55 protein-coding genes and 1 pseudogene (1 of these 56 running past the window's edge) are annotated in these 55,145 nt (G+C 72.4%); 28 read left to right on the top strand and 28 right to left on the bottom strand.

Annotated elements, in window-relative coordinates; genetic code table 11:
- Positions 1-181, top strand: partial view of an alpha-(1->3)-arabinofuranosyltransferase family protein gene (locus ACBR40_RS45155; RefSeq protein WP_371252704.1) — the end only. Its footprint begins 4,010 nt before the window's first position; 181 of the gene's 4,191 nt are visible here — the last part of the coding sequence; the start codon falls outside the window, past its left edge; the stop codon is at positions 179-181.
- On the opposite strand, the gene ACBR40_RS45150 is transcribed toward ACBR40_RS45155, so the two are convergent.
- A complete protein-coding gene (locus ACBR40_RS45150) occupies positions 102-1,247 on the bottom strand; it encodes an acyltransferase family protein (protein ID WP_371252703.1) in 1,146 nt (381 codons plus the stop codon). The genes ACBR40_RS45155 and ACBR40_RS45150 overlap by 80 nt on opposite strands.
- Before the next feature lie 168 nt (positions 1,248-1,415).
- Between ACBR40_RS45150 and ACBR40_RS45145 the strand changes: the two genes are divergently transcribed.
- Both ACBR40_RS45145 and ACBR40_RS45140 read left to right on the top strand, forming a co-directional pair.
- Complete coding sequence (locus ACBR40_RS45145) at positions 1,416-2,333, top strand: DUF3068 domain-containing protein (protein ID WP_371252702.1); 918 nt, start codon at positions 1,416-1,418, stop codon at positions 2,331-2,333.
- A gap of 160 nt (positions 2,334-2,493) precedes the next feature.
- Positions 2,494-3,600 carry a nitronate monooxygenase family protein gene (locus ACBR40_RS45140; protein ID WP_344210043.1) on the top strand — a complete coding sequence of 369 codons (1,107 nt, stop codon included), beginning with the start codon at positions 2,494-2,496 and terminating at the stop codon, positions 3,598-3,600.
- Between the two features lie 6 nt (positions 3,601-3,606).
- On the opposite strand, the gene ACBR40_RS45135 is transcribed toward ACBR40_RS45140, so the two are convergent.
- The 3 genes from ACBR40_RS45135 to ACBR40_RS45125 form a co-directional block, all read right to left on the bottom strand.
- On the bottom strand, positions 3,607-3,843 hold the full coding sequence (locus ACBR40_RS45135) for a hypothetical protein (RefSeq protein ID WP_371252701.1): 237 nt from the start codon (positions 3,841-3,843) through the stop codon (positions 3,607-3,609).
- Between the two features lie 161 nt (positions 3,844-4,004).
- Positions 4,005-4,277, bottom strand: coding sequence for a PhdYeFM domain-containing protein (locus ACBR40_RS45130; RefSeq protein WP_344210039.1), 273 nt, complete (start codon positions 4,275-4,277; stop codon positions 4,005-4,007).
- A 70-nt stretch (positions 4,278-4,347) separates the two neighbouring features.
- Entirely contained in the window at positions 4,348-5,157 is an 810-nt protein-coding gene (locus ACBR40_RS45125; protein ID WP_371252700.1) for a crotonase/enoyl-CoA hydratase family protein, read from the bottom strand.
- Positions 5,158-5,269: 112 nt separating this feature from the next.
- On the opposite strand from ACBR40_RS45125, the gene ACBR40_RS45120 reads away from it, so the two are divergent.
- Genes ACBR40_RS45120 through ACBR40_RS45100 form a run of 5 tightly spaced genes read left to right on the top strand, consistent with a single transcriptional unit; the run spans position 5,270 to position 11,437 of the window.
- The gene (locus tag ACBR40_RS45120) at positions 5,270-6,820 is read left to right on the top strand and encodes an acyl-CoA synthetase (protein ID WP_344210035.1); all 1,551 of its coding nucleotides are present in this window, start codon (positions 5,270-5,272) and stop codon (positions 6,818-6,820) included.
- Complete coding sequence (locus ACBR40_RS45115; protein ID WP_371252699.1) at positions 6,810-7,709, top strand: Zn-ribbon domain-containing OB-fold protein; 900 nt, start codon at positions 6,810-6,812, stop codon at positions 7,707-7,709. Before ACBR40_RS45120 ends, ACBR40_RS45115 begins: the two co-directional genes overlap by 11 nt.
- The gene (locus ACBR40_RS45110; protein WP_371252698.1) at positions 7,706-8,701 is read left to right on the top strand and encodes a lipid-transfer protein; all 996 of its coding nucleotides are present in this window, start codon (positions 7,706-7,708) and stop codon (positions 8,699-8,701) included. Before ACBR40_RS45115 ends, ACBR40_RS45110 begins: the two co-directional genes overlap by 4 nt.
- Before the next feature lies 1 nt (position 8,702).
- A complete protein-coding gene (locus ACBR40_RS45105; RefSeq protein ID WP_371252697.1) occupies positions 8,703-9,851 on the top strand; it encodes a thiolase domain-containing protein in 1,149 nt (382 codons plus the stop codon).
- Positions 9,851-11,437, top strand: coding sequence for an acyl-CoA synthetase (locus tag ACBR40_RS45100; protein WP_371252696.1), 1,587 nt, complete (start codon positions 9,851-9,853; stop codon positions 11,435-11,437). Before ACBR40_RS45105 ends, ACBR40_RS45100 begins: the two co-directional genes overlap by 1 nt.
- Positions 11,438-11,459: 22 nt before the next feature.
- Here the strand turns inward: ACBR40_RS45100 and ACBR40_RS45095 are convergent, their stop codons facing one another.
- The 3 genes from ACBR40_RS45095 to ACBR40_RS45085 form a co-directional block, all read right to left on the bottom strand.
- A complete protein-coding gene (locus ACBR40_RS45095; RefSeq protein ID WP_371252695.1) occupies positions 11,460-13,814 on the bottom strand; it encodes a GDSL-type esterase/lipase family protein in 2,355 nt (784 codons plus the stop codon).
- A 118-nt stretch (positions 13,815-13,932) separates the two neighbouring features.
- Positions 13,933-14,559: a LysE family translocator gene (locus ACBR40_RS45090; protein WP_344210023.1), complete on the bottom strand. Its 627-nt coding sequence runs from the start codon at positions 14,557-14,559 to the stop codon at positions 13,933-13,935.
- 21 nt (positions 14,560-14,580) lie between these two features.
- Positions 14,581-15,444 carry a LysR family transcriptional regulator gene (locus tag ACBR40_RS45085; RefSeq protein WP_371252694.1) on the bottom strand — a complete coding sequence of 288 codons (864 nt, stop codon included), beginning with the start codon at positions 15,442-15,444 and terminating at the stop codon, positions 14,581-14,583.
- 111 nt (positions 15,445-15,555) lie between these two features.
- On the opposite strand from ACBR40_RS45085, the gene ACBR40_RS45080 reads away from it, so the two are divergent.
- The 3 genes from ACBR40_RS45080 (at position 15,556) to ACBR40_RS45070 (ending at position 17,002) form a co-directional block, all read left to right on the top strand.
- Entirely contained in the window at positions 15,556-16,086 is a 531-nt protein-coding gene (locus tag ACBR40_RS45080) for a cysteine dioxygenase (protein WP_371252693.1), read from the top strand.
- Between the two features lie 95 nt (positions 16,087-16,181).
- On the top strand, positions 16,182-16,778 hold the full coding sequence (locus ACBR40_RS45075; RefSeq protein ID WP_371252692.1) for an ArsR/SmtB family transcription factor: 597 nt from the start codon (positions 16,182-16,184) through the stop codon (positions 16,776-16,778).
- 20 nt (positions 16,779-16,798) lie between these two features.
- Entirely contained in the window at positions 16,799-17,002 is a 204-nt protein-coding gene (locus ACBR40_RS45070; RefSeq protein ID WP_344210015.1) for a hypothetical protein, read from the top strand.
- Between the two features lie 12 nt (positions 17,003-17,014).
- Here ACBR40_RS45070 and ACBR40_RS45065 read toward each other — a convergent pair whose 3' ends face one another.
- Both ACBR40_RS45065 and ACBR40_RS45060 read right to left on the bottom strand, forming a co-directional pair.
- A complete protein-coding gene (locus tag ACBR40_RS45065) occupies positions 17,015-17,878 on the bottom strand; it encodes a phosphotransferase family protein (RefSeq protein ID WP_371252691.1) in 864 nt (287 codons plus the stop codon).
- Positions 17,875-18,567, bottom strand: coding sequence for a class I SAM-dependent methyltransferase family protein (locus ACBR40_RS45060; RefSeq protein ID WP_371252690.1), 693 nt, complete (start codon positions 18,565-18,567; stop codon positions 17,875-17,877). The genes ACBR40_RS45065 and ACBR40_RS45060 overlap by 4 nt, the downstream gene beginning before the upstream one ends.
- 54 nt (positions 18,568-18,621) lie before the next feature.
- Here ACBR40_RS45060 and ACBR40_RS45055 point away from each other — a divergent pair, with 54 nt between their 5' ends.
- On the top strand, positions 18,622-19,086 hold the full coding sequence (locus tag ACBR40_RS45055; RefSeq protein ID WP_364449593.1) for an NUDIX domain-containing protein: 465 nt from the start codon (positions 18,622-18,624) through the stop codon (positions 19,084-19,086).
- Between the two features lie 5 nt (positions 19,087-19,091).
- Here the strand turns inward: ACBR40_RS45055 and ACBR40_RS45050 are convergent, their stop codons facing one another.
- Positions 19,092-20,441: a M20/M25/M40 family metallo-hydrolase gene (locus ACBR40_RS45050; RefSeq protein ID WP_344210005.1), complete on the bottom strand. Its 1,350-nt coding sequence runs from the start codon at positions 20,439-20,441 to the stop codon at positions 19,092-19,094.
- Positions 20,442-20,708: 267 nt separating this feature from the next.
- Between ACBR40_RS45050 and ACBR40_RS45045 the strand changes: the two genes are divergently transcribed.
- The gene (locus ACBR40_RS45045; RefSeq protein ID WP_344210003.1) at positions 20,709-22,091 is read left to right on the top strand and encodes an aspartate aminotransferase family protein; all 1,383 of its coding nucleotides are present in this window, start codon (positions 20,709-20,711) and stop codon (positions 22,089-22,091) included.
- A gap of 52 nt (positions 22,092-22,143) precedes the next feature.
- Positions 22,144-23,253, top strand: a complete 1,110-nt coding sequence (gene ald, locus ACBR40_RS45040; RefSeq protein WP_344210001.1) for an alanine dehydrogenase — start codon at positions 22,144-22,146, stop codon at positions 23,251-23,253.
- Positions 23,254-23,256: 3 nt separating this feature from the next.
- Here ald and ACBR40_RS45035 read toward each other — a convergent pair whose 3' ends face one another.
- The 5 genes from ACBR40_RS45035 to ACBR40_RS45015 all read right to left on the bottom strand — a co-directional run bounded on the left by ACBR40_RS45035 (position 23,257) and on the right by ACBR40_RS45015 (position 28,211).
- Complete coding sequence (locus ACBR40_RS45035) at positions 23,257-24,642, bottom strand: sel1 repeat family protein (RefSeq protein WP_371252689.1); 1,386 nt, start codon at positions 24,640-24,642, stop codon at positions 23,257-23,259.
- Between the two features lie 65 nt (positions 24,643-24,707).
- On the bottom strand, positions 24,708-25,592 hold the full coding sequence (locus ACBR40_RS45030; RefSeq protein WP_371252688.1) for a sulfite exporter TauE/SafE family protein: 885 nt from the start codon (positions 25,590-25,592) through the stop codon (positions 24,708-24,710).
- 64 nt (positions 25,593-25,656) lie between these two features.
- Entirely contained in the window at positions 25,657-26,409 is a 753-nt protein-coding gene (locus tag ACBR40_RS45025; protein WP_371252687.1) for a class I SAM-dependent methyltransferase, read from the bottom strand.
- Between the two features lie 42 nt (positions 26,410-26,451).
- Positions 26,452-27,099: a response regulator transcription factor gene (locus ACBR40_RS45020; RefSeq protein WP_329584486.1), complete on the bottom strand. Its 648-nt coding sequence runs from the start codon at positions 27,097-27,099 to the stop codon at positions 26,452-26,454.
- Entirely contained in the window at positions 27,096-28,211 is a 1,116-nt protein-coding gene (locus tag ACBR40_RS45015; RefSeq protein WP_371252686.1) for a sensor histidine kinase, read from the bottom strand. The genes ACBR40_RS45020 and ACBR40_RS45015 overlap by 4 nt, the downstream gene beginning before the upstream one ends.
- Before the next feature lie 94 nt (positions 28,212-28,305).
- On the opposite strand from ACBR40_RS45015, the gene ACBR40_RS45010 reads away from it, so the two are divergent.
- On the top strand, positions 28,306-30,039 hold the full coding sequence (locus ACBR40_RS45010) for a gamma-glutamyltransferase family protein (RefSeq protein ID WP_371252685.1): 1,734 nt from the start codon (positions 28,306-28,308) through the stop codon (positions 30,037-30,039).
- Positions 30,040-30,046: 7 nt separating this feature from the next.
- Here ACBR40_RS45010 and ACBR40_RS45005 read toward each other — a convergent pair whose 3' ends face one another.
- The gene (locus tag ACBR40_RS45005) at positions 30,047-30,715 is read right to left on the bottom strand and encodes a TetR/AcrR family transcriptional regulator (RefSeq protein WP_371252684.1); all 669 of its coding nucleotides are present in this window, start codon (positions 30,713-30,715) and stop codon (positions 30,047-30,049) included.
- A gap of 169 nt (positions 30,716-30,884) precedes the next feature.
- Here ACBR40_RS45005 and ACBR40_RS45000 point away from each other — a divergent pair, with 169 nt between their 5' ends.
- A complete protein-coding gene (locus ACBR40_RS45000) occupies positions 30,885-31,709 on the top strand; it encodes an aminotransferase class IV family protein (RefSeq protein WP_344209986.1) in 825 nt (274 codons plus the stop codon).
- Between the two features lie 50 nt (positions 31,710-31,759).
- Positions 31,760-31,885, top strand: a complete 126-nt coding sequence (locus tag ACBR40_RS44995; RefSeq protein WP_371252683.1) for a hypothetical protein — start codon at positions 31,760-31,762, stop codon at positions 31,883-31,885.
- 289 nt (positions 31,886-32,174) lie between these two features.
- Here the strand turns inward: ACBR40_RS44995 and ACBR40_RS44990 are convergent, their stop codons facing one another.
- The gene (locus ACBR40_RS44990) at positions 32,175-32,726 is read right to left on the bottom strand and encodes a GNAT family protein (RefSeq protein ID WP_344209982.1); all 552 of its coding nucleotides are present in this window, start codon (positions 32,724-32,726) and stop codon (positions 32,175-32,177) included.
- A gap of 47 nt (positions 32,727-32,773) precedes the next feature.
- Positions 32,774-33,280 (bottom strand): Lrp/AsnC family transcriptional regulator, encoded by a 507-nt coding sequence (locus ACBR40_RS44985; RefSeq protein ID WP_371252682.1) that lies wholly within the window; start codon positions 33,278-33,280, stop codon positions 32,774-32,776.
- A 106-nt stretch (positions 33,281-33,386) separates the two neighbouring features.
- On the opposite strand from ACBR40_RS44985, the gene ACBR40_RS44980 reads away from it, so the two are divergent.
- Positions 33,387-33,701, top strand: a complete 315-nt coding sequence (locus tag ACBR40_RS44980) for a PLP-dependent transferase (RefSeq protein WP_371252681.1) — start codon at positions 33,387-33,389, stop codon at positions 33,699-33,701.
- Here the strand turns inward: ACBR40_RS44980 and ACBR40_RS44975 are convergent.
- Positions 33,698-35,155, bottom strand: coding sequence for a flavin-containing monooxygenase (locus tag ACBR40_RS44975; protein ID WP_371252680.1), 1,458 nt, complete (start codon positions 35,153-35,155; stop codon positions 33,698-33,700). The two genes, ACBR40_RS44980 and ACBR40_RS44975, sit on opposite strands and share 4 nt — an antisense overlap.
- A gap of 108 nt (positions 35,156-35,263) precedes the next feature.
- A complete protein-coding gene (locus ACBR40_RS44970; protein WP_371252679.1) occupies positions 35,264-35,434 on the bottom strand; it encodes a hypothetical protein in 171 nt (56 codons plus the stop codon).
- Positions 35,435-35,539: 105 nt separating this feature from the next.
- Between ACBR40_RS44970 and ACBR40_RS44965 the strand changes: the two genes are divergently transcribed.
- Together ACBR40_RS44965 and ACBR40_RS44960 are read left to right on the top strand one after the other, a co-directional pair.
- Entirely contained in the window at positions 35,540-36,322 is a 783-nt protein-coding gene (locus ACBR40_RS44965) for an SURF1 family protein (RefSeq protein ID WP_371252678.1), read from the top strand.
- Between the two features lie 3 nt (positions 36,323-36,325).
- Positions 36,326-36,643, top strand: coding sequence for a DUF3817 domain-containing protein (locus ACBR40_RS44960; RefSeq protein ID WP_344209970.1), 318 nt, complete (start codon positions 36,326-36,328; stop codon positions 36,641-36,643).
- 34 nt (positions 36,644-36,677) lie between these two features.
- Here the strand turns inward: ACBR40_RS44960 and ACBR40_RS44955 are convergent, their stop codons facing one another.
- The 5 genes from ACBR40_RS44955 to ACBR40_RS44935 all read right to left on the bottom strand — a co-directional run bounded on the left by ACBR40_RS44955 (position 36,678) and on the right by ACBR40_RS44935 (position 40,300).
- Positions 36,678-36,866 carry a hypothetical protein gene (locus ACBR40_RS44955; RefSeq protein WP_344209968.1) on the bottom strand — a complete coding sequence of 63 codons (189 nt, stop codon included), beginning with the start codon at positions 36,864-36,866 and terminating at the stop codon, positions 36,678-36,680.
- A 111-nt stretch (positions 36,867-36,977) separates the two neighbouring features.
- Positions 36,978-37,670, bottom strand: a complete 693-nt coding sequence (locus ACBR40_RS44950; RefSeq protein WP_371252677.1) for a hypothetical protein — start codon at positions 37,668-37,670, stop codon at positions 36,978-36,980.
- Positions 37,663-38,199, bottom strand: a complete 537-nt coding sequence (locus ACBR40_RS44945; protein WP_371252676.1) for an RNA polymerase sigma factor — start codon at positions 38,197-38,199, stop codon at positions 37,663-37,665. Before ACBR40_RS44945 ends, ACBR40_RS44950 begins: the two co-directional genes overlap by 8 nt.
- A 100-nt stretch (positions 38,200-38,299) precedes the next feature.
- Positions 38,300-39,370, bottom strand: coding sequence for a protein kinase (locus ACBR40_RS44940; RefSeq protein WP_371252675.1), 1,071 nt, complete (start codon positions 39,368-39,370; stop codon positions 38,300-38,302).
- 57 nt (positions 39,371-39,427) lie between these two features.
- Positions 39,428-40,300, bottom strand: a complete 873-nt coding sequence (locus ACBR40_RS44935; RefSeq protein ID WP_371252674.1) for an arylamine N-acetyltransferase — start codon at positions 40,298-40,300, stop codon at positions 39,428-39,430.
- A gap of 72 nt (positions 40,301-40,372) precedes the next feature.
- Between ACBR40_RS44935 and ACBR40_RS44930 the strand changes: the two genes are divergently transcribed.
- From ACBR40_RS44930 to ACBR40_RS44900, 7 genes are all read left to right on the top strand, one after another.
- Positions 40,373-41,056, top strand: a complete 684-nt coding sequence (locus ACBR40_RS44930) for a response regulator transcription factor (protein ID WP_329584468.1) — start codon at positions 40,373-40,375, stop codon at positions 41,054-41,056.
- Positions 41,053-44,535 carry a DUF4153 domain-containing protein gene (locus tag ACBR40_RS44925; protein WP_371252673.1) on the top strand — a complete coding sequence of 1,161 codons (3,483 nt, stop codon included), beginning with the start codon at positions 41,053-41,055 and terminating at the stop codon, positions 44,533-44,535. The genes ACBR40_RS44930 and ACBR40_RS44925 overlap by 4 nt, the downstream gene beginning before the upstream one ends.
- An 8-nt stretch (positions 44,536-44,543) precedes the next feature.
- Positions 44,544-46,130, top strand: coding sequence for an amidohydrolase family protein (locus tag ACBR40_RS44920; RefSeq protein WP_371252672.1), 1,587 nt, complete (start codon positions 44,544-44,546; stop codon positions 46,128-46,130).
- Between the two features lie 54 nt (positions 46,131-46,184).
- Positions 46,185-47,252, top strand: a complete 1,068-nt coding sequence (locus tag ACBR40_RS44915) for an alanine racemase (RefSeq protein WP_371252671.1) — start codon at positions 46,185-46,187, stop codon at positions 47,250-47,252.
- Between the two features lie 16 nt (positions 47,253-47,268).
- Positions 47,269-47,649 (top strand): RidA family protein, encoded by a 381-nt coding sequence (locus ACBR40_RS44910; RefSeq protein WP_091080659.1) that lies wholly within the window; start codon positions 47,269-47,271, stop codon positions 47,647-47,649.
- Between the two features lie 9 nt (positions 47,650-47,658).
- Entirely contained in the window at positions 47,659-48,855 is a 1,197-nt protein-coding gene (locus tag ACBR40_RS44905) for a hypothetical protein (protein ID WP_344209947.1), read from the top strand.
- Positions 48,856-49,046: 191 nt separating this feature from the next.
- A complete protein-coding gene (locus ACBR40_RS44900) occupies positions 49,047-50,027 on the top strand; it encodes an MBL fold metallo-hydrolase (RefSeq protein ID WP_371252670.1) in 981 nt (326 codons plus the stop codon).
- Here the strand turns inward: ACBR40_RS44900 and ACBR40_RS44895 are convergent.
- Positions 50,024-50,563, bottom strand: coding sequence for a TetR/AcrR family transcriptional regulator (locus ACBR40_RS44895; RefSeq protein ID WP_344209943.1), 540 nt, complete (start codon positions 50,561-50,563; stop codon positions 50,024-50,026). The genes ACBR40_RS44900 and ACBR40_RS44895 overlap by 4 nt on opposite strands.
- 5 nt (positions 50,564-50,568) lie before the next feature.
- Positions 50,569-51,186, bottom strand: coding sequence for a LysE family translocator (locus ACBR40_RS44890; protein ID WP_344209941.1), 618 nt, complete (start codon positions 51,184-51,186; stop codon positions 50,569-50,571).
- 102 nt (positions 51,187-51,288) lie between these two features.
- On the opposite strand from ACBR40_RS44890, the gene ACBR40_RS44885 reads away from it, so the two are divergent.
- Positions 51,289-54,039 carry an AAA family ATPase gene (locus ACBR40_RS44885; protein ID WP_371252669.1) on the top strand — a complete coding sequence of 917 codons (2,751 nt, stop codon included), beginning with the start codon at positions 51,289-51,291 and terminating at the stop codon, positions 54,037-54,039.
- A gap of 9 nt (positions 54,040-54,048) precedes the next feature.
- Here the strand turns inward: ACBR40_RS44885 and ACBR40_RS44880 are convergent.
- Positions 54,049-55,145: pseudogene (locus ACBR40_RS44880) on the bottom strand (hypothetical protein); the annotation flags it as partial.

Raw genomic sequence — 55,145 nt, 5'->3', positions numbered from 1 at the left:
CCTGGTGCTGCGCGAGCACGGGATCGACCTCGCGGTGCTGATGGACCACGTGCCGCAACTGCTGTCGTCGGCGGCCGTCGGAGCGCTGTTCGGTCAGCACGTCACCCGGCCGGCGCGGCCGGCGCCGCCTCCCGGGCTGCCGGCCGAGGAGCAGGTGCTGGCCGGCGCCGGCTCAGCCTGAGGGCGGTGGCCTCGACGAGATGGTAGCTCCCCACGCTGAGCAGCAGCGTCACGATGAACGACAGCACGGCCACGCTCGGGAAGTCGCCCTGGAACGGCTGCGCCCCGGTGAGCTTGAGCTGCAACGTGATCACCGGCGCGTGCCACAGGAAGAAGCTGTAGGAGATGCGGCCGAAGTAGGCGACGACCGGGTTGCCGAGCACCCGGTGGCGCAGCGAGTCCGCGCGCGGCGCCAGCGCGAACGGCGCGACGAGCAGCACCGCGACCGCCGCCTCCAGGCTCGTCCTGAGCAGCGACTCGCCCAGGGTGGGCAGCGTGAGCGTGCGCGGGCCGGCGAGGCCGGTGCTCAGCACCCCGTACAGCAGGAAGGCCAGCACGAGGAGCTGCGGCGCGAGCGCGTCGATCGCCCGGCTCTCCTTGAGCCACACCGACAGCACCGCCATCGCCATGCCGCAGGCGAAGAAGACCAGATGGTACGGAAGCCAGAGCCCGAACTCGGGCCGGTCGGTCAGCCGGGCCACGACGATGGTGGCCACCGAGACCAGCGGCAGCAGGCCGATGCCGGTCAGCAGCCGCACCGGCCGGTTCCCGCCCCGCGCCCACCGGTCGAGCGCCCAGGCGAGCAGCGGCAGCGCGACGTAGAAGGCCATCTCGATGGGCAGCGTCCACATCTGGTAGAGGCCGTCGGGCGTGGGGTCGCCGGGGAAGTAGTTCTGCAGCAGGAGCAGCCACTTGACCCAGCCGGTCCAGTCGAGGCCGCCCCACGCCCAGAGCGTCAGCGCGGTCACCAGCCAGTAGACCGGCATGACGCGCAGCACCCGCCGCCACAGGTACGTGACGGGCCGGGGGCGCTCGGCGCCCTCGATGGCCGCGCGCGCCCACGGGCGGTAGAGGAGCAGGCCGGACAGCAGGAAGAAGATGGGGACGGCGATGCCGAGGCGCGCCATCAGCCAGGCGTACATGCCCTCGCGGTACATCACGCCGGTGTTGCTGCCGACGTGCAGCAGCCAGACGCCGAGCGCGGCGCAGGCGCGGACGCCGTCGAGGGCCGCGTCCCTGTTCTTCATCCCTGTCCCCACCTCCGCGGATCCGTGCCGGGAAACCACGATAGAACTTGTTTCTATCGATTTGGTGACGGAGGGAGGCGCGGCGGTGACGCGCACCACCCCCTGTCATACTTTGTTGCTCGACGATCAGACCTGATGACAACACGTTCTACAAATGCGGAGGCCTCGATGGGTCGTATCTCCACGCTCGTCCTCATCGGGTTCGGAGCTTTCTTCATCGCACTGGCCCCGTTGGTGAAATTCTGGGCGGCCGAGAAGATCATCTCCGCGCCGGCGAACCAGTTCGGGATCTCCCGGCTGGAGGCCAAGCAGGCGCAGTACTTCTCCCTCCAGGACCTGAAGGTCCTCACCGGCGACCTCGACATCATCGTCACCACGCGCGGCGACGTGAAGGAGGCCAACTCCGACCGGGTCGTCTGGGACGAGGCCACGGTCGTCAACGACGTCACCAACAGCCGCCCGCAGATCGACCTGTCCGAGCGGCGCAGCGCCTTCAACCGCTACACCGGCGTCGCCGTCAACTGCTGCGGCTCCAGCGTCGACAAGGCTCCGGTGCAGCTCGAGGGCCAGATCTACAAGTGGCCGTTCGACGTGGAGAAGAAGACGTACAAGGTGTTCAACGCGCAGGCGCAGAAGGCCTTCGACGCCACCTTCGTCCGTGAGGACAAGGTCGACGGCCTGCCGGTGTACGTCTTCGAGCAGGCAGTCCCGCCGACCAAGACCGAGACCCGCACCGCACCCGCGAACGTGCTCGGCATGACCGGCACCACCGGTGACGTGCAGGTCGACCGCTGGTACGACGGCAAGACCACCTTCTGGATCGAGCCCGTCACCGGCTCGCCGGTCAAGCAGGAGGTGCAGCGCCACGAGGTGCTGAAGACGCAGGACGGCGTGGAGCGCTCGGCGGCCTTCATCGGCACCGCCGTGATGACCGACGAGACCGTCGACGGCCTGGTCAAGAACGCCCAGGAGGGCAAGAGCCAGATCAACCTGCTGCGGAACATCATCCCGCTGGTGGTGCTCATCGTGGGCGTGGCGCTGGTGCTGGCGGGCGTGGTGCTGGGCCGCCGCCCGGCCGCCGCGTGAAACAACGCGCCATTTTAAGGCCCGCCGAAAGGCGGGCCTTTTTCTTTTTTCGACCTCGATATAGAACGTGTTATAGACGAAGGTTACTCACCGGTACCGACGAAAGGTTCTAGTGTAGAACACGTTGCAGTTCGCGTTGTGCCGGACGTATTGTCGGGCCATGCGGACACGTGTCACGGACATGTTCGGTATCGAGCTCCCGATCTTCGCGTTCAGCCACTGCAGGGACGTGGTCGCCGCCGTCAGCCGCGCGGGCGGCATGGGCGTGCTCGGAGCCCTCTACTTCACCCCGGAAGAGCTCGAGATGGAGCTCAAGTGGATCGACGACCACGTGGACGGCCGGCCGTACGGAGTGGACGTCGTCATGCCGGCCTCGTACGAGGGGGCCGACTTCGCCGCCGACGAGTTGGTCGGCCGCCTCCAGGCGATGATCCCCGAAGGGCATCGCTCGTTCGTGGAGAACCTGCTGGCCGAGCACGGGGTGCCCCCGCTCTCGGCGGACGCCGACGCGGGACGGGTGCTGCTCGGCTGGACGGACGCCACGGCCCGCCCGCAGGTCGAGGTCGCCCTCCGCCACCCCATCGCGCTGCTCGCCAACGCCCTCGGCCCGCCCCCGGCCGACGTCGTCGAGCTGGCCCACTCCCATGGCGTCAAGGTGGCGGCCCTCGCCTCCACCCCCCGGCACGCGCTCAAGCAGGTCGAGGTCGGCGTGGACGTCGTCGTCGCCCAGGGCACCGAGGCGGGCGGGCACACCGGCGAGATCTCCACCATGGTCCTCATCCCGCAGGTGGTGGACGCCGTGGACGTGCCGGTGCTGGCCGCGGGCGGCATCGGCAACGGCCGCCAGATGGCCGCCGGCATGGCGCTCGGCGCGGAGGGCGTGTGGACCGGCTCCCTGTGGCTCACCGTCGAGGAGGCCGACACGCCGGAGATGGCCAAGCGCCGCATCCTGGAGGCCACCTCCCGCGACACCGTCCGCTCCCGCAGCTGGACCGGCAAGCCGGCCCGCCTGCTCAGGAACGAGTGGACCGAGGCGTGGGAGTCCGCCGAGTCGCCGGGCACGCTGCCGATGCCCCTGCAGTTCATGCTGGTCTCGGACGCCCTGCGCCGCATCGGCCGCTCCGACGCCGCGGAACTGGCCACCTTCCCGGCCGGCCAGATCATCGGCCTCATGAACCAGGTCCGCTCCACCAAGGACGTCATCTTCAACCTGATGGAGGAGTACGGCGAGGCCCTGGAACGCCTGGAACGCATCACGGAGGACTGACCGCCGTCACACAGGTACGACGGTCACCAGGCTTTCGAGCCCCACGAAGTCATCGGTGTTACGTGTGTAGAGAGGCATTCCCTGGCTTGAGGCGATGGCGGCGATCATGAGATCCATCCGCCTCGGCCGGGGATCCCGTTTCGCGGCGAGGGTCAGGGCGACCAGGCTGCCGTAACGAGCTGCCGCTTCGGCGTCAAAGGGCAGCGGCTCGAAGTCGAGGACCGCCGCGCCCAGCTTCTCCATGCGGGTTGCTCGGGCGGCTGGACTCCTAGCCATTCGCCACCCCCTGCTGCAGCTCGGCGAGAGTGATGGCTGTGAGCTCCGGCGCTGCGGGCAGATCGGCGGGTGAGATCTCGGCGAGATCTATGTAGACACTGGTGTCGATGACGCCCGAGTTGGGACGATCAGCCACGCCGGTCCCAAGGGTCGTCGTAGACACGGTCGTCACCGAACACCTCGTCTGCCTCGCTGCGCATCTCCGCGTAGTCGACGTGCGGAAGCCGTCGATGCTTGGCGACCAGCTCTTCTGCACTCAGGCGGCGCTTGCGCGACAGCGGCCGAATTTCCGCGAATTCGATCCCGTCGCGGGTCACGCGAAAGATCTCGCCTGCCGCTACCTCGCTCATGACGGCGGATGGGTTGTTCCCGAGCTCACCTTGAGTGATGACCTTCAACACACACCTACCGTAGCCTCGCGTAACTCACCGTGCTACCGATTCTAGGTCTCAGCGGCCTCATATAGCTCGTTCAGTGGCCCTGGTAGTTGGCCGGGCGCTTCTCGCGGAAGGCGCGGGTGCCTTCCTTGGCGTCCTCGGAGCCGATGACCGGCCAGCCGAGGTCGTCGGAGACCTTCAGGGCCTCGGGTTCGGCCAGGCCGAGGGTGTCGCGGTAGGTGCGGAGGATGGCCTGGACGGCGAGGGGGCCGGAGGCGGCCACGTCGTCGGCCAGTTCGCGGGCCACGGCCAGCGCCTGTCCGTCCGGGACGACGCGGTTGACCAGGCCCATCGCCAGCGCTTCGGCGGCCGTGACGGCGCGGCCGGTCAGGAGGAGGTCCATGGCGTGGCAGTACGGGATCTGGCGGGGGAGCCGGACGGCGCTGCCGCCCATCGGGAAGAGCGCCCGCTTGGCCTCGAAGAGCCCCAGCGTGGCCGACTCGGCCACCACCCGCAGGTCCGTGCCCACCAGCAGCTCGGTGCCGCCGGCGACCGCGTAGCCCTCGACGGCGCAGATGATCGGCTTGGTGGGCAGGTCCTCGCGCAGCAGGCCCTTCCAGTGGAAGTTCGGGATCCTGGCGGCCCGCGCCTGCACGTCGGGGTCGGTGGACGGCTGGCCCATGGCCTTGAGGTCGGCGCCGGCGCAGAAGGTGCCCTCGGCGCCGGTCAGGATCGCGACCCTGACGTCCGGCTCGGCGCTCGCGTACGCCCAGGCCGAGGCGAGGCCGATCAGCATGTCCGAGGAGAGCGCGTTGCGGGCCTCCGGCCGGTTCATGGTGACGACGAGGACGTGCCCGTCGCGTTCGACCCGGCAGTGGGGGGTGCTGATCGGCAGGAGCTCCACGATGCCTCCGAAGTCTCGTATCAAGCGCTTGCTACGCACTTCGCCCCAGGATACGCTCCCAGCAGCAAACGAGAACAGGTTCCTGTTTTTTCGTCGGCCGCGAGGAGCGCACATGGGCACGCTCGGTTTCTGGAGGCTCGCGCAGGCGGATCCCGATTGGATCGCCGCCGTGGACCCCGACGGCGCGGAACACCGCGCGGGCGACCTCCTGGCCCGGGCCAACCGCCTCGTCCACGGCCTGCGCGACGAGCTCGGGCTCCAGCCCGGCGACGGCGTCTGCGGCCTGGTGCCGAACGGCGCCGACGGCCTCGTGCTGTACCTGGCCGCGCTCCAGGCCGGCTGGTACTACACGCCGGTCAACTGGCACCTCACCGGACCGGAGATCGCCTACATCGTCTCCGACAGCGAGGCGAAGGCGTTCTTCGTGCACCCGCGCTTCCTCCAGGAGGGCGCGCGGGCGGCCGAGGCCATCGCCCCCGAGCGCCGCTTCCTCATGGGGGAGGGGACGGACGGGTTCCGGCCGATGCGCGAGCTGACCGACGGCCGTCCCGGCACCGCGCCACCCGACCGCACCGCCGGCCTGACCATGCACTACACCTCCGGCACCACCGGCAAGCCGAAGGGCGTGCGCCGCCCGCTCAGCGGCCTGGACCCGGACGACGGCGCCGAGCTGATGACGTTCCTGCTGGGACTGTTCGGCGTCACCCCGGGACGCCCCAACGCGCACCTGGTCACCTCGCCGAGCTACCACACCGCCGTCACCCAGTTCGGCGGCACGGCCCTGCACATGGGCCACACGCTCGTCTACATGGACCGCTTCGACGCCGAGGAGCTGCTGCGCCTGTGCGAGCGGCACCGCGTCACCAGCTCCCACATGGTGCCGACGCACTTCAAGCGGCTGCTCGCGCTGCCGGAGGAGACTCGGCGCGCCTACGACCTGTCCTCGCTCACATGGATGATCCACGCCGCCGCCCCCTGTCCCGTCCCGGTGAAATGGGCGATGTTGGAGTGGTGGGGCGACTGCGTGTACGAGTACTACGCGGCCACGGAGGGCGGCGGCACCCTCGCCACCCCCGAGGGCTGGAAGGCGCACCCGGGCACGGTCGGCACGGCCTGGCCCATCAGCGAGCTGCTCATCGTGGACGAGCAGGGCGAGCCGGTCCCTGCCCGCACCCCCGGCACGATCTACATGAAGATGCTCGGCGCGTCGTTCGAGTACAAGGGCGACCCGGACAAGACCGCCGCCAACCGCCTCAAGGACCACTTCACGGTCGGCGACATCGGCTACCTCGACGAGGACGGCTTCCTCTACCTCTGCGACCGCAAGGCCGACCTCATCATCTCGGGCGGCGCGAACATCTACCCCGCCGAGATCGAGAACGAGCTCATGATCCACCCCAAGGTCGCGGACGTGGCCGTGTTCGGCATCCCGGACGAGGAGTGGGGCGAGCAGATCAAGGCCGTCGTCGAGCCCGCCCCGGGCGCCGAGCCGGGCCCCGAGCTCGCCGCCGAGCTGCTGGCCTCACTGGAGGGCCGGCTGGCCCGCATGAAGTGGCCGCGAACGATCGACTTCATCGCCGAGATGCCCCGCGAACCGAACGGCAAGCTGCACAAACGCAAGCTCCGCGACCCGTACTGGGAGGGACACGACCGTGCCATCTGATCCGCTGGTCGCTCAGCACGTCCTGGAGTTCCCCGGCGGTTACACCCGCTCGACCGGCCCGGTGGTGGGCCGCTTCCTCACCGAGCTGCGCGAGCGCCGCATCGTCGGCGTGCGGACGAGCGAGGGCGGCGTGCTGGTGCCGCCCCTGGAGTACGACCCCGCCACCGGCGAGCCCGTGACCGGCGAGTACGTCGAGGTCGGCCCGGCCGGCACGGTCACCACCTGGACATGGGTGCAGGAGCCGCTCGACTCCCACCCGGTGGACATCCCCTTCGCCTGGGCGCTGATCGCGCTCGACGGCGCGGACACGGCGCTCGTGCACGCCGTCGTCCCCGAGCACCCCAAGGCCATGCGGGCCGGGATGCGGGTCCGGCCGGTGTGGCGGGAGCAGCCCACCGGCCACATCACCGACATCCGGCACTTCGCCCCCGAGGTCACGAAGATCGTATCCCCGGTCCGCGCGGAGTACCGGCTGCGGGCGGGCGGCTCGCTCGGCGTGTTCCTGGCCGGCGTGGAGCGCGGCGTGCTGCTCGGCGGGCGGTGCGAGCGGTGCGCGAAGGTGTACGTCCCCTACCGCACCTTCTGCCCCGAGTGCGGAGGCCCCATCCCGGACACCCTCGAACTGCCCGACACCGGGACGATCACCACGTTCGCCATCAACAACCTGCCCGATCCGCGGGCGCCCGAAGTGCCCTTCGTGTCGGCGTACATCCTGCTCGACGGGGCCGACCTCCCGATGATCGCGCTGGTCGCGGGCGTGCCCGCGCACGAGGTGCGGCAGGGCATGCGGGTGCGGGCCGTGTGGGTGCCCGAGAGCGAGCGTACGGCGTCCATGGCGAACATCCGCTGGTTCGCCCCCACCGGCGAGCCCGACGTGGAGCTGTCATGAGAGAGGTAGCGATCGTCGCGTTCGCGCAGACGCGGCACACCGACCACGACACCGGCCTCAGCGAGCCCGAGCTGATCCTGCCCGTCATCAACGAGGTGAAGGAGCGCACCGGGCTCACCCGGTTCGGCTTCACCTGCTCGGGGAGCTGCGACTACCTGGCGGGCGCGCCGTTCTCGTTCGTCTCGGCGCTCGACGCGCTGGCCGCCTGGCCGCCGATCTCCGAGAGCCACGTCGAGATGGACGCCGCCTGGGCGCTGTACGAGGCATGGGTACGCCTCCAGCACGGCGACATCGACTCGGCCCTCGTGTACGGGTTCGGCAAGACCTCGCTCGGCGACCTGCGCACGATCATGACGTTGCAGCTCGACCCGTACTATCTGGCCCCCCTCGGCCTCGACCAGCTCTCCTACGCCGGGCTCCAGGCCGCCGCACTCGGCGCGGAGCGCGCGGAGCTCGACGAGATCGTACGCCGCAGCCGGGCGGACGGACGGGCGAACCCGTACGCGCTGGACCTGCCCGACCCCGAAGGGGACGGGCTCGTGGCGCCGCCCATCACCGACGGCGCGGCGGCGGTCGTGCTGGCCGCCGGCGACCTCGCCACCCGCCTCACCTCCACCCCCGCCTACATCAGGGGCCTCGCCCACCGGATCGAGCCCCACTACCTGGGCATGCGGGACCTCGCCCGGTCGGCCTCCGCGGCCGACGCCGCCCGCGCCGCCGGCGTCGGCAAGGGCCCCGTCGAGGTGGCCGAGCTGCACGCCCAGTTCGCGCACGAGGAGATCATCCTGCGCGAGGCGCTGGAGCTGACCGGCGACACCGTCGTCAACCCGTCCGGCGGCCCGCTCGCCGCCAACCCCGTCATGGCGACCGGCCTCATCCGCATCGGCGAGGCCGCGCAGCGCATCCTCGACGGCCGCAACCACCGGACCGTCGCGCACGCCGCCGGCGGCCCCTGCCTGCAGCACAACCTCGTCACCGTCCTGGAGGGCTGAGATGGGCAACCGCTGTGCGGTCATCGGCGTCGGGCAGACGCACTACACGACCCGCCGCCAGGACGTCTCGGTCGCCGGGTTGGTGCGCGAGGCCGCGGTGCGGGCACTGGAGGACGCCGGGCTGACGTTCAAGGACATCGACGCCGTCGTCATCGGCAAGGCGCCGGACCTGTTCGAGGGCGTGATGATGCCGGAGGCGTACCTGGCCGACGCGCTCGGCGCGGCCGGCAAGCCGGTCATGCGGGTCCACACGGCCGGCAGCGTCGGCGGCTCCACCGCGCTGGTCGGCGCCTCGCTCATCCAGGGCGGGGTGCACGAGCGGGTGCTGGTCGTGGCCTTCGAGAAGCAGTCGGAGTCCAACGCCACCTGGGCGCTGTCCACGCACCTGCCGTTCAGCGCCTCGCTCGTGGTGGGGGCGGGCGGCTACTTCGCGCCGCACATCCGCGAGTACATGCGCAGGACCGGCGCGCCCGGCCACATCGGCACGCTCGTCGCGGTCAAGGACCGGCTCAACGCGCTGAAGAACCCGTACGCGCACCTCAAGATCCCCGGCATCGACCAGAAGATGGTCGAGTCCACGCCCATGCTCTGGGAGCCGATCCGCTACCTGGAGACCTGCCCGTCCAGCGACGGCGCCTGCGCCATGGTGCTCGCCGCCGAGTCGGCCGTCACCGGCACGCCCGCCTGGGTGCACGGCACCGCCATGCGCTCGGAGCCGATCTTCCGCGCCGACCGCGACACGGTCAGCCCGCAGGCGGGCAAGGACTGCGCCGCCGACGTCTACCGGCAGGCCGGCATCACCGACCCGCGCCGGCAGATCGACGTGGCCGAGGTCTACGTGCCCTTCTCCTGGTACGAGCCCATGTGGCTGGAGAACCTCGGCTTCTGCGCCGAGGGCGAGGGCTGGAAGCTCACCGAGTCCGGCGCCACCGCCCTCGACGGCGACACCCCCTGGAACGCCTCCGGCGGCGTGCTGTCCAGCAACCCGATCGGCGCGTCCGGGCTCATCAGGTTCGCCGAGGCCGCACAGCAGGTGCGCGGCCAGGCCGGCGAGCACCAGGTGGACGGCGCCCGCACCGCGCTCGGCCACGCCTACGGCGGCGGCGCCCAGTTCTTCGCCATGTGGATCGTGGGACGGGAGAAACTCTGATGGAGTTCAACCACGCGGACCTGTTCGAAGGGCTGGCGGACGCGATCCCCGACCGGGTCGCGGTGATCTGCGACGCCGACCGCCGCACCTACGCCGAGCTGGACGCCGAGGCCAACCGGCTCGCCCACTACCTCGACGGCCTGGGCGTCGGCCCCGGCGAGCACGTCGGGCTCCAGCTCTACAACGGGCTGCCGTACGTCGCCGGGATGCTGGCCGCGCTGAAGCTCCGCGCCGTGCCGATCAACGTCAACTACCGCTACGTCGAGTCCGAGCTGCTCTACCTCTACCGGGACTCCGACATCCGCGCGCTGATCTACGACGTCGAGTTCGAGCCGCGCGTCGCCGCCGTCGTGGGCGAGGCGCCGCTGCTGGAGCACCTGATCGCGGTCGGCGGGCCGCCGTCGATCGGCTCGGCGGTGACGTACGAGTCCGCGCTGGAGAGCGGCAAGCCGGAACGGGGCTTCCCGCAGCGCTCCGGCCAGGACGTCTACATCATCTACACCGGCGGCACCACCGGCATGCCGAAGGGCGCGATGTGGCGGGTCGAGGACCTGTTCTTCGGCTTCGGCGGCGGCAACCCCGGCGGCGAGCCGCGGGCCACCCCGCAGGAGGTCATCGACGAGGCGGTCAAGGCCGGGCCGATGACGATGATGGCGGTGCCGCCGCTCATGCACGGGGCGGCGCAGATGGCCACGTTCATCACCTGGTGCATGGGCGGGACCATGGTGTACGTCCGCAAGTTCGACCCCGACGAGGTCTGGCGGACCGTCGAGCGCGAGCGCGTGCTCACCGTCAACATCACCGGCGACGCCATGGCCAGGCCGCTCGCCGAGGCGCTGGCCGCGGGCTCGTACGACGTGTCGTCGCTGTTCGTGGTCAGCTCGACGGGCGCGATCCTGTCGGGCGCGGTCCGCGACCGCCTCCAGGAGCTCCTGCCGAACGTCATGATCCTCGACAACTTCGGCTCCACCGAGTCCGGCTACACCGCCTCCGCCGTCGCCGGGTCCTCGCCCGAGAAGGGCCTGCGCTACCAGCCGAACGCGGTGGTCCGGCTGGCCGTGCTGGACGAGGCGGGCCGCCCGGTCGAGCCCGGCTCGGGCACGCTCGGCACCGTCGCGCGGACGGGACGGGTCGCGTTCGGCTACTACAACGACCCCGAGAAGACCGCCCGCACGTTCGTCACCGACGAGCAGGGCACCCGCTGGCTGCTCACCGGCGACCTCGCCACCGTCGACCCGGACGGCACGGTCAACGTGTTCGGGCGCGGCTCGCAGTGCATCAACACGGGCGGGGAGAAGGTGTTCCCCGAGGAGGTCGAGGCGGTGCTCAAGGGCCATCCCGGCGTGTTCGACGCGGTGGTGACCGGGGTGCCGGACGAGCGCTGGGGCAACCGGGTGGCGGCGGTCGTCGAGCCGCGGCCGGAGGCCGATCTCACGGCGGAGGAGCTGGACGCGCACTGCCGCACGCTGCTGTCGGGGTACAAGGTGCCGCGTTCGTACGCGTTCGTGGACCAGATGGTCCGCTCCCCGGCGGGGAAGGCGGACTACCGGTGGGCGCGGGAGACCGTCGAGGCCGGCGAATCCTGAGCCGGCCCCGACGGTCTCCCGGTCAGCCGAAGTTGATCCACGCCCGGGTCGTGCCCGTTCCCGGCGCGACGTCCAGGTAGTCGGCCCGGCCGTCGCCGTCGATGTCGGCGAACTGGATCCTGGCGCCCTCCACCAGGACCCCGCTCGCGACCTCGCCGCCCGGCATCCAGTACCAGTCGCCGCCTCCTGGCTTGGGCCCGCCGTTCCGCCAGACCTGCACGGAGCTGTCGTAGGGCTGGGTGCCGGTGTGGTTGTCGTCGAAGCGGCCCATGAGAAGGTAGTCGGCGGACCGGCTGCCGTGGAGCGGGGCGAAGCGGACCCGGTGGCCGGGCTGGCCGACGCCGCTCGCGATGGTGCCCTGGGGGAGCCAGTACCAGTCGCCGCCCCCGGGCTTGGGGCCGCCGTTGAGCCAGGCCTGGACGGAGCTGTCGTCGTTGACCTTCACGTAGTCGGCCCTGCGGTCGCCGTCGAGGTCGGCGAAGCGGATGTGGCTGCCCGGCGCGCCGACGCCGCCCGCGATGGTGCCTTGGGGGAACCAGAACCAGTCGCCGCCGCCGACGGGCTCCTTGGGGTTGGGGCCGCCGTTGAGCCAGGCCTGGACCGAGCTGTCGGCGTTGACCTTCACGTAGTCGGCTCTGCCGTCGCCGTTGAGGTCGGTGAAGCGGATGTTCGCCCCGGGCGCCCCGACGCCGCTCGCGATCTTGCCTTGGGGGAGCCAGAACCAGTCGCCGCCGCCGGCGGGCTCCTTGGGGTTGGGGCCGCCGTTGAGCCAGGCCCGGACCGAGCTGTCGGCGTTGACCTGGAGGTGGTCGGCCCTGCCGTCGCCGTCGAGATCGGCGTAGACGACCCTGCTGGTGTCCCCGCCGTACGTCCCGGACGCGACCGTGCCCTGCGGGACCCAGCCTCTGACGGGGGCCGGAGCCGGGTTCCCGCCGCCGGGCGCGCCGATCCAGCCGGCCCGCGCCACCTGCACCAGGCCCTGGTGGAACGCCCCCGCCATCTTCAGGTAGCCGGAGTCGTTCGGATGCAGGAGGTCGGTCAGGTCGGTGAGCGTCACCGTGGTCAGGTTGACCAGGTAGACGTGCTTGCCGGCGGCCCACCGCGCCCCCGCCTCCAGCCGGATCGCCTCGTTGAACCGCAGGATCCGCTCCTGGGTCGGTCCCCAGCCGGACGGGACGACGGTCGAGACCAGGACGGTCACGTCGGGGGCGGCGCGGAAGATCTGGTCGATGAGGGCCCCGAGCCTGGCCGGCGCGCCTGCCGGGTTGTCGTTGTTGTTCAGGTCGTTGGTGCCGATGTGCAGCAGCACCACGTTGGGCCGGTACATGGCCAGCGCCGCGTCGACGACGCCGGCGAGCTGGGAGATCGTCCAGGCGGGGTGCCCCTCGTGGGCGTCGGGCGCCGGGCCCGAGCGTTGTGAGCCGACGAACGTGACGCCGGCCCCGTCGTCCTTCAGCAGGTTGTGCAGCGCCGGCCGGTAACCGCCGCCGTTCGAGCTGCCCGCGCCGTGCGTGATCGAGTCGCCGAGCGGCATGATCCGCAGCTCCCGCTGGAGGTTCGAGGAGACCCCGGCCCAGGCCGCCGTCTCCTCGGCGATGAGCCGCTCCAGCTCCTCGAACCGCCAGCCGAGATTCTCCACCCGCTCGGCGACCACGCCGCCGAACCAGCGGTCGAGCCAGGGCACCTGGGCCCTGATCCAGCCGCCGGCCTTCTTGATGGACGTGGCGAGCTGGGCCTTCGCCCACGGGGCGAGGTACTTCTCCCACAGGACGCCGCCCGCCAGCCCGAGGATCCCGGCGATGATGATGTCCCTGGTCGCCTCGATGGTGCCCAGGGTGCCCGCGAACGTGTGCGTCATGATCGCCGTCATGATGCCGGTCACGGTGGTCTGGAGCGGGGTGCAGACCAGCGGGATGATCGCGGCGCCCACGCCGCTGGACGTCAGGAAGCCGATGCAGAGCATCCTGAGCCCGTAGCCGATGATCCAGCCGATCGCCGTGGCGGCGATGTCCTGCCAGAAGCTGGAGGTGGTGATCTCACCGGCCGGGATGGTGAGGACCAGCCCGCTGCCGTTGGAGGTCAGGTTGACCGTGCCGGCGAAGTTGGGCCACACCGAGGTGTCCACCCGTTCGTGCACCGGGACCGAGCCGTCCGCGACGGCCTGCTTGAGCGCTCCGCCCAGGCCGCCGTGCTCCCTGATCTCCGCCTGCACCTCGGGGACCAGGTCGCGCAGGACGGCAGGGCTCAGGCCGAGGTCGGCGGCGTTGAGGGTGATGGTGACGTCCCGGTCGGCCGCTCGCGCAGGCAGGGCGGGGGCGAGGCACACCACCATCACGACGGACAGCAGGGAGATCAGGAACCGACGCGCTCGTAACATCTGCCACCTTGCTCCGTGGGAACGATGACCGCTCGGAGAAGGTATCGCCGGTCACGAGATGGAGATCAAGAAGCGGATGGCCGGCAGGTGAACCCTGGGTGGCGCGCCCCTCGGCGCGTCAGGCCTTCTCGGCCGTGAGCCAGGCCGCCAGCCCGAGATAGACGACTCCGCTGCCCACCTCCAGCCGCCGCTGCGCCCGCCGGGAGGCCCGCAGCCGCCCGGCGAGGGCTGAGGCGAGCATCGCGTACGTGCCGTCGGAGGCCATGCCGAGCGCGATCCACAGCAGCCCGAGCAGCAGGATCTGCGGCCCGAGGGGCCCGGCGGCCGGGTCGGTGAACTGCGGCAGGAACGCCAGGAAGAAGATCGCCGTCTTCGGGTTGAGCACGTTGACCACGACCCCCTCCCAGAACAGCCGCCGCTTCGACTGCACCCGCAGCTCCACGGCCTCCTCGCCGCCGCCGCGCCGGACGAGGTTGCGTACGCCGAGCCAGACCAGGTAGGCGATGCCGCCCCACTTGACCACGGCGTAGGCCGTGGCGGAGGCGGCCAGCAGCGCGCTGAGGCCGAGCGCCGCCGCGGCCACGTGCACGACCGAACCGGCGTGCACGCCCAGCACGCTGATCAGCCCCGCGCTGCGGCCCTGGGCGACGCTGCGGGTGACGATGTAGAGGACCGCGGGTCCCGGCACCACGAGCAGGCCGAGCGTCAGCGCGCAGAACAGCGCGAGAGTCGCGACATCAGGCATACATGCATCATAAGAAGGGCGTCAACGACTTTTCCTCAGCGTGTGGAGCAGCGCCTCGACGGGCGGCGGGTGGGGCGGCTCGCCGAGGACGGCGGCGTACACGTGCCGGCTCGAACCGGCGATCTCGGCGACCTCGACGCCCGGGTGGCGGTGGGCGCGCAGGGCGAGGCCGGGCAGCATGGTGAGGCCGAGGCCGGAGGCCACCAGCGCCTGCACGGCCACGATGTCGTCGCTGGTGAACGAGACGCGCGGGGCGAAGCCCGCCCTGGCGCACACGTCCAGGAGGTGAGTGCGGCAGCGTTCGCAGCCGGCGATCCAGGAGGCGCCGGCGTGCGCCGCCAGGTCGCCGTCCACCGGGCGGTCGGCGACCAGGTAGCCGGGGTCGTCCATGAGGGGGATCATGGTGATCCCGCGTTCCTCGGGGGCGGTGTCGTCATAGCGGAAGATCACGGCCACGTCGGCGCGGCCGGCGCGCAGCAGCCGCAGCGCCTCTGGCGGCCCCGCCTCGGTGAGGTCGAGCCGGAGGCCGGGATGGCCGGCCTTGAGCACCGTGACCGCCCGCGGGACGAACGTCCCGAGCGAGGAGGGGAAGGCGGCCAGGCGCACCCGGCCGGCGCGCAGGCCCACGTGGGCGGCCAGCTCCTCGGCGGCGTCGTCGAGCCGGCCGATGATCTCGGCGGCGCGCTCGGCGAGCAGCCACCCGGCCTCGGTCAGCCGGATGCCCCGGCCCACGCGCTGCACCAGCCGGGCCCCGGTCTCGGCCTCCAGCCGGGCCAGGTGGTGGCTCACGGACGGCTGCGAGTAGTGCAGCTCCTTGGCGGCGGCGGTGACCGAGCCCTTGCGGGCGACCGCGAGGAGGACCCGGAGGCGGACGACGTCCAGCATTCATCGACCATATCTATGGGTGAGCCAGAACACTTCTGTTGGACCTATCGATACCGGCGGTAGCACTGTGGAGAGGGAAAGACCACCGTCTGCTCTCCCTGAAGGGCAACCATGGAAGTCGCCGTGACCGCACTCGCCAGGCCGGGTCTGGAGCCGCTCGTCAGCGGCATCTCCGCCGTCGTGGCCCGGGGCCTGGACCCCGAGCACACCGCGTACGCCGCCGCCGACGTGTTGCGCGAGCGCCTGCCCGGCCCCGGCCTGCTCACGCCGGAGGAGCGGGCGGGCAGGCCCGACACGTACGTCTCCCACCTGCTCCACGCCGAGGAGGGCTTCTCGATCGTCGGCGTCGTGTGGCGGCCGGGCCAGGTCACCGTGATCCACGACCACGTCTCCTGGTGCGCGTTCGGCATCCTGAGTGGGGTCGAGCACGAGACCCTTTACCGGGACATGGGCGACCACCTGCGCGAGCTCGGCCGGACCGACAACCGGCCTGGCGAGGTCAGCGGCTTCGCGCCGCCCGGCGACATCCACAAGGTGGTCAACACCAGCGCCGACGTCGGGGTCTCCGTGCACGTGTACGGGGCCGACCTGAGGCGGCTCGGCAGCAGCGTGCGCCGCGCCTACGACCTCCCTGTGCGATGAGTTCCTGACGCCCCGCCGGTCTCCATGGCGGGACGCGATGCCGGGGACGCGCAACTTTATTTGCGCAAATTTATTTTCGCATCTACGGTGGAGTCATGGCCACCGAGAAGACGCGCCACGTCCGCGACCTCGACACGCTCAAGGCGCTCGGGCACCCGCTGCGCATGAAGCTCTACCGCGCGCTCTACGTCGCGGGCACGGCCACCGCCTCCCACCTCGCCGACCAGGTCGACGAGGCGGTGAGCCTGGTCAGCTACCACCTGCGCAAGCTGGCCGCGCACGGCCTCATCGAGGAGGCGCCGGTGGCCGGCGGCGACGCCCGCGAGCGCTGGTGGCGTCCGGTCGCCGAGAGCATCTCCACCAGGGACGCCGACTTCCGCGACAGTCCCGAGGAGGTCGCCGTCCACGCCGCCGTGAGCCGCGCCCACACCCGCCAGCAGCACGAGATGTACGAGGGCTACCTCGACGCCCAGATGAGCTGGGAGCCCGGCTGGCGCGACGCCGCCTTCTCCTCCGAATACCTGATGTGGCTCACGCCCGACGAGCTGCGCGGCCTCGGCGACGAGCTGCGCGAGCTGGCCGACCGGTGGCGGGCGCGCGGCCGGGCGGCCCGCGACGCGGGCGACACCGAGGGGCGCGAGAGCGTCGCACTCCACATGTACGGCTTCCCGTTCCGCTCATGGCGGCCATGACACCGACCAGGAGGAACCCGATGGACCCCGACCTCTACCTCTACGTCGAGCGAGCCCGCGCCCGCGAACTGCGCGCCGAGGCCGCCCGCCACCGCGCGACCGTCCGCCCCCGGCCGGCGCCGGGCCCGCGTCCCTGGCGAGCCCGGCTCGGCTGGGCCTTAGTGGAGACGGGCCTGCGCCTCGTCCACACCGGCACGCCGCCCCGCCACGCGACCGACCACTGACCTCGCACTGCGTCAGCGATACTCCGCCAGGCCGTCCGCGAGCTCTTCTTCGTCGCCGTCGCGGACGGCGTAGAGGGCTTGCTGCAGGGCGAACGTGCCGCCGATCGCGGCGATGCGGGTCAGGAGTCCGTGGTCTGGCCGGCCGCCCAGGGCGAGCACCCGCTCCAGGAGCTGAGAACCGTGGCCGGCACGGATGGCCGCGAGGTCCTCGGCGGGGTCGCCGAGTGCGACATCGTCCCAGTCGAGCACTCCGGAGAGGCGCGGCAGGCCGTCCTCCCACTCCCACAGGATGTTCTCGGCACCGAGGTCGCCATGCACCACCGCTTCGGTGAGGTGGGGAAGGCTGTCGAGTGCCGCGAGGTCCCGCTCGGCCCGTAGGCGTCCGCTGGGGGACATGAGCGGGAACAACTCCGCGCGAACGTCCTCCGCGAACCGCCGCCACCGGCCTTCCGGTGCTTGAGGGAGAACCGCTCGTGCCGTTTCGTCCGCGCCGGCGCGGGCCAGAGCCGACAGCAGCGCGACACACTGCGCGGCCACGGTGTCCACCACGTGGGCGTCGTCGAGCGCGTCGGTCTTCAGCGGCTCCCCCGGAAGACGGCTGAGCACCAGGAAAGGCGTCTCGCCGGTGCCGGGGGCGCCGCCGTGGAGCAGCGGTTCAGGGATGCGAAAACCGAGGTCGAGGCCGGCGAGCGCGCGTAGCGCGGTCACCCGCTCGGGCAACCGGGCGGCCGCCGACCGGGTGCGGGGCAGGCGTACGACGCGGTCCGAGCCGATGACCACGATGTGGAACTGCCCCTGACGCACGGCGAGGTCGTCCGGATCGTCGTCGGGCAGCAGACGGCTCAGCAGAGCGCGATGCGTCGTACGGATGCTCACGGGTGTTCTCTGGACCCTTCGGCGGTGGTCGGAGGCGATGTGCGTGCGGCCCGGCGCAGCTCGTCGTGACCGAGGAAGCGGAACATGCTCTCCCCGGCCGCGAGCGGTCGCGGGCGCCCGGTGAAGCGGTGGGCGCCGACCCCGTACCCGGCCTGCGGCGGCGACACCCACTCCAGGGTGAAGCCGTCCTCCTCGAACCACATGCGGATCCGCGGCACCAGGTCCGGCTCCTCGCGGTGCCGCGTCCAGACGACCGTGCCGCCCTCCGCGCACAGCTGCGGGAAGAAGCCGACGGTCCGCCGGACGTCGTCGTCGCTGATGTTGCCGAAGATGCCGCAGGCGAGGACGAGGTTCGCGGGCGCCAGGTCGGCGTACTCGTCGGTCAGGGAGGCGTCCGCCTCGACCACCTCGACCCGGCCGAGCCCGGCCGCCGCGGCGGCGCTCCGCGCGAGGTCGCAGTTGGCGGGGTCCAGCTCCACCAGCCGCGCCCGTACGTCGTCGCGCCGGGGATGCTCCGCCAGCACGGGGATGAGGTCCCGCCCCTGGCCCGCGCACGTGCTGATCACCCGCAGCGGCCCGGCGGGCGCGGCGTCCAGCGCCGCCCTGACGCGCTCCTGGACCGCCACCAGCCGCCGCGCCAGCGCTGAGTCCGGGCGATCGTACTCGTCGTGCCACTCGTTCCAGTCCATGACGCGACACTATGTCCCACAGGACCCGAACGATCTAGAGAGAGAAGGAGCGCGGTGACACGGCTTCTCGCCCGCGTGTGGAGGATGCTGGGCGGCCGGCTGCGGTGGCGGCTGGTGTGGCTCACGCACGCCACGTTCATGATCGGCGTCACCGGCCTGGTCCGCGACGACGAGGGCCGGCTGCTCGTGCTGCGCCACCGGCTGTGGCCGGAGCGCCGCCCCTGGGGCTTCCCCACGGGCTACGCCAAGCGGGGGGAGACGTTCGAGGAGACCGTCCGGCGCGAGGTCCGCGAGGAGACCGGCCTCGACGTGCGCGTGGGCCGGCTGCTCCGGGTGCGCAGCGGCTACGCCCTCCGCGCCGAGCTCGCCTACGAGGCCGTCCTGACGGGCGGCACCCTGAAACTGGACCCCCTGGAGATCCTGGAGGCCCGCTGGTGCCACCCCGGCGACCTCCCGGAGGGCCTCCAACCCGCCCACAGGGAGCTGCTGGCGGAGAATCCCTCCGGGTCGGGCGGCTGAGAAGGTCAGGCCGCGCTGGGGGAGCCGAGTTCCAGGAGGAACAGGGCCTCGGCGGTGGCGACCTTGCGCAGTTCCTCCAGGTCGACCCGCTCGTTGGGGGCGTGGCAGCCGGCGTCCTCGTCCTCGGCGCCGAACAGCAGGATCTCCGCCGCCGGGAACTGCTTGAGCAGGGTGTTGACCAGCGGGATGGAGCCGCCGGCGCCGACGTCGCGCGGCGGGCGGCCGAAGGCGCGCTCCATCGCCCGGTTGAGCGCGGCGCGGGCGTAGCCGCCCGAGTCGGCCTGGAAGCCGGAGCCCACCGTGAAGTCGCCGAAGCCCACCTGGACGCCCCACGGAGCCACCTGGCGCATGAAGTCGACGACGGCGTTCACGGTCGTCTTCGGGTCGCCGGCCGGGGGGACGCGGACCGTCACGCGGGCCCGCGCCACGGGCTGCACCGCGTTGATGGCCTGCGCCACCGTCGGCACGTCGAGGCCGGTGACGGTGATGGCGTAGGACGACCACAGGCGGTCGGCGAGCGAGCCGGAGCCCACCAGGGACACCCCGTCGAGCACCCCCGCCGTCTTCCTGAACTCCTCCTCCGACGGCCCCTGGCCGAGGAACGAGCCCCGCGGCAGCCCGGGGACGCGGATGTCGCCGTTGTCGTCGTGCAGCGCGGTCAGCATGCGCATGAGGGCGGCCAGCGCGTCGGGGGCGGCGCCGCCGGCCGAGCCGCTGTGGACGGACTCGCGCAGCGTGCGGACCTCGACGGTGAAGGCGGCCATGCCGCGCAGCGAGGTCGTCACCGCCGGGTCGCCGACGCGCGGGTTGCCGGTGTCGGCGACCACGATGGCGTCGGCGCGCAGCAGCTCGGGGTTGCGCTCGACGAACGCCTCCAGGCGCTCGCCCGCGTACTCCTCCTGGCCCTCGACGATGACCTTGATCCCGACCGGGAACCGGCCGCGGAACGCGCGCAGGGCGGCGACGTGCGACATCACGCCGGACTTGTCGTCGGCGGTGCCGCGCCCGTAGAGGCGGCCGTCGATGAGGGTCGGCTCGAACGGGGGCGTCCGCCAGGCGTTGAGGTCGCCGGCGGGCTGCACGTCGTAGTGCGCGTACAGCAGCACGGTGGGCGCTCCGGGCGGGGCGGGGGCCTCGGCGTAGACCGCCGGGTAGCTGCCCTCGACGGGGACCTGCTGCACGCGCGGCAGGCCGGCCGAGCGGAGCAGTTCCTCCGTCACCGCGGCGGCGGCGAGCACGGGCTCCTCCGGGTGCCCCGGGAACGCGACGGAGGGGATGGCGGCCAGCCGCTTGAGGTCCTCGACGGTCTGGGGCATCGAGGCGGCGACGGCGCTCTCTATCTGGTCTGGAGTCACTGGGACGCTCCCCCGGGGGTCGTTCTCGTCGAAGCTGGACAGTTTGCCACTCATTGGATCACATCCGCCCGCCTATCTGGGACGCAACCCGGTAAACGGGACGAAACGGACATGCTCCATCGCGTTAATCTACATGCGGATTTCGTTGCCGTTACATGGTGCTTCTGCGGATCTCGATTTTCCTGCACACTGCTACGACCGATTCGCTTGGCAAACGATCGGTGAGCATGCAGACTTGGGCTAGCTGAGAGACGAGGGAAGATAACGATGACGCAGCCGGAACACGACGTCCTGAAGGCCGCGCAAGACCACCTTTGGTTGCACTTCACCAGGCACAGCGCCTACGAGCAGTCCGAGATCCCGACCATCGTCCGCGGTGAGGGGTCCTACGTCTACGACATCCACGGCAAGCGCTACCTCGACGGCCTGGCCGGGCTCTTCGTCGTCCAGGTCGGCCACGGCCGCCAGGAGCTGGCCGAGGCCGCCGCCAAGCAGGCCCAGGAGCTGGCCTTCTTCCCTCTGTGGTCCTACGCCCACCCCAAGGCCGCCGAGCTGGCCGAGCGCCTGGCCGCGCAGACCCCCGGCGAGCTCAACCGCGTCTTCTTCACCACGGGCGGCGGCGAGGCCGTCGAGACCGCGTGGAAGCTCGCCAAGCAGTACTACAAGCTCGTCGGCAAGCCGCTCAAGCACAAGGTCATCAGCCGCCAGATCGCCTACCACGGCACCCCGCAGGGCGCGCTGTCGATCACCGGCATCCCCGCGTTCAAGCAGATGTTCGAGCCCCTGGTGCCCGGCTCGGTCCGCGTGCCCAACACCAACCACTACCGCGCCGACGAGATCACCGGCGTCCCGGGCATGACCCCCGAGGAGTACGGCATCTGGGCGGCCGACCGCGTGGCCCGCGCCATCGAGATGGAGGGCCCCGACACCGTGGCCGCCGTCTTCGCCGAGCCCGTGCAGAACGCCGGCGGCTGCTTCCCGCCGCCCCCCGGCTACTTCCAGCGGCTGCGCGAGATCTGCGACGAGTACGACGTCCTGCTCGTCTCCGACGAGGTCATCTGCGCCTTCGGCCGCCTCGGCACCATGTTCGGCGGACAGAAGTTCGACTACGTGCCCGACATCATCACCTGCGCCAAGGGTATGACCAGCGGCTACTCGCCCATCGGCGCGATGATCGCGCACGAGCGGCTGTTCGAGCCGTTCAAGGACGGCGACACCATGTTCGCCCACGGCTACACCTTCGGCGGCCACCCCGTCTCGGCCGCCGTCGCCCTCGCCAACCTCGACATCTTCGAGCGCGAGGACCTGCTCGGCCACGTGACCAGGAACGAGCCGCTGTTCCGCCAGACCCTCGACGACCTGCGCGACCTGCCCATCGTCGGCGACGTGCGCGGCTCCGGCTACTTCTGGGGCATCGAGCTCGTCAAGGACAAGGCCACCAAGGAGACCTTCGACGCCGCCGAGTCCGAGCGGCTGCTGCGCGGCTTCCTGTCCAAGGCGCTCTTCGACGCCGGGCTCTACTGTCGCGCCGACGACCGCGGCGACCCCGTCATCCAGCTCGCTCCCCCGCTGATCGCGGGTCCGCAGGAGTTCGAGGAGATCGGCTCCATCCTTCGTGGTGTCCTCACCGAGGCGTGGGCCCGCATCTGACACCCCTCAGCCCGGCACGACGGCGTGCCGGTACCCGAAAGGATGCACCGCCATGAAAATCGGCGTCCCTGCCGAGGTCAAGAACCACGAGTACCGCGTGGCCGTCACACCCGCAGGCGTCCACGAGCTGGTACGCAACGGCCACGACGTCATGGTGCAGAGTGGTGCCGGCCTCGGCTCGCACATCACCGACGAGGAGTACCTGTCCGCCGGCGCGAAGATCCTCGACGGCGCCGACGCCGTCTGGGGCGAGGCGGACATGGTCCTCAAGGTCAAGGAGCCGATCGCGGAGGAGTACCACCGGCTCCGCGAGGGGCTGGTGCTGTTCACCTACCTGCACCTCGCGGCCTCCCGGCCGTGCACCGACGCCCTGCTGTCGGCGGGGACGACCGGCATCGCGTACGAGACCGTCCAGGTCGGCAACGCCCTGCCGCTGCTCGCCCCGATGTCGGAGGTCGCCGGGCGGCTCGCCCCGCAGGTGGGCGCGTACAACCTCATGCGCTTCAACGGCGGGCGCGGCATCCTGCCGGGCGGCGTGCCCGGCGTGGCCCCGGCCAAGGTCGTCGTCATCGGCGGCGGCGTGTCCGGGCTGAACGCCGCCCAGATCGCGGTCGGCATGGGCGCCGAGGTCACCGTCCTCGACACCAACATCGACCGGCTCCGCCAGATCGACGCCGTCTACCAGGGCCGGCTGAAGACCCTCGTCTCCACCCGGTACGCCATCGAGCAGGAGGTCCTCCAGGCCGACCTGGTGATCGGCGCGGTGCTGATCCCCGGCGCCAAGGCCCCGACGCTGGTCTCCAACGACCTGGTCAGCCGCATGAAGCCGGGATCGGTGCTGGTGGACATCGCCATCGACCAGGGCGGCTGCTTCGAGGACTCGCGGCCGACCACGCACGCCGAGCCGACGTACCAGGTGCACGGGTCGGTCTTCTACTGCGTGGCCAACATGCCGGGCTCGGTGGCCCACACCTCCACCCACGCCCTGACCAACGCGACCCTGCCGTACGCCGTCAAGCTGGCCAACCTCGGCTGGCGCGAGGCGCTGCGGGCCGACCAGGCGCTCGCCGCCGGCCTCAACACCCACGCCGGCCTGCTGACCAACCAGCCGGTCGCCGAGGCGCTCGGCCTGGCCTACACGCCGCTCTCCGAGGTGCTGTAGGGCTCACTCCAGCCCGAGCCGCCCGCGCAGGTCGCGGGCGGTGGCGAGGACGTGCTGGACCTCCGCCGGGCTCGGCCACGGCGCCGCGCCCGGCCGCAGCAGCGTGCCGCGCACCGACGCCAGGTGCTCGATCGAGCTGCGGTGCGCCGCGGTGCGCCGCACCAGCCAGCTCACCACGTCGGAATGGTCGTGCAGCGGCCGGGTCATGAGGTCCCAGGTGGCGAGGATCTCGGTCAGCTCGGCCGCGTCGAGCGCCTCGCCGCCCCGCCGCCCGGTCGTGAGGGCGGCCAGCTCCGCCCGCGCGGCCAGCTCCGGCTCGGCGGGGCGGGCCCAGACGGGCGGCGGCGGGTCGGACAGCCACTGGTGCGCCTCGACCTGCTCCCCGGAGGCCGTCAGCAGCCCGCCCAGCTCGACCGCCGCCTCGCGGTGGCCGGCCTGCGCCGCCTGCCTGAACCAGTGGCGGCCGCCGGCCAGGTCGCCGAACTCGGCGATGAGCAGCAGGCCGTAGGTGAAGGCGGCCTCGGCGTCGCCGCCCGCCGCCGCCCGCCCGAACCAGTGGCCGGCCGAGGCGGTGTCGCCCAGCTCCACGCAGACGAACCCGGCCATGCGCTGGTCCTCGGCCCGGCCGGCGTTCGCGGCCCGTTCGTACCAGGCCCGCGCGGTGCGGAGGTCGCCACGGGACAGCGCGATGCCGCCGAGCCAGGAGGCCGCGCCCGGATGCTCGCTCCGCGCGGCCAGCCGGTAGTAGGCCTCGGCGCCCTCGGGGTCGCGCTCCGCGTCGAGGTAGAGGCCCATGCAGTAGGCCGACTCGACGTGCCCGCCCCGCGCGGCCGACTCCCACCAGTGCACGGTCTCCTCGTCCTCGCCCGCCGCGTACGCCAGGAAGCCGAGGTCGTGGGCGGAGGCCGTGTCGCCGGCCGCCGCCGCCCTGCGGTGCCACTCGCGCGCCGCGGCCTGCTCGCCGGCGTCCTCGCAGACCAGCGCCAGGCGGCGGGCGGCCACGCGGGAGCCGGCCCTCGCGGCGCGCTCGTACCAGCGCCGGGCGGTCTCGACGTCGCCGCGCTGCTCCAGCAGGAGCGTCGCCAGGTTGGCGGCGGCCTCGGCGTCGCCGGCGAGGGCGGCGGCCTCGTACCAGGTGAGCGCCTCCACCAGGCTGCCGTGCTTCTCGTGCCAGATGCCGAGGTTGAAGGCGCTGTCGACGTTGCCGCCCGCGGCGGCCAGCTCCCACCAGTGCTTGGCGGACACGCGGTCGCCGTGCTGGGCGTAGAGCTTGCCGAGCCGGTGCGCGGCCTGCGGGTCGCCCGTGCACGCGGCGGTCAGCAGCTCGGGCTCCTCGCCCATCCGCGGCGCCGGTACGGCGGGCGCCGCCACCTCTCCTTGCCAGGCCATAGGCCACAGGGTGGCACGTGATCGCCCGATCGCGAACCGTAATCGCCGACAACGCGCGGCTGGTGTCACCGGAAGTCGAGAAAACCGGTGAACATGCCCATGCCGCAGGCGTAGCGGAGCCTGCCGGGCGGCTGCGGCGGCAGGTGGACGGTGGCGGGGAGCGCGACGTCGCGCCCGGCGATGACGACGGTGCCGGTGCAGCCCGGCTCGGCCACCCTGAAGTCGACCTCGACCGGCACGCCCGCCGGGAGCGTCACCGTGAACGGCCGGTAGCCGGTGCGCGTGGCCCACACGGTCACGGTGGCGGAACCCACGGTGGAGCTCGCCGCCGGCGCGGCGGCGGGCAGCCAGCCCGCCAGGTTGAGCCCGGTCCCGGCGGTCCACAGCCCGGCGGCGATCGCGACCACCCCGGCGACCCTGGACAGCCGGGTGCGGGAGACGCGCCGCAGGACGTAGCCGAGCAGCGCGAACGCGGGCGCGCTGCCGAGCACGAACCCCGCCATGGCCGCCGCGCCGGCCGGCGGCGAGCCGCTGGAGACGGCGATCATCTCCACGCCGAGCGTCATCCCGCACGGCACGAGGATCGTGGCCGCGCCGAGCAGCGGCGCCTTGAACCGGGGGACCTCGCCCGCTTCCTGGGCGGCGCAGTGCCCGCGCCGCAACATCCGGACCGCGAACCCGACCACCACGGCGCCCGCCGCGACGAGCAGCGCCGCGCGGGCCGGCGGCGACAGGCTGACGGCCGAGCCGAGCAGCCCGAGCAGCGCCCCTGCCACGGTGTACGAGGCCAGCCGCCCGGCCAGGAACCACCCGACCGCGGCCCGGTCACCGCCCCGGCCGACCAGGCCCACGAGCAGGCCGCCCTGGGTGGCGGCGCACGTCGCGGTGCCCGCCACCAGACCCGCGGCCACTCCACCGGCGAGCAGGGCGGCGGCGGCCTGGGCGCTCATACCCGGTACGGTAGACCGGCCCGGCGGACGCGGCCAGTGACAGATGTCGTACGGTTCGTGACGTTTAAGGGTTGCGTGCCTCGATGAGGAACCGGGCGGAATGGGCGACGAACGGACCTTCGGCCTCGATGCGGTCGTGCAGGGCGCGCAGCTCGTTCGCGTACCGCTCGGGCGAGAAGCCCGGCACGATCCAGATCACCTTGCGCAGGAAGTAGATCACCGCGCCGATGTCGCGGAACTCCATGCGCAGCCGTTCGCTCCGCAGGTCGACGACCTCCAGGCCGGCGGCCTCGGCCTCCTCCCTGGCCCGCGCCGGCTCGCGCGTCCAGCCGTCGTACGGGCCGAGGAACCACTCGGCCAGCTCCCCGGCCGTGCGCGGCCCGACCTGCTGGGAGAAGAAGGACCCGCCGGGGCGCAGCACCCGGGCGATCTCCGCCCACTGCGTGTGCACCGGATGCCGGCTGGTCACCAGGTCGAAGAGGCCGTCGGCGAACGGCAGGCGCGGGCCGTCGTCGGCTGCGGCCACCACCCTGGCCCCGCGCGGACGCAGCCGGGAGTCGGCCAGCTTCAGGTTGGGCGGCCAGGACTCGGTGGCCACGGCCACCGGCGGGAGCGTCGGCACCCCGGCCAGCACCTCGCCGCCGCCGGTCTGCAGGTCGAGCGCGGCCCGCGCGGCCGCCATCCGCCCGGCGAGCAGGCGGGAGTAGCCCCAGGAAGGTCGTTCCTCGGTGGCCCGGCCGTCGAGCCAGGAGAAGTCCCAGCCGTCCACGGAGACCGTGCTCGCCTCGTGGACGAGATCGTCATAGGAGCGCCGCATCCTCCGACCATGGCCTGAGGCGGCCCCGTGGATCAACCGATTTCACAGCCACCCGGGCCGCACCAGGCCCGACTCGTAGGCGATGACGACGAGCTGCGCCCGGTCGCGGGCGTGCAGCTTCATCATCGTCCGGCTCACGTGGGTCTTCGCCGTGGCCGGCGACATGAAGAGCTTGGCGGCGATCTCGTCGTTCGTCATGCCGGTGCCGACCAGGGCCAGCACCTCCCGCTCGCGCTCGGTGAGCTGGTCGAGGCCGCCGGCGGCGACCGGCTCCTTGGCGCGGCTGGCGTACTCGGCGATCAGGCGGCGGGTCACGCTGGGCGACAGCAGCGCCTCACCGGCCGCGACCACGCGGACGGCCTGGATGAGCTCGGCGGGCTCGGTGTCCTTGACCAGGAAGCCGCTGGCGCCGCTGCGCAGGGCCTCGAAGACGTACTCGTCCAGCTCGAACGTGGTCAGGATGATGATCCGTGGCCCCTCGGGCATCTGCCGGGTGGCGGTCAGGCCGTCGGTGCCGGGCATCCGGATGTCCATGAGGACCACGTCGGGGCCGTGCCGCTCCGACAGCCGCACCGCCTCGGCCCCGTCTCCGGCCTCGGCCACCACGGTCATGTCCGGCTGGGCGTCGAGCAGCGCCTTGAAGCCCGCGCGGACCAGCGCCTGGTCGTCGGCCAGCAGCACCTTGATCATGGGGTCGTCTCCTCGGGTAGGGGCAGCCGGGCCTCCACCTGGAAGCCCGTTCCTGTGGGGGCGGCGACGAGCGAGCCGCCGAGCGCGGCGGCCCGCTCGCGCATGCCGGGGATGCCGTTGCCGCTGCCCTCGCCGGACAGGACGGCCGGCGCGGTCGCGCCGGTGTCGGTCACCCGGATGACCAGCTCGCGCCCGCCGTACTCCAGGCGCACGGTGACCGCCGAGCCGGGGGCGTGGCGGGCGGCGTTCGTCAGCGACTCCTGCACGATCCGGTACGCGGCCCGTTCCACCGCCGGCGGCAGCGGGCGCGAGCCGGCCCGCTCCAGCTCCACCTCCAGCCCGGAACGTCCGATCAGCTCCTCCAGCCGGTCGAGCCCGGCCGTGGGGGAGCGCGGCGCGCCCTCGCGCAGCACGTCGAGCACCCCGCGCATCTCGCCCAGCACCTCCTTGGAGGCGGTCTTGATGGTGGCGAGGGCCGTCCTGGCCTGCTCCGGATGGTCGTCGATGAGGTGCAGCGCGGTCGCGGCCTGCACGTGGATGAGCGAGATGTTGTGCGCCAGCACGTCGTGCAGCTCCTGCGCCATGACCAGCCGCTCCTCGCTGGCCTGGCGCCGGCTCTCCTCCTCGGCCGCCCGCTGCTGCTGGGCGCGGCGCTCGCGGGCGATCCTGACCAGCTCGGCCGCGACCATCGTGAGCAGGATGAACGAGGAGACCGCGAGGTCGTGGAAGAGCCCCCGTTGCGGCTGGCTCGTCGTCCACGCGTAGGCGATGAAGGCGGCCAGCGACGCCCCGGCGAGGATCCACGCGGCCGGCCTGCGACCCCGGCCGACGAGCTGGAACAGCATGACGATCGGCGAGATGAACACCCCGCCGTAGGGGTAGCCGCCCCCGATGTAGAGAAAGGTGGCCGCGAACGTGACCACGGCCGTAGGGACCGGGTATCTGCGGTGCAACGCGATCATCAGCGGTCCGACCAGCAGCAGCGCGTACGCCCACGGGTCGAGCGGCGCCCTGAACGCGCGCTGCCCGTAGGACGCCCCCTGCGACAGCACGACCTGGAAGACGGCCGTGATGAGGGCGAGGTAAGGGGCGAAACCGGACTTCGAACGCACGCCCCAACGCTAGACGACCGCTCTGACCTGCGCATCACCCCGCAGTCGCAGGGGGCCCTACCGCGACGGGCGTAGCTGGTGTTACGTGGGGAACATGCGTCCAGTGCTCCTTCCTGCAGCAGCAGTCCTCATCGCGTTCGTCCCGGCCGCCCCCGCCGTGGCCGCGCCCGCCGAGCCTCAGCAGAAGGTTCCGGTCGCCACGGGGTACGGCGGCGCCGTCGCCACCGTCGACCTCGACGCGACCAAGGCCGCCATCTCCGTGCTGCGGAGAGGCGGCAACGCCGTGGACGCGGCCGTGGCGGCCGGGGCGGTCCTGGGCGTCACGGAGCCGTACTCGGCCGGGCCGACCGGCGGCGGCTTCCTGGTCTACTACGACGCCGCCCGCCGCAAGGTCCACACCATCGACGGCCGGGAGACGGCGCCGAAGGCGATGACCGCGAGCTCGTTCGAGGGCATCCCGTTCGAGGAGGGCGTCACCAGCGGCCTGTCGGCGGGCGTGCCCGGCACCGTCGCCACCTGGGACCTCGCCCTGCGCCGCTTCGGCACGCTCTCGCTCCGGCAGGCGCTCCAGCCCGCGATCGAGGTGGCCTCCAAGGGCTTCGTCGTGGACCAGACCTTCTACGACCAGACCGCCGCCAACGCCGCCCGCTTCAAGGACTTCACCTCCACCGCCAAGCTCTACCTGCCGAACGGCGCGCCGCCGCCCGTCGGCTCGGTCTTCCGCAACCCCGAGCTCGCCGAGACCTACCGTGAGCTGGGCAGGCGCGGCCCCGGCTGGCTGTACGGCGGCCGGTTCGGCGCGGAGATCGTGGCCACCGTCAAGCGCCCGCCGGTCACCCCGGGCAGCACCCGCAACGTCCGGCCGGGACTGATGGAGCTGTCGGACCTGACCGCCTACCGGGCCCTGCTCCGCGAGCCCACCAAGGTCTCGTACAAGGGCCTCGACGTGTACGGGATGGCGCCGCCGTCATCCGGCGGCTCCACCGTCGGCGAGGCGCTCAACATCCTGCAGGCCCTGCCGCACGTGGGCGTGCACGAGTACCTGGAGGCGTCGAAACTGGCGTTCGCCGACCGCAACGCCTACGTCGGCGACATTCCGGGCGTGCCGCTGAAGGAGCTGCTGTCCGACGGCTTCGCCAAGGAGCGCGCCTGCCTGATCGGCGACCAGGCCCTCACCCCGCCTGTCGCGCCCGGGAACCCGGACGGCTCGTACGGCCCCTGCGCCCAGCCCACCGGCACCGCGAGCCCGACCGCGAAGGAGGGCCCCGAGACCACGCACCTGGTCGTGGCCGACCGATGGGGCAACGTCGTCGCCTACAACCTCACCATCGAGTCCACCGGCGGCAACGGCATCGTCGTGCCGGGCCGCGGCGTGCTGCTCAACAACGAGCTGACCGACTTCACCTTCGGCCCCGCCCCCGGCGACCCCAACCTGCCCGGCCCCGGCAAGCGGCCCCGCTCGTCGATGGCGCCCACGGTGGTGCTCAAGGGCGGCAAGCCGGTGCTGGCGCTCGGCTCGCCCGGCGGCTCGACGATCATCACGACCGTGCTGCAGATCCTGCTCAACCGGTACGACTTCGGCATGGACCTGCCGGCCGCGCTCGCCGCGCCCCGCGCCACCCAGCGCAACACCGCGGACACGCAGGCCGAAGCCGGGTTCATCGGCACCTACGGACCCGACCTGACGGCTCGCGGGCACCGTCTCGTGCCCATCGCGGAGATCGGCGCGGCCACGGGGCTGGAGTTCCTCGGGCGGGACAAGGTCCAGGCCGTGGCCGAGCCGAGCCGGCGCGGCGGCGGCAGCGCGATGGTGGTCCGGTCCAGATGATCGATTCCTAGGGGCTGTCGGCGCTGCTCGGCTTCACCTCCGAGCGGCGCCGGCTGCGCTGGCTGTCGCCTGTGGGACGAATGTTCGAGCCGGTGTTCGCCGGTGCGAGACCGGCCAGAACGGTATCGACGATGATGCTGATGTGATCCGCGTCGGCAGTCCGCTGACGTATCAGCCAGTGGTAGTAGGCAGGGCCGTAGAGCAGCTCGATGACGAGGTCAGGAGCGAGCTCAGGGCGGATTTGGCCTCGGCGTTGCGCGCTCTGGATGCGCTGGGTGGCGGCGCTTGTGAGGTGGCTGATGAGGCGGTCCCACAGGGCGCGCGCGAGTTCGGGATCCTGCTGCGCCTCACCGATCAGGGCGGCGTAGTGAGGGCCGGTGTCCGGGCGGAAGACGGTGCTGGTGGCAGCCATGATCTGCGTCTTGAAGTCGGCGGCCACATCTCCGGTGTCGGGGAAGGAGGCGTCCACGGTCATGGCGGACAACAGCCCGTCCAGCAGAACGGCGGATTTGGAGGGCCACCACCGATAGATGGTGTTCTTTCCGACCCCGGCGCGGGCGGCGATGCCTTCGATGCTCAGCTTCCGGTAGCCGACCTCCCGGCACAGCTCCAGGGCGGCTCGGACGATGGCTTTGGCTGATTCCTCGTTGCGGCGTTCGGGGCGTCGGGTCGGCATGCCCTCAGCATAACCGCCAGGCGGCACGGATCGTTCCGTGTTGACTCGTGAGGGCGGCTGTCACATACTCAAGGCGGAACGGATCGTTTCGCATCGCCTCGGGCGGGCAGCCGGCATGCCCGGCAACGGTCAAGCGCTCCAAGCAATCCAGCGAGAAAGAGGGATACCCATGTCAGACAGCATCACCACGATCGCCGCGTCCGTGGTGCAACGGAACGGTCAGGCGGTGAACACCGACGATCTGACACCACTGGCCTTCGCGGGCTATGCCCACTTCACCGCCATGCAGGTGCGGGAGGGCAAGGTTCGAGGTCTCGACCTGCACCTGGAGCGGCTGCGCTTCGCCTCGGTCGCGTTGTTCGGACAGGCGCTGCCCGACGATCGGGTGCGGTCCCATCTGCGAACGGCGCTGGAGGCGGCACCGGCCGATCTCTCACTGACGGCCACGGTGTATTCGCCGGCGGGTGAGTTCACGGTGGCCGGCGCCGATGTGGAACCCGAGGTGCTGATCCGTACGGGCCCGGCCGCGTCCGGCCCGCAGGGACCGTTGACCTTGACCACGGTCGAGTACGAACGAGTCCTCCCCGCTGTGAAGCACGTCGGCGAGGTGGCGAAGACGTACTTCCTTCGCGAGGCCGTGGCGCAAGGCTTCGATGACGCCGCCTTCGTGGACCGCCGCGGCAGACTCAGCGAGGCGTCGATCTGGAATCTGGCCTTCTGGGACGGCTCCGCCGTGGTGTGGCCCATCGCCGAGATGCTGACCGGGACCACCATGAGCATCGTCCGCCGGCAGTTGAGCCACCTCGGAATTCCCCAGCGCGACCAGGAGGTCAGGCCGACGGACCTGCCGTCGATGGCCGGAGCTGTGGTCATGAACTCGTGGACTCCGGGAGTGGCCGTTCACCGCATCGGCTCAACGGCGTTGCCTGAAGCGCCGTCCTTCGTGGAGTTGCTTCACCGCGCCTACAAGAACGAACCGCTCACCTCGCCGTAAAGCCGGTTCAGTCGGCCGGGCGTCCGGCCGAAGCCGGCGACCCTGGCTCGATGGCTGCCCGGCCGGGCAGCCGCCAGGCGCTGGCCCCCGCCACCGTCGCCCGCGAGCTCATGCCCTGCTTCGTCGGCGACGGCACCGAGCTCCAGGCCTGCGTTCTCGACCACCTCAGAACCTGAACCGGCCACCACTCTGGCCGGCCCTCTAAGGAGAAGTGGGTACGCGCCTGTGAGGATCATCAGGCCACCGAGCAGCGCGGCCGCGTGAATGCTCTCGCCGAGTGGGGGACGCCGCCGGTGTCAGACTTCTCGGTGTCCACCAGCCGGGCATGCACCGTACGCTCTATGCCGCCATCCGCCAGGGCGCTCGCCGGCATCCACTGGTCGGCTGCGTCCTGGACGCCTTGACCACCAGTGCCGGCACGTTGCGGCCTCTGCTCCTGCGTCCACGTTGAGGACGCGGCTCACGTCACCGTCCTGGGGATCGCCACTCGGCGGCGAGGACCGCCCAGAGCTGCTTGTCGTGGCGCGCGCCCTCGTACGGCCAGGCCTCGCGTCGCACGCCCTCCAGCGTCATGCCGAGCCGCCGGGCCACCGCTGAGCTGCGGTCGTTGTCGGCCCGGCAGTGCCACTCGGCCCGGTGCAGCCCCCGGGACGTGAACGCCCAGTCCAGCAGCGCGCCGCACGCCTGCGTGATCAGCCCGTGGCCCTCGGCGGACGGCTCCAGCCAGCAGCCGATCTCGCACGAGCCGGCAGCGGCATCGAAAGCCGTGAACATCACCCCGCCGACCAGCAGCTCATCCCGCCAGATGCCGTACAGGCGGGCGCCGTCGGCGGCCTGGCGCTCGGCGTATCGCTGGAGCGTGGCCCGCGCCCCGTCCACGTCGTCAGTGACGAACGCGGGGCCGACCCAGGGACGGATGTGCTCGCGGGCTCGATCCAGATGATCGGCGAAGGCCTCGGCGTGCCAGACCTCCAGCGGCCCGAGATGAGCACCGTCGCGCAGCGGCAGCGAGAACATGAGAAGCGCTCCATTCGCTTGACAAGTTGTTGTTGTGCCCGCGCCGATCATCGTTCGGCCGATGGGGCGGATCCCGGTTCGAGCAGGAGGGCCGTGAGGTCGACGTCGGACGGGGTCACCACATCGGACAGGACGAGAAGGGTCGTGGTGCGTCCGATGCCGGTGAGGCTGTCGATCAGCTCTTCGAGATGGGCCGGGTTCCGGGCGGCCACCTCGATGACGTAGCAGTCGTCGCCGGCGACGTGCACGCAACTGAGCACATGACCGAGGGAGAGCAGCTTCTCGCGCAGCCCGTGAGCGCGGGCGTTGGGCTGGTGGGGGCGCAGGCGTACCTGCGCGCGCAGCGGGAGGCCGAGGCGGGCCGGGTCGATCCGGGCCGCGTAGCCGGCGATCACGCCGCTGGTCTCCAACTTGCGGAGGCGGTCGGCGACGGAGGGCCGGCTGAGACCGACCTCGCGCGCGAGATCGGTCAGGCTCGCGCGGCCGTCCTTGGCGAGCCGGGCCAGCAGCGCGAGGTCGGTCGCATCCAGATCGCCCCGTTCTCCCATCTCCATCGCTGGCTTCCTTTCGACGGCCACACGCCATGAGTGCCTTCCTTCTGTAGGCATTGTAGCAAAATCTTCTTTGTTCGGGAGCTGTTAACCCGATATGGTCTTCCTCATGAAAGACAGCGACTGGGATGTGCAGACGCGGTTGCTGGCCGGCGGCCATGCCGGCCGCGCGGGGCCGGCGATCCGGCCGGTGGCCTTACCGGTGTACGAGACGGCCTCGTTCGAACTGCCGGGCGTGGCCGAGGCGGCAGCGCTCTACGGCGAGGACGCGCTCGGCGAGGCGTTCACCTACAGCCGTTACGCCAACCCCACCTGTGCCGAGCTGGAGCAGCGGGTCAGCGCCCTGGAGGAGGGCGCGGGCGCGGTAGCGACCGGCTCCGGCATGGCCGCGATCGCGCTGAGCGGGGCCTCGTGCAGCCTCTAGTAGATGAGCTCGTAGTCCTCGGGCTTCACCCTTCTCGTACGCGCCCAGTACTCGAAGGTGAAGCCCGGCCAGATCGTCCGGTTGACGCCGTGCTCGTCCAGATACCAGGAGCGGCAGCCGCCGGCGTTCCACACCAGGGGGTCGAGGCGGGCGCGCAGGCGGCGGTTGAAGGCCGCCTGCGCCTCCTGGCGCACGTCGAGGGCCCGCGCCCGGGTCCTCGACAGCAGGCGCAGGCACTCGACGACGTACCTCGCCTGTGACTCGATCATGAAGACGACCGAGTTGTGCCCGAGGCCGGTGTTGGGGCCGAGCAGGAAGAACAGGTTGGGGAAGCCGGAGGCGGCGATGCCGTGGTACGCCTCGACGCCGTCCTTCCACGCGTCCTGGATGCCGAGGCCGCCGCGGCCGAGGATGTTCTGCTCGGTGAGGGCGTCCACGACCTTGAACCCGGTGCCGTGCACGATGACGTCGGCCGGGTGCTCGCGGCCGGTGGCGTCCACCAGGGAGCGCTCGCGGATCTCGGTGACCGGGTCGGTGACCAGGGAGACGTTGTCCCTGGTCAGGGCCGGATAGTAGTCGCTGGAGATCAGGACGCGCTTGCAGCCGATCGTGTAGTCGGGAGTGAGGGCGCGGCGCAGCTCCGGGTCGGGGACCTGGTTCTCCAGGTGGCGAAGGGCCTTCCGCTCGTGGGCCTTCATGAGGCGCGGGTGGACGGCGAAGCCGAGCGCCCTGGTCTCCAGCGCCCAGTAGATGCCGTACCGCAGGGCCCTGGCCGCGCCGGGCAGGCGGAGCAGCCGCCGGGCGCGCGGGGAGAAGGCGAAGTCGGGCTTGGGCTGCAGCCACGGGGGAGTGCGCTGGAAGACCGTCAGGTGGGCGGCGCGCGGCGCGATCTGGGGGACGAACTGGACGGCCGAGGCGCCGGTGCCGATGACGGCGACGCGCTTGCCGGTCAGGTCGGTGGAGTGGTCCCAGGTGGCGGAGTGGAAGGCGGGGCCGGTGAACGCCTCCCGTCCCGGTATATCCGCATATTTCGGGATGTGGAGGGCGCCGATCGCGGACACCACCGCGTTGGCCCGCAGCGTCTCCCCGTCCCCGGTGGTCACCGTCCAGGAGCGGCGCTCGTCGTCGTACTCCAGGGCCGTGACGGTCTTGCCGTGGCGGATGTGCGGGGTGACGCCGTACTTGTCGGCGCACGCGCGCAGATAGCGCTGGATCTCCTCCTGCGGGGCGAACATCCGGGACCAGCCGGGATTGAGCTCGAAGGAGAAGGAGTACATGTGGGACGGGACGTCGCAGGCGCAGCCGGGATAGGTGTTGTCGCGCCAGGTCCCGCCCGGTTCGCCGGCCTTCTCCAGGATGACGAAGTCGTGGTAGCCGGCTTCCTTCAGCTTCACGGCCATGCAGATCCCGGCGAAGCCGGAGCCCACGATGACGATCCCTGGCTGCTCACCCACGCGAACCTCCTATTGGACGCTTCGTCCAATGTAAGACATGGGTGGGCGTTCAGGGAACGGCGAAAACCCGCCACGGCGTCGCGGCGGGTCGGCCTGGCCGGACGTTGCCTACCGGAGGAACAGGAAGGCGGCGACGCCGATGATCACGATCGCCGCGACCACCGCGATGATGGGCAGCAGGGGCGACTTCTTGGGCGTGGCCGACTCCTGCTCGCGCGCGTTCGCGAAGGCGCGGAAAGCCTGGGTGTTGCCCGCGGGGTCGATATGCTGGTCAGACATGGGCGCAAGCCTAGCGGCAACGGCTGCGCCGTTTGCGGCTTTTTGCGCGATTCATCGGGGTGGGTCCATGACGGGACCGCCCCCTCCGGCGGATAGCTTGTAAGCATGCTCAGGACCCTTCTCTCGCCCCGCCTCGTCGGGTTGCACCTGCTCACGATCGGGGTCCTGATCGCGTTCGTCTTCCTCGGGCGCTGGCAGCTCGGGGTCTTCGAGGAGTCGGGCCGGCCGCGCGCCGCCGCCGACCCCGCGCCGGTGCCCGCCGCCACACTCGCCCCGCTGGCCGCCCAGCTCACCGGCGACGTCGTCGGGCGCAGGGTGACGGCCGAGGGCTCCTACGACCCCGCCCGCCAGCTCCTCGTGGCCGACCGCCGCCCCGACGTGGACGCGCCGGGCGGCAAGGCCTCGCAGGACGACGGCTACTGGGTGCTCACGCCGCTCCGGCTCGACGACGGCACGCTGATGCCGGTCGTGCGGGGCTGGGTGGCGAGGAGCGACGACCCGGCGGCGGCCGACGTGCCGCAGGGCCGGGTGACGGTGACCGGCCGGCTGAGCCCGCAGCAGGGCACCGACAGCGTGCAGCGGCGCGCGACGATCCTGCCCGCCGGGCAGGTGCAGACGGTCTCCACGGGCGAGCTGGTCAACCTGTGGGCCGGTCAGAAGGTGCGGCCCGGCTTCGTGGTCGCGCAGCCGCCGTCCGGCTCGCTGACGCAGGTGGCGATCTCGCCGCCGGCGACCGAGGGTGCGCTGACCTGGCGTAATCTGGCTTATGCCGCTAACTGGTGGATCTTTGCAGGGTTCGCCGTTTTCATGTGGTTCCACTTCGTACGGGATGCCGTACGAAGTGATCGAGATCGTGGCAAATCCCCTGAGATGGCTCTGGAAGGTTAAAACGTGGAATCGGCTCTGAAGCCCTTCCGGGTGCTCGCCTACGTCGTCGGCTGCATGCTGCTCATCCTGTGCGCCGCCATGGTGCTGCGCTACGGCTTCGGCAACCCCACCCTGTCGAAGATCACCGCACCGATCCACGGCGGGCTCTACATGCTCTATCTGGTCGCGGTCATGAACCTCGGCATGAAGGCGCGCTGGTCGTGGCCCTACATGCTGGGCGTCATGCTCGGCGGCACCGTGCCCTTCCTGTCGTTCTTCATCGAACGCAAGGTGACCGAGCGCGTCCAGTCGGCCGCCGCGCCGGCCGCGGCGGAGGCCTGAGTCCCCTGCGGGACCGGCCCCCGCCGCCCGGAGCTCAGCGGCCGATCCCGCGCCGGCGCGCCCTCTTCAGCCGCTCGCGCTGCGAGGGGTCGAGCATCAGGTAGCCGACCACCGGACCGCCGACCACGAGCAGCACCACCGCCAGGGCGACCCACTTCGAGAAGAACAGCGAGACCAGGACGGCGATGCCCGCGCCGATGGCGTATTTCTGGATTGGCGACATCCTCTTCCTCCGAACGCGGAGCGCACGCCCCGCCTCTTCTCATATTCTGCGTCGCCGATCCAACGAGCGGGACGCCCTGGGGGTTCCCCTTCGCGATGTATCGCGAAAGGGTCAGTCTCTGTCGTACGCCGCGACCGACCAGGCCCCGGGACGCTCGCCGAGTTCGGCGGCCAGCCGGTCGGCCGCCTTCGGGCCGGACAGCTCGTGCTTTCCCTCGCACGCGTCCTTCGACGGGCACGCGCCGCGTCCGCGCGCGACGGGGGCGTCGGGGGGGAAGACCCACACCGTGACCTCGTGGTCGCGGCCGAGCCAGCCCGGCTCGTACGCCTTGTCCGCGAGCATGCTGAGCCCGCCGCCGGGGCCGCAGGTGCCGGCGGCGCTGCTCGTACCCTCATGGGTGAAGAAGATCGAGCCGGGCACCTGGCAGAAGATGACGAGCTTGACGTTCTCGCTCGTGGGGCGGAAGCGGAGGCGCGCCTTCGTCGCCGAGCGCGGCCCGGCCGTCGCCGCCAGGAGGTTCAGCCCCTTGTAGGCGCGGGGCGGCTCCTCGAAGGCGGGCGGGGGCGAGGGCGGGGACGCGGGGCCGGTGACGACGGTCAGGTTCGACACCGCCATGACGACGGCCGTGACGACCGCCGCGGTGGCGAGGGCGGCGCCCGCCGTCCAGCCCCAACCCCAGCGCGGGCGGGCCCGACGTGCCGCGCCGTGGCGGGTGGCCAGCCGCGCCCGCGCCCTGGCCACGGTCTCGGCCGAAGGCGGCGGCTCGTCCGGGATCGCCTGGGCGAGCAGGGTGATCTCATCCATCGTGGCTCCTCTCCAGCGGGTTGACGTCGCCCAGTGCCGAGCGCAGGTGCTTGCGCGCCCGGCTGAGCCGGGACGCGACGGTGCCGTACGGGATCTCCAGGGCGGTCGCGACCTCCTGGTGGGTGAAGCCGCCCAGCGCCACCAGCAGCACCACGTCCCGATCGCCCCTGTTCAGCCTGGCAAGCGCCCCCGCGAGCCTGCCGGTGAGCGCGCCGGCCGTGACCCGTGCGAGCGTCGTGTCCTCGTGGCTGTGCGCCTCGCGCTCCACCGTCCGGCTGAGCGCCCTCCATCGGCGGACCTCGCTGCGGTGATGCCGTGCGATGAGCTTGGTGGCGATGCCGTACAGCCAGGGTTTGACGTCGCCGCGCGACGGCTCGTATCCGCCTTGCGCGGCGACGAGGAAGACCTCGCCCGCCAGGTCGTCGGCGTCGTCCCTGGAGAGCCGCCTGGCGATGTAGCGGTGGATCTCCGAGAAGTACGTGTCGAAGATCTGGTCCAGGTCCAGCGCTGGATGGGTGGGTGCGTTCATGCGGGCGGCCTCGACGGCGTTCGTGCTGGGGTCACGCGTGGTTCTCCGTTCGGTTGCGCTGAAACGGTCACCACTGATTGCCCGAAGCCCCGGATCGCTTTCACCGGCCGATCGCGCTCAGCCCGGCGGCGACCTCCTCCAGGGACGGCCGCGCCGCGGGATCGGGCGACAGCAGCCGGAACAGCAGCGGGCCCAGCACGCCGGCCCGGGTCATGGGCGCACCGGGCGCGGGCGACCGGCCTTCCAGCGCGGCGTACAGCGTGGCCCCCAGCGACCACAGGTCGGCCGCCGGGCTGGGCCCGCCCTCCGGGGCCGCGTACGCGGGCGGCGTCCCCGACCGCACGGACGGCAGCAGCGTCGCCCGGCCGCGGTCGTCCACTAGAACGTTCCCGGGGTGCACCCCGCCGTGCGGCCCCTGCCCCTGGCGCAAGCGCTCGGCCACCGCCAGGCCGATCGCCGCCACCTCGGCGCGCGGCAGCGGCCCGAGCGCCTCGATGAGCCGGTCCAGCGGCCGGTCCACGGCCAGCCGCTCCAGCGTCTCGCGGATCACCTCCACCGGCGGCGGGCCCGACGGGTTCAGCATCGCCCTGACCAGCGACCTGAGCGGCTCGGGACCGGCCGCCGGTGACGCGCCGGGCGGTCGGCCCTCGACCGCGAAGTGCAGCGTCGCCCCCAGTGACCACAGGTCGGCCGACGGCCAGGTGCTCCTGGTCGGCAGCCCGAACCCGGTCAGCATCGCCCGCCCGCCCGCCGTCAGCAGCACGTGGCCCGGCTCGACGTTGCCGTGCACGTACGACGCCGCGTGCGCGGCCGTCAGCGCCGCCAGCACGCCCACCGCCGCCCTGGCCGCCTGCACCACGGGAAGAGGCCCGCGCGAATTCACCGCGGACTCCAGCGTCGTCCCCGCCACGGGCTCCATGACCAGCCACGGCGCGTCGTCCTGCGTCACCACGTCGAGCACCCGCACGATCGACGGATGCCGCAGCGCCGCCGCCGCGCGCGCCCGGTGCAGCGCCGCCGCGCGCAGCTCGGCCGGCAGGCGCAGCTCCCTGACCGTCACCTCACGGCGGCCGGACTCGTCGAAGGCCGGGCGCTCAGGGCCCGCCGCCGAAGGGTCGAGCAGGCGGTAACGACCGGCCGGCTTGCCGGGCCCTCCCATGTCCAGGTGCATGACGACCTCCACGTCCGCCCGGAACCATCCAGCCCCGCACCCTTCCGCTCGCGGCCGTCACGTCGCCCGGCCGGCCAGCCAGGACTCGTGCGCGCTGTACAGCCTGCGCCACAGCCGGTCCTTCTCCTCCGCGCTCACGTCGTCGAGCGGCAGGACGAAGACGTCGGCGAGGGCCGCGAAGTAGTCGCGCGCGGTGTCCAGGGTGAGCTCCTGACCGCTCGCGCCGCCGATCCTGGACGAGCCGATCCTGGACAGCGTGAGCCCGCGCAGCTGGTCCACGCCCGACCCGTCGCGCCGCGAAACCGAGCAGATCCGGACGAACCCGGACTCCGGCGACGTCGTCAGATGGTGGTGCTGTTTCTCGAACGCGGACATCTCCGCCGGAGCCGGACCGAAGTCCATCCCCAGGAACGAGCCACTCGGATCGTGGTCGAGCCGCCATCCGCCGGGCGCGATCTCCGACGGGCGCAGCCCGTACGTGAACGGCCCCTGCCGGTAGGCGCCCGCCACCAGCGGCAGCGGCTCGTGCAGGGCGTCGCCGAGCCCCACGTCAACCAGCCACTCGCCGCCCGGGTTCTCCGGCGAGGGCAGGCCGCGGGCCGTGAGCACCAGGTGGTTGGCGCCGACGTTCGGCTCGTCGCCACGCGACTGCACGCCGCCGACGTGCCGGGTCACGTCGTAACCGAGCGCCGCCAGGAGGGAGTGGAACGCGCCGTTCAGATGGAAGCAGTAGCCGCCCCGGCCGCGCACGATGCGCGCGACGGACTCGGCGGGGTCAACGGACGTGGAGCGGTCGAGCCAGATCTCCAGAGCCTCGTAGGCGACCTTCTCGACGTGCGCGGCGTGCAGGGCGCGCAGGTTGTCGGCGGTGGCGGGCGCGCCGAGCAGGTGGGGCAGGCCGATGCGGCCGAGGTAAGCGGCGATGGTCACCTGCCAAGTCTGCACTGTATGTGCACGCTTAAGGAGGTGTGGTCTGCACAGCCCGCTTCTACGCTTCCGTACGTGGCAGAGCAGCGACGCATTCTCGTGGTCGAGGACGACCGGACGATCGCCCTGGCCGTACGGAACCGCCTGGCCGCCGAGGGGTTCGACGTCCGGGTGGCGGGCGACGGGCAGGACGCCCTCGTCCAGTACGCGAGGGCCGAGCCCGACCTGGTGATCCTCGACCGGCTCCTGCCCGGCCTGGACGGGCTGGAGGTGTGCCGGCGCATGCAGGCCGCCCGGCCGGTGCCCGTGCTCATGCTGACCGCGCTCGGCGACGAGACCGACGTCCTGGTCGGGCTGGGCGTCGGGGCCGACGACTACCTCGCCAAGCCGTTCAGCATGCGCGAGCTCGTCGCGCGCATCCACGCGCTGCTGCGCCGGGTGGAGCGGGCCGCCCAGCTCGCCGCCGAGGACACCGTGATCAGGGTGGGCGAGGTCGAGATCGACACCGCCGCCCGCCGGGTGTTCGTGCGCGGCAGCGAGGCGCAGCTCACCCGTACCGAGTTCGACCTGCTGCGGCGGCTCGCCGAGCGGCCTGGACAGGTCTTCGAGCGCGACCGGCTGCTGTCGGACGTGTGGGGCTTCTCCGAGGCCGCCGCCACCAGGACGGTCGACAGCCACGTACGGGCGCTGCGCCGCAAGCTCGGCCCCGACGTCGTACGGACCGTGCACGGCGTCGGCTACGCCCTGGTACGGCGATGAGGCCGCTCGACTTCCTGGGCCGGATCAAGGTCAAGCTCGGCATCGTCATCGTGCTCGCCGTCGGCACCGCCTTCGTGGTCAACGAGGTCGGGATCAACTCGGGGCTGTCGCGTGAGGTGCGCATCGCGGTCGCCGTCGTGCTGGCGCTGATCATGGTGCAGCTCCTCGCCATGGGGATGACCAAGCCGCTGCGCCAGATGGCCCGCGCCGCCCAGACCATCGCCAAGGGCCACTACAAGCTGCGGGTCAGCGCCACCTCGCGGGATGAGGTGGGCGAGCTGGCCAGGGCGTTCAACGCCATGGCGGCCGACCTCGGCGAGGTGGACCGCCAGCGGCGCGAGCTGGTCGCCAACGTCAGCCACGAGCTGCGCACGCCCATCACCGGCCTGCGCGCCGTGCTGGAGAACGTCGTGGACGGCGTCTCCGCGCCCGACCCCGTCACCATGGCCACCGCGCTCGCCCAGACCGAACGGCTCGGCCGGCTCGTCGCGCAGCTCCTCGACCTGTCCAGGCTGGACAGCGGGGCGCGGCTCATCGAGGCCGAGGCCGTGACCCTCGCGCCGCTCGTCGACCAGGCCGTGCGGGAGGCCGGGCTGGCCAGGGAGGACGTCGCGATCCGCGCCGAGGTGCCGGCGGGCTTGGTCGTGCGGGCCGACCCCGACCTGCTCGCGCAGGTCCTCGCGAACCTCCTGGACAACGCCGTGCGGCACAGCCCGTCCGGCGGGGTGGTCACCGTCAGCGGGGCGGCGCACGGGGCCGGCGTACGGGTCGCCGTCGCCGACCACGGGCCCGGCATCCCGGAGGCGGAGCGGGGGCGGGTGTTCGAACGGTTCTCCCGCCTGGACTCCGGGCGGGCCGCCGACTCCGGCGGGGCCGGGCTCGGGCTGGCCATCGTGAAGGAGATCGTCGAGCTGCACGGGGGAGCGGTGCGGATCGACGAGGGGGCGGGGTGCCGCATGGTCGTCGAGTTACCAGGGAGGACGATGCCGGAGTCGGCTCAGGACGCTCCCGTGCGGGTGGACGGTCTTTCGCCGTCGACCGAGGCCGGGGGTGCGGTGGCCGCGGAAGGCGGGCGGGCGCCCCTTGCGGTGGAAGTCGGCGAACCCGTGCTGGAGCCCGCGGCCGAGGGCCGGATGCCCGTTGCGGCTGGGGTCGTGGCTCCCGGTCGGGGGGGGGGGGGGGGGGCGGGGGTGCCCGTGCCGACGCCGGGCTCGGGGCTCGTACGGGTGGTCGGCGGCGGGGTTGTCGGGATCATGGTCGGTTTCCTGCTCGGGATCTTCGCCGCCGTGTTCGTCAGCGTGGCCGTCTCGGACGGGCTGGCGCTCGTGACGCTCGTTCTGTGCACGGCGGGGGTGGGCGCGTTCGGCGCGGCCCTGGGCGCGGGCTCGGCCCGGCGGGCGGCGGCGTTGGCGTACCAGATGGCTCAGGTGGCGCGGCCGGTCCATCCGGCGCGACCGATGACATATGCGGGACAGGAAAGCGGGGCTGCGATGAGCACAGAGGGACAACCGACGGATCCCCCGGCGACACCCGGGGAACAAGCGACGCAAACCGGTCCCACTGCGACGCCGGCCACAGCTGCGACGCAGGGCGCAGCGGCGCAGGCGAGCGAAGCCGTGAGGCCTGGTTCAGCGGCGACGCCAGGCGCAGCCATGACGCCTGGTCCAATGGCGGCGACGGGCAGCGCGGCCGTGACGCCGGGCGCGGCGGTGACCGCAGGCACGTCCGCGGTGCCCGGCACTTCCCAGCCCACACCGCCCGCGCAGCCCGCGCATGCCGCGCAGCCCGCGCATGCTGCGGCTGCCACGACGCCGAGGCCCGGGGGTCAAGCTTCCGGGCAGCCGGTGGGGGTGTCCGAGGCTGTGGGGCCGGTGTTGTGGGGTGGGGTTCCGATGGGGGAGGTGCCGGGCGGGCCGCAGGGGCGGGGCGCGGGTCATGGGCCGCCGTCGTACGGGCCTCCGTCGTACGGGCCGCCCTCGCACGGGCCGGGTTACGGGCCGCCCTCGTACGTGCCGCCGCCGTTGTTTCCTCGGCCCGAGTTGCCGACGCCGCCGCGCTGGCTGTTGCCGGCGGCCGGCGGGGGCGGGGTGTTCGCGGCCGTGGCGTTGCCGGAGGCGCAGGTCGGGCTGGGGATCGTGCTCGTGTCGATGGTGCTCGGCGCGGCGGCGCTGCCGGCCGTGGCCAGGCGGATGACGCCGTGGTCGGTGGCGTTCGGGCTCACCGCGTACGGGCTGATCTCGATGGCGGCGGTGCGGGACGCCGACTGGCTGGTGGGGATCCTGCTCGTGGCGGGGGCCGGGCTTGGCGCGCTGGCGGTGTCGGGGGCCGGGGCCGGCTGGCTCGGGGTGCTGAGGGGCGGCCTGTCGGTGCTGCTGGCGCTGGGCCCGGTGCCGTGGTTCCTGGCCGGGCCGTTGAAGAAGCTCACGGCCCGGCGGCGGGTGCTGCCGACTGTGGCGGCGCTCGGGATCACGGCGGTGCTGCTGCTGGTGTTCGGGTTGCTGTTCGCCTCGGCGGACGCGGTGTTCGCCTCGTACGCCGAGCGCCTGGTGACCGCCCCCGCGTGGGCGGAGTCGATACCGGGGCGGATCGTGCTGTTCGTGCTGTTCGCCGTGCTGCTGGCGGCCGTGGTGCTGGTCGCGTTGCGGCCCGTGAACGACCCGGTGGGCCCGCAGCGGAAGTTCGCGGTGAGCAGGAGCGTGTGGCTGGTGCCGCTCACGGCGGTGAACCTGCTGTTCGCGTCGTTCGTGGCGGTGCAGATCACGGCGCTGTTCGGCGGCGACACGCTGGTGCTGCGGACGGCCGGGCTGACCTACGCCGAGTACGCCAGGCAGGGCTTCTTCCAGCTCGTCGTGGTCAGCGTGTTCGTGCTCGGCATCGTGGCGGCGGCGGCCGGGCTGCTGCGTACCGGGCGGCGGGAGCGCTGGGTGCTGGCCGGGCTGCTGGGCGTGCTCTGCGGCCTGACCATGGTGGTGCTGGCCTCGGCCCTGCACCGGATGAACCTCTACACCGACGCCTACGGCCTGTCCCGGCTGCGGCTGTCGGTGCAGGCCACGGTCTGGTGGCTGGGGGCGGTGTTCGCGCTGGTGCTGCTGGCCGGGGCGGCCCGCCTGGCGGGACGCGGCTCGGGCTGGCTGCCGCGGACGATCGTGCTGGTGACGGGGCTCGGACTGGGCGCGTTCGCGCTGGTCAACCCGGATCTGCGGGTCGCGGCCACGCAGGTCGAGGTGCGTGGCGTCGCCAACCTGGACTCCGACTACCTGGGCGATCTCGGCGCGGAGGCGGTGCCGGCGCTCGACCGGCTGCCGGAGCCGCAGCGGAGCTGCGTGCTGGCCGACGTGGTCTCGGCCAACGAGCTGGACCGGCCGGACCCCTGGAACGGCTGGAATCTGGCCCGCGCGCAGGCCCGCGACCTGCTGGCCGCACACCCTGTCTACAGGAGGGCGGATTGCGGCCAGCGCCGGTCGTACTCCTCTGATTGAATCTCGGGGTGAGCTTCGACGTGATCATCCGGGGCGGCAGGGTGCTCGACGGCACGGGAGCCCCGCCGTTCCGGGCCGACGTGGCGGTGAGCGGCGACCGCGTCGCGGCCGTGGGCCGGCTGGAGACCGCCGAGGCGGCGACGGTGATCGACGCGAGCGGCCGGTTCGTCGCGCCGGGGTTCGTCGACTGCCACGCGCACGGCGACGCGGCCGTCTTCGACCCGGCGGTGCAGCGGGCCGCGCTGCGGCAGGGGGTGACGACGTTCGTGCTCGGCCAGGACGGCCTGTCGTTCGCGCCCGGCTCGGCCGAGACGGTCGCCTACGCCTCCCGCTACTTCGCCGCCGTCAACGGCCCCCTGCACGAAAGCCGGCTGAGGGCGGGGGCGCCGGGTGAGGGCCCGCCGTATGAGGAGCCGCTGCGCGAGGGGCCGCTGAGCGTCGCGGAATTGCTGGGCTCCTACGACCGGGCGGTCGCGGTCAACACCGCCTACCTGCTGCCCCACGGCACGATCCGCTACGACGTCATGGGCCCCTCGTCCGCCCCGGCCTCCGCCGACGACCTGGCCGCGATGCTGAGGCGGGTCGAGCGCGGCCTGGCGGAGGGCGCGGCCGGGTTGTCCACCGGGCTGGAATACCTGCCGGGCCGCTACGCCGACGCCGAGGAGCTGGCCGCGCTGTGCCGGCCGCTCGGCGGCCTCCCTTACGTCACCCACATGCGCGCCTACGGACCCGGTGCCGGGGTCGGCATGGCCGAGGTCGTGGACATCGCCTCCCGGTCGGGCGCCGCCGTGCACGTCTCCCACCTGCACGGCCCGGCCGACGTGCTGCTGCCGCTGGTCGGCGACGCGCTCGCCCGCGACGTCGACCTGTCCTTCGACACCTACCCCTACCTGCGGGGCAACACGATCCTGGCGATGGTGGTCCTGCCGCCGTCCGTGCCCGCCGCCGAGACCGGCCGGGCGCTGGAGCTGATCGCCGCCGCCGACCTGGACGAGTGGTGGCCCGGGCTCGACGCCACCTGGCCCCGGCTGACCGTCTCGCACGCCCCCGGCATGGAGTGGACGGAGGGCCTGACCGTGGTGGCGGCGGCCGAGCGGGCGGGGGTGTCCCCGGCCGAGCTGTGCCGCCGCCTGCTCATCGAGACGCGGCTGGAGGCGGGCGTCGTGTCGGCCCGCCCGGACGAGGGGCCCGAGGGGGAGCAGTCCGTACGCCGCATGCTGCGCCACCCGTCCCACACCGGCGGCTCCGACGGCATCTACGTCGGCGGTCATCCGCATCCGCGCGGGTTCGGGGCCTTCGCCCGGTTCCTCGGCCGGCATGTCAGGGAGCTGGGCGACTGGACGTGGGAGCAGGCCGCCGTGCACCTCGCCGCGCATCCCGCCCGCCGCTTCGGGCTGAGCGACCGGGGGCTGGTGCGTACGGGGTTCGCCGCCGACCTGGTGGTGATCGATCCGGCCACCGTGGCCGACCGGGCCACGTACGCCGAGCCGCGCGAGCTCGCGACCGGCGTCGCCGACGTGCTCGTGTCGGGCGTCCCGGTGCTGGCCGGGGGCGAGCTGACCGGGGCACTCCCCGGCCGCGCGCTACGTCCCTGACCGCCGCCGATCATGATCACTGTAATAGGGTCGGACGCGGATGGAGGGGGTCCCGTGTCTGCAGTGCTCTTCGAGGGCGACTACGAGTTTCCGCTGATGGTGGTGCGCCGGGACGCGCTGGAGCACAACATCGCGACGATGGCGGCCTTCGCCCGCGACCACGGCATGGAGCTGGCGCCGCACGCCAAGACGCACCTGTCGAAGGAGATCGCGGAGCTGCAGCTCGCGGCGGGCGCGTGGGGGCTGACCGTGGCCGACACCCGCCAGGCCCGCGCGGTCCGGGCCTTCGGCGCCCGGCGGATCGTGGTGGCCAACCAGGTCGTGAGCGGGGCCGGGCTCGACTGGGCGGCGGCGGAGCTGGCGGCGGATCCCGGATTCGAGTTCCTGAGCTTCGCCGACTCCGTGGCAGGCGTCGACATCCTCGCCGAGCACGCCGGGGAACGGCCGTTCCGGGTGCTGGTGGAGCTGGGGCACGCGGGCGGCCGGGCCGGGTGCCGCACGCTGGAGGAGTTCCTGCGGGTGGCGGCGCACGCGGCGAAGACGCCAGGGGTCGAGGTCGCCGGGGTGGCCGGGTACGAGGGCGGCCTGCCGGACGCCCACCACGTACGGAAATATCTGGACACGCTGACCGAGGCCCTGGAGCACCTGCGCGTCCGCAACCCGATCCTCTCCGTCGGCGGCAGCCAGTGGTTCGATGTGATCGGGCGCGAGCTGGCCGCCGTCCAGGCCCGGATCCTGCTGCGCAGCGGCGCGTACGTCACCCACGACGAGGGCTACTACCGCGAGCGCACCCCGTTCACCCGCATCGGCGGCGAGCTGCGCCCGGCGCTGGAGGTGTGGGCGTACGTGCTGTCGGTGCCGGAGCCCGGCCTCGCGATCGTCGGCATGGGCAAGCGCGACGCCCCCTACGACGAGGGCCTGCCGATCCCGCACCGCGACGGCGTGACCGTGCTCAAGATGCAGGACCAGCACACGCTGCTGCGCGCCGACGGGCTCGTGCCCGGTGACCTGGTGTCCTTCGGCATCTCCCATCCCTGCACGGCTTTCGACAAGTGGCGGATGCTGCCCGTGGTGGACGAGGACTACCGTGTCGTAGGCACGCTCAGCACCGATTTCCACTGACTTTTTGGAGCGTTACGTGAAAAAGGAGCTTCGCACCAGCGAAGGCGCCGCCCCCATCGGCGCCTACTCGCAGGGCCTCGTGGTGGGCGACTTCGTCTTCACCTCGGGCATGGGGCCGCTCGACCCGCACACCGGTGAGCTCGTCGGCGACGACGTGGCCGCCCAGACCCATCAGGTCATGCGCAACCTCGGCGCGATCCTCGCCGCGCACGGGCTCGGCTTCGACGACGTGGTGAAGTCCACGGTCCACCTGCAGCACGTCGAGCGCGACTTCGCCGCCTACAACGAGGTCTACAAGTCGTACTTCAACGCTCCCTACCCCGTGCGCACCACGGTGGGTTCCCAGCTCCTGGGCATCCTGGTGGAGATCGACTTCGTCGCGCACAAGAGCGCGTAAAGTTCGCTCGTGGACAGTTCGGTATACGTCTTCGCCGAGGATCTGCGCGGTGAGGGCGTCGAGCGGGTGCTCGACAGGATCAGCGGGTACGGCGTCGCCGGCGTCACCGTCGGCGTCGCGCACCACGCCGCCCGCGACGTCACCCCGCACGGGCTGTCCAGGCTGACCGTACGCCACGACGCGGCGCACTTCACCCCGCCGGCCGAGCTGTTCGACGGCCGGCGGCTGTGGCCGGTGCCCGGTCACGCCGCCGTGCTCGACGGCCTGCGCGAGGCGTGCGCGAAGCGGTCCATGAAGCTGCACGGCTGGACGGTCTTCCTGCGCAACGCGACGCTCGGCACCGAGCATCCCGACGTCACCGTACGCGACTGCTTCGGCGACCGCGGCTCACCCGCCGACCTGTGCCCCGCCCACCCCGACGTGCGCGAATACGCCGTCGCGCTGGCCAGGGCCGTGGCGCGGCTCGGCGTCGAGAGCGTGGTGGCCGAGGCGCTGCACTTCCAGCCGCTCGCGGCCGAGCGGTCGTTCGTGCCGCTCGGGCCGATGGACGCCTACCTGTTCGGCCTCTGCTTCTGCGACTACTGCCTGCGCCGCGCCGCCGACCTGGGCGTGGACGCCGAGATGGCGCGCGAGGAGTGCGCGCGCATCGTGGGGCGGGTGCTCGACGGCGACCCGCCCGCGCAGGGCGAGGTGACCCGGGCGGCGCTCACCGCGTACGCGGGGCCCGATGTCGTGGCCTACGCCCGCGCCCGCTCGGAGACCGTCACGACGCTGGTCTCGGAGGTGGCGTCGGCGGTCGCCGAGGAAGGCTCCAAGCTGGTGTTCATCGACTCCACGGGCGCCGTCAAGGGCTACGCCGACGGTCTGCCCACGCCCGGCCTGGCCGCGCACGACGCCTGGCAGCTCGGCGTCGACCTGGTGGCGCTGGGCGATCTGGTGCCGGCGTTCGGCGTGCTGGCCTACGCCCGCGACGCGGCGCGGGTGGCCGACGACGTGGGCGCCTACCTGCGCTCGGTCGGCAAGGACCGCGAGGTGCGGGCGGTGCTGCGGCCCGGCCATCCCGACAGCGACTCGCTCGACCGGCTCGTGGCCAAGGCGCGGGCGGCCAAGGCGGCGGGGGCGCTCGCGGTCGACTTCTACGCGTACGGGCTGGCCCCGCATCCGGTGCTCGACCGCATCCCGGCCGCGCTCGCCGAAGCCCTCTAGGCCGGGGGAAAGCGGCCCCGCGCACCGGACCGTGCGGCCCTGACCAGCTTCGATATTCGCTTCCTTATCGCTGGGCCTCCCATACCACTATTGGACGTCTGTGATCACCTCTGGTCTGCTGGGCCTGCATCGACGTCCATCGGGGCCGGTCGCATCGAGTTCCGCAGCCCCTGAAAGCAGGTGTCCCACCCATGTCCTTCGGACAGTCCGTTCCGTCTCGCCGCGCGTTGCTGGCCGCGGCTGCCCTCCTGCCGCTGGCGGGCCGCCCGGCTGAGGCGTCGGCCGCCGCCCCGGAGAGCGCGCAGCGCTACTACGACCGCGCGGCCAGGCTGGCCGGCCACGACCCGGTCCTGCGGGCCCTGGTCAAAGCGCTCGGGCCGGACCTGACGATGCCGACCGCGAAGCCCCTCGCACCGATGCGGATCTTCGACGACGTCGCGGTGCTGGGCACCAGCTTCGTCCAGGCCACGGCGCTGCTCACCTCCCGGGGCGTCATCCTCATCGACGCGATGGGCTCGCCCGACGACGCCGAGAAGATCATCGTTCCGGGGCTGCGCGCCGTGGGCGCGGACCCCGCCCAGATCAAGTACGTGGTGGTCGCCCACGGGCACGACGATCACTTCGGCGGCGCGCAGCTCCTGGCGGACCGGTACGGCGCCCGCGTCCTGATGAGCCGGGCCGACTGGGACCTCGTCGCCGCCGAACGCCCCGCCAACGCGCCCAAGCGGGACCTGGTGATCGCCGACGGACAGAAACTCACCCTCGGGGACACCACGGTCACCTTCCACCACACTCCCGGGCACACGCCGGGCACCGTCTCGCCGATCTTCCCGGTGCGCTGGAAGGGGCGCCGGCACACCGCGATGTTGTGGGGCGGCACCAATCCGCCCGCCGCGATCGAGGGCAAGCGCGCGACCCTGTCCTCCGTCCTCGACTTCGCGGCCACGATGCGGCGGGCGGGGGTGGAGGTCGAGCTGAACAACCACGGCGGGGCCGACCACGGCCTGGCGCGCATCGAGGAGCTGCGCGCCGACCCGACGAGGACGGCGAACCCGTTCATCATCGGCCGTGCCAGGGCGCAGCGCTTCATGAAGGTCATGGAGGTCATGCTGCGCGGCCGCATCGCCCAGGATCAGGAGGCGGCCGGCGGCCAGGCTCCGCGCAGGAGCTAGACGCCGTCGAGCAGGGCCGAGACGACCTTGGCGGCGAAGTCGTCCGGCGCGCGCAGCCCGCGCAGGACCACCCGCGCCCACACCGCCCCCGCCAGCAGGTCGATCACCAGCATCGGATCGGCCGAGGCGGCCAGTTCGCCGCGCCGCGCGGCCCGTTCGAAGATCTCCCGCTCCTTCGCGAGGCGGTCGGCGAAGAAGTGGCGGGCGTCCAGCTCCGGGTGGCGGACGGCGGCGGCGAGCGCGGCCAGCGCGATGTCCGCGGCCGGCGGCTCGGTGAGCAGCCGGATCACGCCCTCCACCAGCGCCACGAGGTCGCCGCGCAGGCTGCCCGTGTCGACCGGCTCGAACCCCAGCACGTCGGACTCCACCAGCGCCGCCCCGAGCAGCGCGGCCTTGGACGGCCACCACCGGTAGATCGTCGTCTTGTTGACGCCCGACCGCTCGGCGACGCCCTCGACGGTAAGCCCGTCGTAGCCCTTCTCGGCGACCAGCCGCAACGTCGCGTCGAAGATCTCCTGCTGTTTCCTCGGGGCCATGCGCCTCATTTTCTCCCGGCGAACGCCGTGGCCACGCCGAGACCCAGGTAGACCACGCCGCTGAGGCGACGCAGGGTCCTCGCCCGGCTCCGCAGCCGGCCGCCGAGCGCGCCGGCGGTCCAGGCGTACACGAGGTCCGACAGCAGGCCGAGCAGCAGCAGCGTCAGGCCGAACAGCACGATCTGCAGCGCGGGCGAGCCCGCCTCGGGACGGACGAACTGCGGCAGGAACGCCAGGAAGAACAGCGCCACCTTGGGGTTGAGCACGTTGACCAGCATCCCTTCCAGGAACACCTTGCGCAGCGGCTGCGGGGGCGGCGTGGCGCCCTCCTCCTGCCCGCCGCCGGTGAACGCGCGGAAGGCCAGGTAGCCGAGGTAGGCCACGCCCGCCCACTTCACGACCGCGAACAGCGTCGCCGACCGCGAGATCAGGTACGACAGCCCCGCCGCGGCGGCGGCGATGTGCACCAGCGTGCCGGCCTCCACGCCGAGGGCGCTGGCCAGCGCCGCCGTCCGGCCCTGGGCCAGGCCGCGGGCGGTGATGTAGAGGTGGTTCGGGCCGGGGATCAGCACGAGGGCGAGCGCGGCGGTGACGAAGAAGGCGTACGCCGTGAGGGAGATCACGGCTCCGAAGCATAGGTCGGCTTTGGTCCTGACGTCCGGGCCAATGGGAAGCCGATTTTCCGGACCAAATAAGGTGTCGGCCCGGCGTGGCATAGTTGTGGCGTGAACGGACTTCTCGTCGGGCGCTCGGTTGAGCTGGACAGACTCGTGCGGGTGCTGGAGTCCGCCACAGAAGGCACGGCCGGCGTCGCGCTCGTCGGCGGCGACGCGGGGATCGGCAAGACCCGGCTGGTCGGCGAGCTGGTGACGCGGGCCCGCGAGCGGGGCTTCCACGTGCTCGTCGGCCAGTGCGCCGAGCTCGGCGACGCGCTGCCCTACCTGCCGCTGGCCGACGCGCTGCGCGGCGCCGAGCCCGCGGTGCGGGAGTCCGCCGCCGCCCACCCCCTGCTGGGCCAGCTCCTGCCCGGCACCGAGAGCGCGCCCTCCGCCGGGCTCACCCAGCAGCGGCTGTTCGGCTCGCTGCTCGGGCTGCTGGCCGACGTACAGCCGGTGCTGTTCGTGATCGAGGACCTGCACTGGGCCGACCGCTCCACCCGCGACCTGCTGGTCTTCCTCAGCCGCATGCTCCAGGCCGAGCAGGTCTGCGTCATGGGCACCTACCGCACCGACGATCTGCACCGCCGCCATCCGCTGCGGTCGGTGCTGGCCGAGCTCAAGCGGCTGCCCACGGTGACGGGCGTGGAGCTGGGGCCGCTCAGCTCGGGCGATTTGTCAGACTATGTCGCCACGATGGGCCGGGTGGGCGCCCAGGAGCTGGGCGAGATCGTCGCGCGGGCCGACGGCAACCCGTTCTACGCCGAGGAGCTGTTCGCGGCGCTCGCGGAGGGCGACAACCTGCCCGACGGGCTGGCCAGCCTGCTGATGTCCCGCGTCGAGGTGCTGTCCGAGGAGAGCCAGCGGGTGCTGCGGGCCGCCGCCGTGGCCGGCCGCCGGGTGGAGGACGAGCTGCTGCGCGAGGTGTCCGGGCTGCCGCTGGCCGAGTTCGAGGAGGCGGTCAGGGAGATCGTCTCGCGCGGGCTGCTCCGGGTCGACGGCTTCGGCTACACCTTCCGCCACGCGCTGCTGCAGGAGGCCGTCTACACCGACCTGCTGCCCGGCGAGCGCACCCGGCTGCACGCCGCCTTCGCCCGCCTGCTCACCGCGCCCGCCGAGCTGGCCCACCACTACCTCGCCGGCCACGACCTCGCGGGCGCGCTCAAGGCGTCCGCCGAGGCGGGCCGGCTCGCCGAACGGCTGGGCGCGCCCGCCGAGGCCCACAGCCACTACGACCGGGCGCTCAGCCTGTGGGACCAGGTCGAGGACGCCGCCGGGCTGACCGGCGAGAGCCGCGCCGCGCTGGCCTTCCGCAGCGCGATCATGGCCGCCGACAGCGGCGACAACCACCGCGCCGTGGTCCAGCTGCGCGCGCTGCCGCCTACGTCCGAGGTGAGCGAGCGCCTGGCCTACTACCTGTGGGAGACCGACGACCCGGCCGGCGCCATCGCCGCCGCCGAGCGCGCCGTCGCGAGCGCCGACAACGACGCCGACCTCGCCCGCGCCCTCGCCACCCACGCCCGCACCCTGTTCTGGAGCCCGCGGCTCAAGGAGGTCGAGGCCCTCGCCACCCGCGCGCTCGACACCGCCCGCGCCGCCGGGGCCGCCGACGCCGAGGTCGGCGCGCTGCTCACGCTGGCCACCTACCGCGAATACCACGGCGACATCGCCCGCGCCCACGAGCTGATCGAGACCGCCTCCGGCCTCACCACCTGCGACCTCGCGATGGACCTGCGCGCCCGCTTCCACCACGCGCGCATCCACTACGAGCAGGGCCGGCTCGACGACGCCGCCGAGGTCGCCGACGACGGCATCAGGATGGCGCTCGACACCGGGCTCAAGTGGAGCACCTACGGCACCGACCTGCGCTTCCTGCGCTTCCTCATCCACTACGTGGCCGGCGAGTGGGACCAGGCCGAGGCGGTCGCGGCCACCTTCCCCGTGCGGGTGGGCACCCAGCCGGAGGCCACGCTGTCGTCGTTCTCGCTCTTCGTCGAGGTCGGGCGGGGGCTGCCCGGCGTGGAGAGCAGGCTGAGCTGGCTGCGGCCCTTCTGGTCCGACGACCTGGTCGCCTACATGTCCCGGGGGCTCGCCGCCGACCACGCGCTCTGGCAGGGCGACCCAGTGGCGGCCCTGGAGCACGTACGCGCTGCGCTGGCGCCGCTCACTCCCGGCGAGGCGGGGGCGATCCGGCTGTCCGCGCTCGGGCTCGCCGCCATGACCGAGCTCGGCGACTTCGACCGGGCCGAGGCCGACGACCTGCTCGAACGGGCCCGCTTCGCGGTCGAGCACGGCCCCGCGGGGCAGCCCGGGCATCTCGGGCCCGAGGGGCTGGCCTGGGGGCTGCGGGCCGAGGCCGAGTGGCACCGCGCCCACGGGCGGCACGACGTCGAGCTGTGGCGCCGGGTCGTCGCGGCCTTCGACTTCGGCTTCGTGTACGAGGTGGCCCGCTCCCGCTGGCGGCTGGCCGAGGCCCTGCTCGTCCACGGCGAGCGCGAGGCGGCGCAGGCGGAGTGGGAGCTGGCGAGGGAGACGGCGGGCAAGCTGCGGGCGACGCCGCTGGAGAACGCCCTCACCGAGTTCGGCCGCCGGGCCCGCTTCGGCGGCGGGGGCGGTCCGGCTGGCCCGGGCTCGCTGACCGCGCGCGAGCTGGAGGTGCTGCGCCTGGTCGCCGAGGGGCTGACCAACCGGGAGATCGCCGAGCGGCTGTTCATCGCGCAGAAGACGGTGAGCGTACACGTGTCGAACATCCTGGCCAAGCTGGAGGCCGCCACCCGCACCCAGGCCGCGGCGTCCGCCCGCCGGGCCGGGCTGCTGTAGCCCGTCCCGTCAGCTCGTCAGGGCCTCGCCGCGCATGACGAAGTAGTTCGCGTGGTCGGTCTGCAGGTACGCCTGGAACTTCGACGCCTTGGCCTTGGCCGCCGAGCTGTCCGCGGTGACGATCGTGACCAGCACGTACTTCAGGGCCGAGCCGGACAGGATCTTGCCGTACGTGTACTTCTTGTGGGTCTTGTCCGTACGCCATTTCACGGCGTCGGAGGTGAGCTTCTGCAGGCGGTTGGAGGCGCTCTTGGCGTCGGCCGTGGACGGGAAGGCCATGATGAGCTGCACCGCCTTGAGGTGGCCGCCGTACGCGGAGTAGGCGAGCTGGACGGCGCTCTGGCAGTCGTACTTGGCCAGCACGCCCTCGCCGTCCACGGCGTCGCACGTGTCGTAGGTCCAGCCGGCGACCTTCTGGGCGGCGAACTTGACGCTGCCGAGCTGGAAGTTCCAGTCCTTGAACTCGTCGTGCCGGAGCGGGGACTCGGCCGAGGAGGGCGGGGCGGTCGTGGATGAGGGGCTGGGGTCCGGGTCGGACGTGGGGGCGTCGGACGGGGCCGCCGACTGCTGCGGCTCCGACGGGGCGTGGGTCGGGGCGGTGGTGGTGAGGGCGGTCGTGGTGGCCGGGTCCGCGCGGTTGAGGTAGGCGATCACGCCGACGGTGCCGCCGCCGAGGAGGAGCACGCCCAGGACGACGCAGAGGGTGATGATCAGGCCGGTGTTGCGGCGCTTGGGCGGAGGGCCGTACGGGGGGTACGGCCCGTACGGGTTGCCGCCCGGGGCGGGCGGCTGGCCGTACCCCATCGGGGCGGCCTGCGCCCCCGAAACCCCCTGCGGCTGCGGGTGCCCCTGCTGCTGCCCGGGGCCGTAACCCTGCCCGGGCCCGTAACCCTGTCCGGGCCCGTAACCCTGTCCCTGCGGGTGGCCCTGTCCGGGAGGGAAGCCCTGAGCGGGCGGGTAGCCCTGTCCTTGAGCCGGGTCGTGGCCCGGTCCTGGGGCGGGAACCCCCTGGCCCGGAGGGAAACCCGGGGCAGGCGGGAAGCCCTGTCCCTGCGCCGGGTCGTGTCCCGGTCCCGGGACGGCTGCTCCCTGGCTCTGGCCGGGGG

Source organism: Nonomuraea sp. AD125B (genome assembly GCF_041402765.1).
In the GTDB taxonomy this organism is placed as follows: domain Bacteria; phylum Actinomycetota; class Actinomycetes; order Streptosporangiales; family Streptosporangiaceae; genus Nonomuraea; species Nonomuraea bangladeshensis.
The sequence above is the reverse complement of the archived record's forward strand: the minus strand, read 5'-3'. Positions and strand labels throughout refer to the sequence as shown.

Coding starts and splice junctions, on each gene's coding strand:
- ACBR40_RS45045 (WP_344210003.1), top strand. CDS start 20,709: ATGACGCAGCCGGAACACGACGTCCTGAAGGCCGCGCAAGACCACCTT.
- ACBR40_RS45090 (WP_344210023.1), bottom strand. CDS start 14,559: ATGCCTGATGTCGCGACTCTCGCGCTGTTCTGCGCGCTGACGCTCGGC.
- ACBR40_RS44995 (WP_371252683.1), top strand. CDS start 31,760: ATGGCTGCCCGGCCGGGCAGCCGCCAGGCGCTGGCCCCCGCCACCGTC.
- ACBR40_RS45010 (WP_371252685.1), top strand. CDS start 28,306: ATGCGTCCAGTGCTCCTTCCTGCAGCAGCAGTCCTCATCGCGTTCGTC.
- ACBR40_RS45120 (WP_344210035.1), top strand. CDS start 5,270: ATGGGCACGCTCGGTTTCTGGAGGCTCGCGCAGGCGGATCCCGATTGG.
- ACBR40_RS45100 (WP_371252696.1), top strand. CDS start 9,851: ATGGAGTTCAACCACGCGGACCTGTTCGAAGGGCTGGCGGACGCGATC.
- ACBR40_RS45080 (WP_371252693.1), top strand. CDS start 15,556: ATGGAAGTCGCCGTGACCGCACTCGCCAGGCCGGGTCTGGAGCCGCTC.
- ACBR40_RS45105 (WP_371252697.1), top strand. CDS start 8,703: ATGGGCAACCGCTGTGCGGTCATCGGCGTCGGGCAGACGCACTACACG.
- ACBR40_RS45095 (WP_371252695.1), bottom strand. CDS start 13,814: ATGTTACGAGCGCGTCGGTTCCTGATCTCCCTGCTGTCCGTCGTGATG.
- ACBR40_RS45070 (WP_344210015.1), top strand. CDS start 16,799: ATGGACCCCGACCTCTACCTCTACGTCGAGCGAGCCCGCGCCCGCGAA.
- ACBR40_RS44965 (WP_371252678.1), top strand. CDS start 35,540: ATGCTCAGGACCCTTCTCTCGCCCCGCCTCGTCGGGTTGCACCTGCTC.
- ACBR40_RS45075 (WP_371252692.1), top strand. CDS start 16,182: ATGGCCACCGAGAAGACGCGCCACGTCCGCGACCTCGACACGCTCAAG.
- ACBR40_RS45035 (WP_371252689.1), bottom strand. CDS start 24,642: ATGGCCTGGCAAGGAGAGGTGGCGGCGCCCGCCGTACCGGCGCCGCGG.
- ACBR40_RS44945 (WP_371252676.1), bottom strand. CDS start 38,199: ATGAACGCACCCACCCATCCAGCGCTGGACCTGGACCAGATCTTCGAC.
- ACBR40_RS45085 (WP_371252694.1), bottom strand. CDS start 15,444: ATGCTGGACGTCGTCCGCCTCCGGGTCCTCCTCGCGGTCGCCCGCAAG.
- ACBR40_RS45020 (WP_329584486.1), bottom strand. CDS start 27,099: ATGATCAAGGTGCTGCTGGCCGACGACCAGGCGCTGGTCCGCGCGGGC.
- ACBR40_RS45135 (WP_371252701.1), bottom strand. CDS start 3,843: ATGGAGAAGCTGGGCGCGGCGGTCCTCGACTTCGAGCCGCTGCCCTTT.
- ACBR40_RS45000 (WP_344209986.1), top strand. CDS start 30,885: ATGTCAGACAGCATCACCACGATCGCCGCGTCCGTGGTGCAACGGAAC.
- ACBR40_RS45025 (WP_371252687.1), bottom strand. CDS start 26,409: ATGCGGCGCTCCTATGACGATCTCGTCCACGAGGCGAGCACGGTCTCC.
- ACBR40_RS45005 (WP_371252684.1), bottom strand. CDS start 30,715: ATGCCGACCCGACGCCCCGAACGCCGCAACGAGGAATCAGCCAAAGCC.
- ACBR40_RS44955 (WP_344209968.1), bottom strand. CDS start 36,866: ATGTCGCCAATCCAGAAATACGCCATCGGCGCGGGCATCGCCGTCCTG.
- ACBR40_RS44900 (WP_371252670.1), top strand. CDS start 49,047: ATGTCCTTCGGACAGTCCGTTCCGTCTCGCCGCGCGTTGCTGGCCGCG.
- ACBR40_RS45060 (WP_371252690.1), bottom strand. CDS start 18,567: ATGGACTGGAACGAGTGGCACGACGAGTACGATCGCCCGGACTCAGCG.
- ACBR40_RS45150 (WP_371252703.1), bottom strand. CDS start 1,247: ATGAAGAACAGGGACGCGGCCCTCGACGGCGTCCGCGCCTGCGCCGCG.
- ACBR40_RS44950 (WP_371252677.1), bottom strand. CDS start 37,670: ATGGATGAGATCACCCTGCTCGCCCAGGCGATCCCGGACGAGCCGCCG.
- ACBR40_RS44940 (WP_371252675.1), bottom strand. CDS start 39,370: ATGCACCTGGACATGGGAGGGCCCGGCAAGCCGGCCGGTCGTTACCGC.
- ACBR40_RS45110 (WP_371252698.1), top strand. CDS start 7,706: ATGAGAGAGGTAGCGATCGTCGCGTTCGCGCAGACGCGGCACACCGAC.
- ACBR40_RS45140 (WP_344210043.1), top strand. CDS start 2,494: ATGCGGACACGTGTCACGGACATGTTCGGTATCGAGCTCCCGATCTTC.
- ald (WP_344210001.1), top strand. CDS start 22,144: ATGAAAATCGGCGTCCCTGCCGAGGTCAAGAACCACGAGTACCGCGTG.
- ACBR40_RS44985 (WP_371252682.1), bottom strand. CDS start 33,280: ATGGAGATGGGAGAACGGGGCGATCTGGATGCGACCGACCTCGCGCTG.
- ACBR40_RS44980 (WP_371252681.1), top strand. CDS start 33,387: ATGAAAGACAGCGACTGGGATGTGCAGACGCGGTTGCTGGCCGGCGGC.
- ACBR40_RS44990 (WP_344209982.1), bottom strand. CDS start 32,726: ATGTTCTCGCTGCCGCTGCGCGACGGTGCTCATCTCGGGCCGCTGGAG.
- ACBR40_RS44895 (WP_344209943.1), bottom strand. CDS start 50,563: ATGGCCCCGAGGAAACAGCAGGAGATCTTCGACGCGACGTTGCGGCTG.
- ACBR40_RS45145 (WP_371252702.1), top strand. CDS start 1,416: ATGGGTCGTATCTCCACGCTCGTCCTCATCGGGTTCGGAGCTTTCTTC.
- ACBR40_RS44970 (WP_371252679.1), bottom strand. CDS start 35,434: ATGTCTGACCAGCATATCGACCCCGCGGGCAACACCCAGGCTTTCCGC.
- ACBR40_RS44925 (WP_371252673.1), top strand. CDS start 41,053: ATGAGGCCGCTCGACTTCCTGGGCCGGATCAAGGTCAAGCTCGGCATC.
- ACBR40_RS45030 (WP_371252688.1), bottom strand. CDS start 25,592: ATGAGCGCCCAGGCCGCCGCCGCCCTGCTCGCCGGTGGAGTGGCCGCG.